Origin of the sequence: Formivibrio citricus, from assembly GCF_900115065.1 — a bacterium.
Classification (GTDB): domain Bacteria; phylum Pseudomonadota; class Gammaproteobacteria; order Burkholderiales; family Chitinibacteraceae; genus Formivibrio; species Formivibrio citricus.
Genome location: NZ_FOVE01000011.1, coordinates 1 through 54,923, shown reverse-complemented (window position 1 = coordinate 54,923; position 54,923 = coordinate 1). Strand labels below are relative to the sequence as shown.

Below are 54,923 nucleotides of genomic sequence, written 5' to 3'. Positions count from 1 at the left end.
ATCCCTATTTCTCGGTGTTTTCGCCCATGCGGGCGAAGCCGAAGACATCCAGCAATTGATCAATGCCAAGCGCTACTCGCAAGCGCTGGCTCGCGCCGACAAGTTTCTCGTCGGCAATCCCAAGGATGCGCAGGTCCGCTTCCTGAAGGGCATCATTCAGGCCGAGACGGGGCAATCCAGCGAGGCGATCAAGACATTCTCCGCCCTGGCTGCCGATTACCCGCAACTCCCCGAGCCGCACAACAACCTGGCAGTGCTTTACGCCCAGCAAAACCAGATCGACAAGGCCCGCCAATCGCTGCAAATGGCCATCCAGACCAACCCCAGCTACGCCATCGCCCACGAAAACCTCGGCGATCTGTATGCCCGCCTTGCCTCCCAGTCCTACGACAAGGCATTGCAACTGGAAAACCACAACCCCAACGTCAAGACCAAGCTCAAGCTGGTGCGTGAACTCTTCAGCAGGGCTCCGATTGCAGTGGCCAAACAAAAAGGCGCCACGCCTCGGGTCACAAATGTTGAGCCGGTGCCCGCCCCAGCAAAACCAGTCACGCCACCGCCTGTAGCCAAACCGGCCCCGCAGCCGCCTGCTGCCAGCGCACAACCGGCCAAGCCCGCCCAAACGGACAATCGCGACGCCGACAAGCAAAAAGTCGTGGCAGCCATCCAGTCCTGGGCCGATGCTTGGGCGCGTCAGAACGTCAACGGCTATCTGGCAGCCTATGATCGTGATTTTCACCCGCCCAAGGGACAGAAATTCAACGCTTGGGCCAAGGAGCGCCGCGAGCGCATTTCTGCTCCCAAGTCGATTGACGTGAAAGTATCGGATTTCAAGGTGGAGTTCTCTTCGGACAACAGCGCCAAGGTTCGCTTCCGTCAGAACTACCGATCCGACCGTCTGAGCAGCAGCACGGGCAAGACCATGATCATGCAAAAAAGCGGCAACCGCTGGTTGATCCGTGAAGAACGTACCGGCGGATGATAATCTTGAAGAAAATACGTCTTTCCTCCCTGATCAAGCACGGCGTTGCCGTGGCACTGCTGCTTGCTCTTGCCCCGGCCGCCCGTCCGATCATCGACAGCGCGGCCCACAATGCGTCGATCAATAAAGCCATCGGCGTAGCCGCCAAGGGAACGCCGGAAGAAATGGTTCTCGCGGCCATAGACGCCATCCGCGAAGGCCGTTACAAGGATGCGGAAGCTACGCTCGACCAGCTTCTGACGGCTGAACCGAATTACCGGCTGGCTCATCTGCTGCGCGCCGACCTCTACGCCATGCGCGCCATGCCGCTCAACTCCATCGGCGGCGGCAGCAAGGGACCGACCGACCGCCTGGAGGATTTGCGGCAGGAAGCGCTGGTACGCATCAAGCGCCGTACATCCCCGCCTCCGGCCAACGCGCTGCCAGCCAATGTGCTGGTATTCTCCAGCAAGCAAAAATATGCTGTCGTGGTCGACACATCGGTCTCCCGCTTGTTCCTGTTCGAAAACCAGGGGGGCACACCGAAACTGGTTCGGGATCACTATGTCACGATCGGCAAGCTGGGCGCACAGAAGGTCCGGGAAGGCGATCAGCGCACACCGCTGGGCGTCTATTTCGTCACCAGCCACATGCCCCGCAGCCAACTGGACAAAACCTATGGTGCACAGGCCGACTTGTATGGCGTAGGCGCTTGGCCAATCTCATACCCGAACGAATGGGACAAACGCGAAGGCCGCACGGGACATGGCATCTGGCTGCACGGCAGCCCAGCGCAAACCTATGCCAGAGCCCCGCAAGCCTCCAACGGCTGCGTGGTGCTAACCAACCCGGAAATGAGTCAGGTTGCAGAACACCTGCAGATTGGCTCAACGCCAGTCGTCATCACCGAAAAACTGGAATGGCTGCCGCAACAGGAATGGCAGCAACGAAAGGAAAAAGCACTCGCCAAGATCGAGTCCTGGCGCAGCGCTTGGGAAAAACTGGATACGACGACCTACCTTGGCCATTATGGCCAGCAATTCCGCAGCGAAGACGGTCAGGATCTGGCTTCTTGGCAGAGCCAGAAGACCAGCGTCAACAGCAGCAAACAGTGGGCCAAGATCCAGCTTGAGGAGTTGAGTATCTTCTCATCTGGCGGAACCGCTCCAATGCTGGTGACTTCGTTCGGCCAGGATTACAAGAGCAACAACCTCAACAACAACATGAAAAAACGTTTGTACTGGAAACAGGAGAACGGTGACTGGCGGATCGTCTGGGAAGGCGCGGCCAACAAGGGCGCATAAGGAAAAGGCCTCGCAGTTTGCGAGGCCTTTTTTCATATCGGGAAGTTTATATCTGCCCGAGGAACCAGTTCACGATATAGAAATGGTCCTCAAACAACTGCTCTTCCATCCGATTGAACTCGAACAGCGGCACCCAGCGCGCCCGATCCGCATCGTCGCTCCCGCGCACCTTGGGCAACCCCTCGCCGGTTGGCGTCAGCTCGATCAGGAAGGCATGGGTGATGGTCCGCCCGCGCATGCTGCGATACGGATGATCGAACACCCGCGACGTGCGGATCGAGCCCGCCAATACGGGCGCAGGCACCTTAAGGCGAGTTTCTTCGCGAAGCTCTCGAATGACTGCATCGCGGATCAGCTCGTCCTGATCGACAAACCCGCCGGGGAGCGCCCACAAGCCTTTGCCTGGCAGATGCTTGCGCCGTACCAGCAGGATGTGCCCCGAGTGAATCACCACCGCATCGGCCGTCACGAACGTCGGCGGATAAGGCGCCCCCTCCCAAGCCCGGCGATAATCGCGCACGAAACGCCATTCCGCCTCCAGCGTGCGCCAGCTTTCGGTTTCGCGGAATGCCTGCAACCAAGCGAAGACCGGGCCGGGCAGGCGGGCTGTGCAGCGCTCGAAACGCACACCGGCATCGTCGAAAATTTCGCCGCGCAATTCGGAGGCACGGAGATTGGGTAATTCGGCCACTTCGATACGCTGCCACTGCGGGAACATGTCCAGGTAGTACGCCTCCTTGCGACAGGTTCCGCCGATGATTCCGACCCGGAACTGCGCCTCGCGACTGCCCAGGCTCGCCGTATCCACCGCGATCACCTTGTCAACGAGGTTCTGGATTTCAGTCACCCATTGCTGGTCGTTGTACATGCGGTCCGAGCACCCTACAACGAACACGCGCTCCTGCCACTCCGCCGGCAAGGCCGCGCGCAGCATGGCTTCGCGCTCGGCCACCGTCCACGGGTTGCGCGGGCTGCGCGCCTGGCGCGCCGAACCGCAGATCACGATCAGCTTGTGCGCCCGCTGCAGCGCCGTTTCGATGACTTTCAGGTGGCCAAGATGAAAGGGCTGGAAGCGGCCGATGAACACCAGATAATCGAGCATATGGCCACCACCTCAGGCGTAATAGCGTCGGGAAAACTCCAGCATGCGCTCAATCGGCAAGCGCGCAGCATCCATCAATGCAGCATCCAGATAGTCGATGCTGATTCCGCCCTCGCCACGCTGCGCCTTGCGCACCGCGTCGATGGTATTCATCTTCATGTAGGGGCACTGGTTGCACTGGCAGCCGGCATAGATCGGCGCCTGCACGATCCGCAAGTCCGGACGGGCGGCGTGCATGTTGTAGAGGATGCCCTCTTCCGTGGCCACGAAAATGGTGGCCTCCGGTTCGCGGTCGTAAGCCTTGATCCAGTTGAGCATCCCGGAGGTGGAACCCACGTAATCGGCATGCAGCAGCACCGGCAACGGGCTTTCCGGGTGCGCGATAAGGTATTTGGCGCCCGGGGTGGCGGCAAACGCTTCGTCGAGCGCAGCCTGGTTGAATTTGTCATGCACCTCACAGACCGCGCTCCACAGCGGCATATCGTAGCCGTACTGGAAGTTGAGATAAGCGCCCATGTTGCGGTCCGGCGAGAAGATTACCTTCTTGCCCTCGGCGTAGAGGTGGGCGATGACATCGTCGACGTTGCGGCTGGTCACGATCCAGTCGGAAAGCGCCTTGTGTTCCGCCGACGAGTTGATGTATGAAACGTGCACATGGTCGGGATACGATTCGCGCCATTTTTTCAGGGCGGCGACATCGGTCTGCGTGACCAGCGAACAGGTCGAATTGGTATCGGGCAGGATGACTTCGGCCTGCGGGTTCAGTATCTTGGCCGTCTCGGCCATGAAGCGCACGCCGGCGAACACGATCACATCGGCCGCGCATTCTTTGGCATACAGGGAAAGTTCGAGACTATCACCCACCTTGTCCGCCATCTGCTGGATCTCGGGCTGGGTATAGTAATGGGCAAGTGTTACGACGCGACGCGACATGGCAATCCTCCATGCAAAGCAAGCCGGTCTTCCCGGCAGGAATATGAACAAGCAATCAAACCCGGCAGATTTCTTCTACGCCTCCAGAATCCCTGAAGGCAAACCTGCCGAATCACAATCGTAGCATACTGCTCCGCACAGATAGAACCCCTTGATTTGGCAGAATTACTCCTCCACCCCATACACAAACACAAAAAATCTTTGCGCAACCGCTTGACACACATGCCGCCCATCTGGATAATTCGGCCTCTCTGATGCAGGACACGAAGCAACAGAACGCGGGAGTAGCTCAGTTGGTAGAGCGCAACCTTGCCAAGGTTGAGGTCGAGAGTTCGAGACTCTTCTCCCGCTCCAAATGATTGACAGACGTGTCCGACAGCAGACTCCATGCGGGAGTAGCTCAGTTGGTAGAGCGCAACCTTGCCAAGGTTGAGGTCGAGAGTTCGAGACTCTTCTCCCGCTCCAAATTCAAAAAAAGGAAAGTTACACACTTTCCTTTTTTTACAAATAGCGTGGCGGGTTAGCAAAGAGGTTATGCAGCGGATTGCAAATCCGTTTAGGGCGGTTCGATTCCGCCACCCGCCTCCAGGAAACAAGCACTTGGCCCGGCCTTTTGGTTGGGCTTTTTGCTTTCTGGCGTTCACGCAACCACCATACAGCCTTTCTTTCCAGATTCCCGCACAGCAGCCATTTGCTCTCCCGCGCCAAACCAACCATCCAGAGCTCCACCACTTCGGCATTGTTTGATTTGCAGAACCAGCAGGTCATCCCATGAGTTTATTATTACCTCTACCCGGGCCCACCCAAAAACTCGCGGGCAACAAAAATGGCTGCCGAAGCAGCCATTTTTAACAGCAAGCAAACCCTGATCAAGCAAAGCGCTTGAATACCAGCGTGCCGTTGGTGCCACCAAAGCCAAACGAATTGGAGATCGCCACATCGATCTTCATTTCGCGCGCAGTATTGGCCACATAGTCGAGATCGCAACCCGCCTCGATATCCTGCTCGAACAGGTTGATCGTCGGCGGGGATACTTGGTTATGCAGAGCCAGAATAGAATAGATAGCCTCGACACCGCCAGCAGCACCAAGCAGGTGACCAGTCATCGACTTGGTCGAGTTCACAACAACCTTCTTGGCATGCTCGCCCAACGCCAGCTTGAGCGCGTTGGTTTCGTTGGCATCGCCCAGCGGGGTAGAAGTACCGTGCGCATTGACGTAATCGATTTGATCAACATTCAAACCCGCATCGCGAAGCGCGTTGGTCACGGCACGAGCAGGGCCTTCCGCATTCGGCGCAGTGATGTGGTAAGCATCGGAACTCATGCCAAAACCCAAGAGCTCGGCATAAATTTTGGCGCCGCGTTTGACGGCGTGCTCGTACTCTTCCAGCACCAATACGCCAGCACCTTCGCCCATGACGAAACCATCACGCCCCTTGTCCCACGGACGCGAAGCCGTTGCCGGGTCATCGTTACGCGTGGAGAGCGCCTTCATGGCAGCAAAGCCACCCACACCCAATCGGGAAATCGCGCCTTCCGCGCCACCAGCCACCATGACATCTGCATCGCCGTACTGGATCATGCGCGCCGCATCGCCGATGCAGTGCGCACCCGTCGTACAGGCAGAGACGATACCGTAGCTCGGCCCCTGATAACCCTTGAGAATGGTCACATGACCGGCGATCAGGTTGATCAGCGAGCCCGGGATGAAGAACGGACCGATCTTGCGAATACCGCCGTTGACAACATCCACACCGGTGTTTTCAATCAACGGCAAACCACCGATACCCGAACCGATATTCACACCGATACGGGTCTTGTCGAGGCCCTGAGCATCATCCAGACCGGAATCGGCGATCGCCTGCAAAGCTGCAGCCACGCCAAAATGAATAAAAAGGTCCATCCGGCGAGCATCCTTGGCCGGAATGTACTGGGTAATATCGAAATCCTTGACCTCACCCGCAATCTGGCAGGCAATATCGCCGGCATCGAAACGGGTGATACGGCCAATGCCGGACTTGCCAGCCAGAAGGTTGGCCCAGGCGGTAGCCACATCGTTCCCCACCGGGGAAATCTGGCCCAAGCCGGTTACGACGACTCTACGTTTGGACACGGTATTCTCCTAAGAGCCTGTTCACAACCCTGTTGAGAGTTTTCTCAGCACGGACCTTGAACAGCCTCCAAAATCGGCGCCACAAGCAAAAAACCCCTGACCGGCGCTTCCTTGAAAGCGTCAGGCAGAGGTCCGAGCATTGCAACGAATTACTTCAGGTGGGCAGAGACGTAGTCAATGGCCTGCTGAACGGTGGTGATCTTTTCGGCTTCTTCGTCCGGGATTTCGCACTCGAATTCTTCTTCGAGAGCCATCACGAGCTCAACGGTGTCGAGGGAGTCGGCGCCAAGATCGTTCACGAAAGAGGATTCGGTCTTGACATCGGTTTCCGGCACGCCAAGTTGTTCGGCAACGATCTTCTTCACGCGCTGTTCGATTTGTTCCATGGATTCTTCCAAGCCTTATGAGAAATCAGAAAAAGTGCGAGCGCATTCTACCAAAAAAAGCGCCACGCAAACCAGAAATTGGCAGACAAGGTATCAAATTATCCTCGATCTGCCAATCTTTGACGATCAGTTCATGAACATTCCGCCGTTGACATGCAGGGTACAGCCCGTAATGTAACCCGCCTTGTCGGATGCGAGAAAGCCCACGGCATCCGCAATATCCTGCGGCAACCCCAAACGACCCAATGCAATGTTTTCCACCAGCTTGGCTTTTTGCTCTTCGGGCAGCCCCTTGGTCATGTCGGTATCGATGAAGCCCGGAGCCACCGCATTCACGGTCACGCCGCGGCTGCCAACCTCCTTGGCCAGGCTCTTGGTAAAACCGAACATGGCGGCCTTGGCTGCGGAATAGTTGGTCTGGCCGGCATTGCCGATTGCCCCCACCACCGAAGTGATGTTGATAATGCGCCCCCAGCGGGACTTCATCATGCCGCGCATCACGGCCTTGGACAGCTTGTAGATCGGGCGCAAATTGGTGGCAAACAGCGCGTCCCATTCCTCGTCCTTCATGCGCATCAACAGATTGTCGCGCGTGATGCCTGCATTGTTCACCAGAATGTCGATGCCGCCGAATTCCTTGGTAATCGTTTCGACGATACCGTCGCACGCGCCCTCTTCAGTAACCTCCAGACGCATACCCCGACCGGCATTGCCGGCCTCTTTCAAATAGGCTGTGATGGCCTCCGCGCCGCTATCGGAAGTGGCCGTTCCGATTACGGTCACACCCATTCCGGCCAACTCAAGAGCGATCGCCTGACCGATCCCGCGCGATGCGCCGGTCACCAGCGCGATTTTACCTTGCAGACTCATATCCTCTCCGTCTTGGAGCGGGTCGGCCGCAGCTCAACCCGCCATACCCGTATTTAAAGCGCAGCCTTCAAGGCATCGAAGGCCACAAGGTCGGTCAGCGCGAAATGCTGCGCATCAGCTGCGATGCGCTTGTTCAAACCAACAAGTACCTTGCCCGGACCGCATTCGGCCATGACCGTCACGCCATCCGCCGCCATCTTCTGCGCGGTTTCCACCCAGCGCACCGGCTGGTAGAGCTGACGCACCAAGGCGTCCTTGATTTGCGCCGGGTCAGTGTAAGCGGCTACGTCAGCATTGTGCAACACCGGGAATTCCGGCACACGAACCGGGACGCCCTCCAAAGCGGAAGCCAGCTTCTCAGCCGCTGGTTTCATCAGGGCACAATGCGACGGCACGGAAACCGGCAGCGGCAGGGCGCGCTTGGCGCCCTTGGCCTTGCACAATTCCATGGCACGCTCGACCGCCGGCTTGCTGCCGGCGATGACGACCTGCCCTTGCGAATTGAAGTTCACAGCCTCGACCACATCGCCTTGCGCAGCTTCGGCGCAGGCGGCCACGATCACGGCATCGTCCAGCCCCAGAATCGCCGCCATCGCGCCCTGCCCTTCCGGCACGGCAGATTGCATGGCCTCGGCGCGCAAGCGTACGAGCTTCACGGCATCAGCAAAGGCAATCGAACCCGCGGCCGCCAGAGCGGTGTATTCGCCAAGCGAATGCCCGGCGGCCACGACCGGAGCCGCGCCCCCCGCTGCACGCCAGGCACGAAAGATGGCCACGCCTGCAGTCAGCATCAGCGGCTGGGTGTTGACCGTCGCATTGATCACCGCAGCATCAGCACCTTCGGCGCACATTGCCCAGAGATCCTGCCCCAGGGCCGCACTGGCTTCTTCAAAAGTCTGGCGCACCGATGCATCATCGGCAAAGCCTTTCATCATGCCCAGCGATTGCGATCCCTGACCGGGAAAAACCAAAGCAAAAGTCATCGTCTTGCTCCTTGCTCAAAAAACGAGGCCGGAACGGCCTCTCGAAAAATCAGTAGCGCAGCAGTGCGCCGCCCCAGGCAAAGCCGCCGCCGATACCCTCCAGCATCACCGATTGGCCGCGCTGGATACGCCCGGAACGCACGCCTTCGTCCAGCGCCAGCGGAATCGATGCCGCCGAGGTATTGCCGTGCTTGTCCAATGTCACGATCACCTTGTCCATCGGCAAATGCAGATGCTTGGCCGTCGACTCGATGATGCGCAGATTGGCCTGATGCGGAACCAGCCAATCGAGGTCGGCCTTTTCCATTCCGGCTGCATTCAGCGTCTCTTCAGCCACGTCGGCCAGCGCACGCACGGCAAACTTGAATACCGCGCTGCCGTCCATGTAAACCCATGGACTACCATCGATGGCACCATTGCGGACCTTGCCCGGAACATTGAGGATATCCTTGTAGCGACCGTCGGCATGCACCCGCGTCGCCAGGATGCCTGGCTCGTCGCTGGCCTTGAGCACCACGGCGCCGGCACCGTCACCGAACAGGATGCAAGTACCGCGATCGGTCCAGTCCAGGATATGCGAAATCACCTCGGCGCCCACCACGACCGCGCACTTGGCGCCCCCGGAACGGATAAACTGGTCAGCAATCGTCAGCCCGTAAATGAACCCGGCACAGACTGCCTGTACGTCAAACGCGGGAAAACCGTGCGCACCCAGCTTTTGCTGGACGATACAGGCCGTAGAAGGAAATATCTGGTCCGGCGTCGTCGTGGCCAGGATCAGGAGGTCGATTTCGTCACGCGAAACACCCGCCGCCTCGATTGCCGCTTCGACGGCCTTCACGGCCAGATCGGAAGTCAGCTCGGTTTCCGCGGCGATGCGTCGCTCACGGATACCGGTCCGCGAGACAATCCACTCGTCGTTGGTCTCGATACGCTGCGCAAGATCGTGATTGGTCAGGGTCTGGGCCGGCAAACACGAGCCTGTGCCGGCGATACGGGAATAGATGGTCACAATTACCTCCCGAAAAGAAAAGAATGCCGCCGGACATCCGGGCCAAGACGCCCGAAAAATGTCCGGAACTCAAATATTTTCAGCAACCGCTGCCGTGCCGCTTTCGAACTCGGCCATCTGGCTTTGTACCCTGGCGGCAATACGCTGAGCCACGCCAGCCTGGGCCTCTTCGGCCGCTTGGCGCAACGCCCAATAAAAGGCCGTTTCATCCGCCCCGCCATGACTCTTGATCACGATGCCGCGCAAGCCCAGCAGCGTGGCGCCATTGAACCGACGCGGATCGGTGCGCTTCTTGAAACGGGACAGTACCGGCAAGGCGAACAGCGCCAAAAGCTTGGTCCACCAACTACGCTTGAACTCCTCACGCAGAAAACCCGCCAGCATTTTCGCCAATCCTTCGGAGGTCTTCAGCGCCACATTGCCGATGAAACCGTCGCACACTACCACATCCACCGTACCCTTGTAGATGTCGTCGCCCTCGACGTTGCCATGGAAATTGATCGGCGCCTTCTTGAGCAGCTCAGCGGATTCCTTGACGGCCTCATTACCCTTGATGTCTTCGGAGCCGATATTCAGGAGACCGACGGTCGGTGCATCAACATGCTTCACCGCAGAAACCAGCGTGGCGCCCATGACGGCGAATTGGACCAGGTGTGCCGGCGTGCAATCGACATTGGCCCCCAGGTCCAGCATGCAGGTCTCGCCACGCAAACTCGGCAACATCTTGGCGATAGCGGGGCGCTCAATACCCGGAATGGTTTTCAGAACGAAGCGCGCGGTCGCCATCAAGGCGCCGGTATTGCCTGCGGAAACGCAGGCGTGCGCCTCGCCGGATTTGACCAGATTGATCGCCACCCGCATCGAAGAATCTTTCTTGTTCTTGAGTGCGGATTGCGGAGATTCGTCCATCAGCACGACTTCGGACGCAGGATGGATGCGCAGGCGCGGACCCACTTCAGCCTTGCAAGCTTTGAGCTCGGCCTCCAGCGCGTCGGGCAAGCCAACCAGCACCACATTTACATCGGCATGATGATCAAGGAAACGCAACACGGCAGGCACGGTCACGTGCGTACCGTGATCGCCACCCATTGCGTCGACAGCAACAGTAATGTCCATACGCCAATCTATTTCACAGTCATGAATAGCGAACGGCGCAAGCAGGGTTTGCCTGCTTGCGCCGTACAACCAACCTTATCGGTCAGCAAGGCATCCAGGAGGAATTACTCGCCCTTGGCCTTGATCACGCGACGGCCGCGGTAGAAGCCGTTCGGGGAAATGTGGTGACGCAGGTGAGCCTCACCGGTGGTCGGCTCGACAGCCAGTGCCGGTGCGGTCAGGAAATCGTGGGCGCGGTGCATGCCACGCTTGGACGGGGATTTTTTGTTCTGTTGAACGGCCATGATCTAACTCCTTGAAAACCAGTTAATTTCAGTTTGAGTCTTCCGCTTTCCTGGTTTTCAATTTTGCCAGGACAGCAAACGGATTCGGTTTAGCTTCGCCCGCGGGTTTGACCGCGTCGCCAGCCGGCTCGCACTTTTCGTGCCGGGGCGCATAGGGCAAAGCCAGCAGCATTTCATCCTCGATGAGCATTTCAACATCGAGCTCCGGTTCAATGACGATACCTTCAAGATCTTCATCCTGCGCTACAGCTTCGTCGAGGAGTTCCTCAGCAGGAAACTGCGTCAGCACTGTATCGGCAGAAATATTGAACGGCATCGGTTTGAGGCAGCGCTGGCAGATCACCCCCACCACCGCGCTTACCGTCAGGTGAAGATAGGGACGTTCCAGCTTGTCCACTCCGCCTGCGAGGTGCCACGTCACATCACCGTCAATCTTCGCCAGCAGATCATGCAAGCGATCCATGTCGGCAATCGCCAGAACACCGGAAAGCTCACCACCCTCGCGGGCAAAATCCGCGCTATGGATAATCGTCATAGCCTGCCAGACCGAACCAGAAACCCGGCATGATATAATTTGCCAACACCCCCTGTCAAAACCTATTTACAAAATACCATGCAAAAACAAGCGCCTTGCCATCTGCTGCTCGCCTCATCCTCGCCCTACCGAAAGGAGTTACTCTCCCGCCTGGGAATCCCCTTCGAAACCGCCAGCCCGGACATCGACGAAACTCCGCTCGACGACGAAACCGCCGCACAGACCAGCCTGCGTCTGGCGCAAGCCAAGGCCAACGCACTGGCAAACCGCTTCCCGCAGCATCTCGTCATCGGCTCGGATCAAGTGGCGCTCCTGGACGGGGTTCAACTGGGCAAGCCCGGCACGCACGAGCGCGCCGTGCAGCAATTGCAGCAGATGCGCGGCCGGACCATCGAATTCCACACCGCGCTCTGCCTGCTGAACGCGGCCACGGATCACGCCCAGACCGTCGTCGACATCACCCGCGTCACGATGCGCGACTACACCGATGCGGAAATCGAGCGCTACCTGAATCTGGAAAAACCCTATGACTGCGCTGGCAGCGCCAAGACCGAAGGCTTGGGGATCACGCTGATCGCCGCCATCGAGAATCGCGACCCGACCGCCATCATCGGCCTGCCGCTGATCGAACTCGTCACCATGCTCAAGAACGAAGGAATCCCCCTGCCATGAGCGCGACCGGAACACTGTACCTGATCCCGACGCCGATGGGCGGAGACCGGCTGGAAAGCATCCTGCCCGCCGACACGCTCGACATCGCCCGCCGCCTGACGCATTTCATCGTCGAGGCACCCAAGACCGCACGCGCTCACCTCAAACAATTCGGCACCCCGCACGAATTGCGTTCGCTATGGATGCAGGAACTCAGCGAACACACGAGGGACAACGAGCTTGCCGCCCTGCTCGCCCCCTTGCTGGAAGGCAACGATGTCGGGCTGATGTCGGAAGCGGGCTGCCCCGGCGTCGCCGATCCGGGCGCGAACCTGGTGCGACTGGCGCATCGCAAGGGCATCCGCGTCACTCCGCTGGTCGGCCCCTCGTCGCTGCTGCTGGCGCTCATGGCGTCCGGTGCCAACGGCCAGCAGTTCCGCTTCAGCGGCTACCTGCCGGCACAGGACGCGCCGCGTATCGAAGCGATCCGCCGGCTGGAAAACGAATCGCGCAAGCACAAGCAGGCCGAACTCTTTATCGAAACGCCCTACCGCAACCTCGCCCTGTTTGCCGCCCTGCTCGCGGCCTGCCATCCGGAAACGCAGCTCACCCTCGCCTGCGACCTGACCCTGCCCGGAGAATTCGTCCGCAGCCAGCGCATCGCGGACTGGAAAAAATCGCCCCCCCCGGAAATCGGCAAACGCCCGACGGTATTCGTGCTGTTTGCGGGTTAGTCGCTTACAATTGGTAAATTGATTTTACTGCGCCTACTTCATGAAAATCGCCATTGCCCAACTCAACCCCGTCGTCGGCGACCTGACCGGCAACCTCGAACTGGTCCTCGCGGCAGCCAATCAGGCCCGCGAAGCCGGCGCAGACATCCTGCTAACACCGGAGCTGGTACTGACCGGCTACCCGCCCGAAGACCTGCTGCTGCGTCCAGTCTTCCTGGCGGAATGCCGCAAGATGATCGGACGCCTGATCGACGAGTTGGACGGCATCACGCTGGTCGTGGGCCATCCGCACGGCAACGGCAGCGAATGCTTCAACGCCGCCACGGTGATCCGCGACGGTCGCGTTCTGGGGCGCTACGAAAAAATGCTGCTACCCAACGATGCGGTGTTCGACGAGGTTCGCTACTTCCAGCCCGGCATTGCGCCGCTGGTCTTCGAACAGGATGGCGTGCAGGTCGGGCTCGCCATCTGCGAGGACGTATGGGACGTGGAACCCGCAGCAGCCGCAGCAGATGAAGGTGCCGAACTGCTGCTGGTGCTCAACGCATCGCCCTATCACAAGGCCAAGCAAAGCTCCCGCCTCGGCATTGCGCAAGCCCGCGTGGAGGAAAACGCGCTTTCGCTGGTCTACTGCAACATGGTCGGCGGACAGGATGAGCTCGTTTTCGACGGCCAATCCTTTGCGCTCGACAAGCACGGGCAACTCGTCGCCCAACTGCCCGCGTTCGAATCGGCGCTCGGCTTCGTCGAATACCGCAATGGCACGCTGCAACCCGGCAACATCACGCCCGATCTCGGCGAGGAAGCGAGCATCTACCAGGCGCTGGTCACCGGTGTGCGCGACTACATCAGCAAGAACCGCTTCCCCGGCGTATTGCTGGGGCTCTCCGGCGGCATCGATTCCGCGCTGACGCTGGCCATCGCCTGCGATGCGCTCGGCGCAGACAAGGTGCATGCTGTGATGATGCCCTCGCGCTACACGGCCGACATTTCCGTAACCGATTCGCGCGCCATGATCGAGCGCCTAGGATGCCAGTATTCGGAGATCGAAATCTGGCCGGTCTACGAAGCCTTCATGAACGGCCTCGCCCCGCATTTTGCCGGTCTGCCGATGGATGCCAGCGAGGAAAACCTGCAAAGCCGCATCCGCGGCACCCTGCTGATGGGGCTGTCCAACAAGAGCGGAAAACTGGTACTGACCACCGGCAACAAATCGGAGATGACCACGGGCTATGCCACGCTCTACGGCGACATGGCCGGCGGCTTCGCCGTGCTCAAGGACGTGGCCAAGACGCTGGTTTACCGCCTTTCGCGCTGGCGCAACACGCAGGGCGAAGTCATCCCGGAACGCATCATCACCCGCCCGCCTTCGGCCGAGTTGCGCCCGGACCAGAAGGATCAGGATTCGCTGCCGCCCTACGAGATCCTCGACGCCATCCTGCAAGCCTATGTGGAAGAAAACCTCAGCCGCGCCGAGATCGTGGATCTGGGGTACGCAGCGGAGGACGTCGACCGCGTGGTGCGCCTGTTGCGCATCAACGAATACAAGCGCCGCCAGGCCCCGGTCGGGCCACGCATCACCCACCGGGCGTTCGGCAAGGATTGGCGCATGCCGATCACCAATCGCTTCACGCTGTAAGAACCTGTTCACGATCTTGCTGCGAAGCCGTGATCGGGGCTCATGCGCTGCTCAAAATCCTCATGTACTCCTTGTACACTCCGGTTTTTGCGCTGCTCTTCACCCCGCTGACAGCCTCTCGCGACAGATCGTGAACAGGTTCTAACGTCGGCGTTACCAAACACAACGGGGCCTCGCGGCCCCGTTTGCATTCCTGCACATCAAAATTCAGCGTCGCGATTCTGCCGCGGCCACCCTCTCCAGTGCCCACCCCAAACCAAGCTCTGCATTGGCCAGCTCCAGCAGCGGCAAGAGATTCGCCATCAGTGCCGGCAAGTGCGGACGCAATTCATCTGCCTTGCCCTGGTGCAGCATTCCCAGCGCCTCGGAAATCAGCGGCACGGCGACGCGCTCCTCCTGGACACTCGGCATCGCCAAGCGCCCCGCCTCTGCCCCCGCACGCAGGCGGTTGAGCGCCGCATCCAGCAAGGCATCCGCGGCCTCGACCTTGTCATGCCAGGAATTGGCCAGCGAAAAACTCGCGGTGATATGCAATTGTTCGTTGCGGAAATTGATGCGGGCGTTGCCCACGGCCTGGCGCAGGCGTTCGGCCAGCACTCGCACGCCGGAGAGGGACGAACCGGGAGATACGACGGCGAACAGCGCACCGTCCAGATGCGCCAGCGTATCCTCGCGCCGCAGCTTGGCCGACAGCAGCTTCGCCAGGAGATTGAGCATCTGCCCGGACAGGCGGTCGCCAAGTTTTTCCTCCAGCGACTGGAAATGATCGACCTCGATCAGCATCAACGTCACTTCGCTGCTGTGCCGCTGGGCATAAGCCAGCGATTGTTCGAGCTGCAGCGTCAACAGATGCGAAGTGCCCGCGCCGGTCACCGCATCGGTCGTCGCCGTCTGGGCTTGGGTAGTACGGCTTTCTTGCAGCTCGCGCCGGGTCGCGGCTAGATCGAGATTGGCCTGGACCCGTGCCTGCATTTCGGCACGATCCGTCGATTTGGTGATGAAATCGTTGGCGCCCGCGTCCACGCAGCGCCGCTTGGTTGCCTCGTCCTCCTCGCCGGAAATGATGATCACCGGCAAGTTGCGGATGCGCGGCTCGCCGCTTTCCCTGACCCGCGCCAGGAGCCCTATACCATCCAGCTCCGGCATGGAAAGATCGGAAATCAGCAGGTTGATGGCTTTATCCGCCAGCAACCGTCGCCATCCCGCCTCGCCATCGGCCTCTTCGACGAGATCGTGCCCCTCCGCCAGATGCTTGCGGATCGTGGCTCGCACGATCCGTGAATCATCGACGACCAGAATCCGTGAACGTTCTGCCGCATTGATATTTTCAGCCATAACCGTGGGAACCAGCGCAGTAAACAGATGCTAGAAAATCTAGCACACACGCCCCCGAACGTCGCCCCTTTGGGCGTCGAATTTTCGATCACGACGGAATTTGGTGTAGGCTACTCGAATATCATCTGCCTCTTTTGCGGCCGGTTGGCCGGCATCTGGACCCCAACAAATGGATAGTTTACGCATCGAACTGGGAATATCGCCGCTCTCCTCACTTGAGGTCGAGCAGGTTCTAACGGCCATGCGCACGGTCTGGCAGCCCCCCTCCTGGATCAAGCGCCAGTCATGCGGCAGCGCCTGGCTACTGATGCTACGACATGAGACTGCCCCCAAGCCGGGGGAGAATCCGAACTGGTTTGCGGAAAAACTGGTGGCCGCCATCTGGCTCGCCATCGGGCGTTATGCGTGCATCACCCTGGATATCGAGACCTCCCAAAAAGACGAACCCTGCCTGCTGATGTTCAGCGAAGAAGATTACCAGCGCATCCTGCGCGATTTCCGGTTCAGCCATTCCAACATTCGTTCCTGAATCGGGCGGGGGCACAAGCAGGGGCACAAAAACACTGGATTCGACCGGATGAGGATGGACGTAAACAGATAACAAAAAACCCGCAAAGCCTTATGCTGTGCGGGTTCTCTGGACTTTCCTGGATACCCTCGGAAGGGTAAATGGTGCCGGCTGCCGGAATCGAACTGGCGACCTACTGATTACAAGTCAGTTGCTCTACCTACTGAGCTAAGCCGGCGAAAGAGGTGCGATTCTAACTTCATCCGCGGACAACTGGCAACAACCAATCCATTTTTAATTCATTCACCCCAGCAGCGCCTTGCGTTCGCGCTCCAACTGGGAAATCAGGCGTTGCAGGCTGGCTTCCTGCGCCCGGGAGAGCCCGAGGAAACGCATGCCCACTGCATACTGGGTTTGTCCTTGCCGATTGACAACGGCACGGCGATTGCGCACTTCCACATTGATCCGCATGACCCCGCCCGGCCCAAAATCGAATTCGACCTGCGAAAACTTGAGGCCAATTTCAATTTTTCCGACTTGCGCCTCCGAAAAACGAACACCGACCCCGCCCAGCGATATGTCAAGCACATCCAGGCGCATCGAATCGCCGTCACCTATCGGCAAGCGGCAGCAATAGGGATTGGAGATAGGCGTGGGCAGCCGGAAGAAATCGCGACGCTGCAACTTGATAAGGTCAGGGGGAAACGGGGCACGGAAAGCCGGTCGCCCCTCAAAATCGACCTGCCTGATCTCCGAGGTCGAAAACTGGATTTTCACTCCATCCGGCGTTGCAACAAATACAGCCTTGTCGGTCTTGGTCAGTGCCGCATTGCTCTGGGCGTGGCCACTCAGGTCAAATACGAACGTGCGCGCCTTGATGTCCACATCCAGAATGCGCGTCAGCAGCATATCGCGGCCGCTGTTGAAATAGATCGAAACGAAATCGTTGCGCTGCGCAAGAGTGCGCAGCACAAATCCCACCTCGGCTGCCGAGGCGAGCCGGAAAGGACCAATGTCTTCCGCTTCAGAAATCGGGCGGACTGCGCCGCTTTCCCCTTCTTGCATAATTCCCTGTGAATTTATGGTTCTCGTTGCCTGCCGCCATTACGGGTAGGCGAGAGCATATCATGTAATGCGCGTTTGACCGGCTTCCGGGATATCCGGATTCAGTTTGGTCCGCAATCATCATTCCTGCAAGCTGCCAGGAGTTGCGACGCACAGGCGGCGGGAAGCCGCCCTTGGTCGGCAGCCGGCTGATGCGCGATTTCTGCCAGCAAGGGGGCAGGCAAATGCTGTTGCAAATAGGCCAGGTTATCCTCGTAACGACTCATGCGAGGATCGATGCGGTTGGCCAGCCAGCCGACAAGATGCAAACCGGATTGTTCGATGGCCTGCGCGGTCAGCATGGCATGGTTGATGCAGCCCAGGCGCATTCCAACCACCAGGATGACTGGAGCACCAAGACGCTGCGCCAGGGTTGCCATGCTTTCAGTGTCGGTTAGCGGCGCAAACCAGCCGCCCGCCCCCTCGACCAGTACGACATCCGCAAGCTTTTCCAGATGCCGGGCGCTCGCCAACAGATGCCCAACATCCACCTTCATGCCCGCCTCGGCTGCAGCCAGGTGCGGCGAGATCGGCGGCTCAAAACGATAGGGGCTGGCCCATTCCAGCGGCGCGTCCACGTTGCCTGCAGCTTTGTGCGCGGCCACATCGGCATTCCACAGAACGCCGTCGCGCCATTCGCACCCCGACGCCACTGGCTTCATGCCCACGGCGCGCAGTCCATTCGCAACAAAGGCGCGCAAGAGCTGCGCTGTGGCCACGGTCTTGCCGGCATCGGTGTCCGTGCCGGTGATAAAAAAAAGTTTGCTCATGAGTTCAACGTCCGTCAGCACAGACGCAATATTTGGTGCAAATCAGAGGTCGCAAGGATAACATGCCAGCCGTTTGGGCCGCGCGCTGTTCGAGCCCGTGTAATTGAAAAGGAATGTTTGCAATGAAACTGACCGACATGATCGGTTTGGGCATCGCCGGGAATTTTGCCGGACATCTGGAACAGGCAGGCGAAGCCAGCGACTTCGTCAACGTCAAGGTCAAGGATCCCGCCGAACCCAAGGCGATCTTTCCGTTTTATGTGCCGAACCGGGAAAACAGCTTCCTGAACGTGTTTCCGATCGCGCATGACCGAATTTGCTATCCGGACAGCGGCGACAACCTGCAGATCGAACCGGAAGTCGCGCTGATCTGCGACATCGTGTACGAAGGCTCCAAGGTGAAGGCGCTGGTACCGCGCGAATTCGCCGCATTCAACGATTGCTCGATCCGCCGTCCGGGAGCGCGCAAGATCAGCGAGAAGAAGAACTGGGGGCCGGCCAGCAAGGGGCTCGCCACTACCCGCCTTGCGCTGACGTCCTTTACCGCCGGTTGCGAGCTCGATCATTACCATATCGCCAGCTTCCTGTTGCGCGACGGGCAATGCCACGCCTACGGCATGGACAGCCCTGCCGTCGAATACAGCTACTTTCACGAGAAACTGCTGAACTGGGTCGTCGACAAGATGAACCATCAGCAGGACGACGGTCCGGCCGAAGACATTCCGGCATTGCTGCAAGCCGCGCGCTATCCGCAACAGGCCATTGTCGGCATCGGCGCCACACGCTACCTGCCTTTCGGCGAACAAACCTTCCTGCAACCGGGCGACGAAAGCATCGTGGCGGTCTATGACTCCCGGCTTTACGCAGCCGACGCCATCCGCGGCATGGCGGAAAGCGGGGAATTCGCAGAACCGGGAATCAGCGTGGTGCGACAGAAAGTCACCGCAAACTGAAGTGTACCTCGCAGCAAAAACAACACCGGCCCTGTGCCGGTGTTGTTTTTTGAGTTTCTGGCAGGGTTACTTCGGTGTACGCGGATGGAAATCGATGACCTGTGCCTTGTCAGTGGCCGCCGGCTCGCCGTGCGGCTTCCAGGCGTGTCCATAGAGCACTTCGTACGAGGACGGCAAGAAGCCATCGGTCCGGAAACGTTCGTAACTGGCTTCCATTGCACGCCAAGCCGCCTTGCCCATCAGCCCGCTGCGACGGCCGTCGCGCAGGCTGTGCGCGCCGATGCCCTTCAGGTCGCGCAATACGTCGCGTACCGTTTCGTAGGTCATGGTCAGCATTTCCATCTCCATCACCGGAGAGGAAAAACCCACGCGTGCGAGGGTATCGCCGACATCGTGCATGTCGGTGAAGCGGTTGACGTGCGCATGCCCGTCGATGCCGGCAAACGCCTGACGCAACTCCTTGAGCGTATCCGGCCCCAGTGTGGAGAACAGGAACAAGCCGCCCGGCTTCAATACGCGCAGACATTCGCTGAATGCCTGGTCCAGTGTATCGCACCACTGCAGGGCGAGGCTTGACCAGACCAGATCCACCGATTCGCTGGCCAGCGGCAAGGCTTCGACATCGCCGCAGACCTGCACCGGAAAACGCTTGCCCTGCAATTCGGCCAGCCAGCGCTTCCAGCCGCCGGGTTGGCGCGCGCGCGTAGCGCGCAACATGCCCGGAGCCAGATCCAGCTCGACGAGCTCCGCTTTGGGAAACCGTTTTTCCAGAAACGGACCGGCATACCCTGTTCCGCATCCAACATCGAGCATGCGTAGCGGTTCGAGCTTCACGATTTCCAGCTTCTCAGCCATGCGCTCGACCACCTCGCGCTGCAGCGCAGCCGACGCATCGTAGGTATCTGCCGCCTGATCGAAGGCAGAACGAACGAGGGACTTGTCGCTCATGCCGCCACCTTGGCTGCGCGCGCACGCAGGAACTGGATGGCGGCCGGCAGGAAGGAAAGCGCCACGATCAGCAGCAAAACCAGCGAGAGGTTTTTCTTGATGAACTCAACGTTGCCGAACTGGTAGCCCAGCGTGACAAGCCCGCCGACCCACAGCAGGGTGCCGAAAACGCTGAATGCCAGAAAACGCAGATAGGGCATTTCGCCCACGCCGGCAACGAAGGGAGCGAAGGTGCGCACGATGGGCACGAAGCGTGCGAGCGTGACTGTCTTGCCGCCATGCCGCTCGTAAAAGGCATGCGTGCGGTCCAGGTAATCGCGCCGGAAAATCTTCGAATGCGGATTGGAAAACAACTTCTCGCCGATGAAGCGACCGACAAAATAGTTGGTCGAATCGCCGAGAATCGCAGCGGCCATCAGCGCTCCGGCCAGGATGTAAGGGTCCATGCCGCCTGTGGCTGCGACCGCACCGGCAACGAACAGCAGCGAATCGCCGGGCAGAAACGGCATCACGACCAAGCCCGTTTCGCAGAAGATCACCGCAAACAGGATCGCGTAAATCCACGGACCGTACAGCGCGACCATCTGGGCGAGGTAAACATCCAGATGCAGGAAAATATCAATCGGATTGAAAGCCATCGGACAAACTCACAAGAAAGCGCCGCCGACCGGGAAGTCGGCGGCGGCAGGAAACGGCACAGCAAAAATCAAACTACCGCCTCTTCCTTGACCACGACCGGCTTGACCATGTTCTCGCGGGTCAGCCCGAACAGCAGCAGCAAGGGGCTGGCCACCAGCACCGAGGAATAGATACCGAACACGATACCGATGGTCAGCGCCATGGCAAAGTAATGCAGGCTCGGGCCGCCGAGGAAGAGCATCGACAGCACCATGAGTTCGGTACAGCCGTGCGTGATGATCGTACGGCTCATGGTCGCAGTAATCGCGTTGTCGATGACTTCCGACACGCTCTTGCCGCGCATTTCCGGCTTGCGGAAGTTTTCGCGGATCCGGTCGAACACCACCACCGACTCGTTCACCGAGTAGCCGAGCACGGCCAGCACCCCGGCGAGCACGGGCAGCGAGAACTCCCACTGGAACAGCGCGAAGAAGCCGAGAATGATCACCACGTCGTGCATGTTGGCGATCACCGCCGAGACGGCGAAGCGCCACTCGAAGCGGATCGCGAGATAGATGATGATGCCCAGACAAACGAACGCCGTCGCCATCAAGCCGTGCGTGACCAGCTCGTCGCCCACGGACGGGCCGATGAACTCGACCTTGCGCACTTCGACTTTGGCATCGTCCTTCTTCAGCTCGGCCAGCACTTCGTTGGAAAGCTGGGCCGAGGTTTTGTCCTTGATGTTGGGCAGGCGGATCATCACGTCGCGCGTCGTGCCCATCGCCTGGACCTGCGATTCGCCATATTTCAGCGCATCGACGCGATCCCGCACCTTGCCCAGATCCGCCGGCTGCTCGTAGCGCATTTCCAGCACCGTACCGCCGGTGAATTCGACGCCGAAATTGAGTCCCTTGATGACAAGGAACGCCACGGCCAGGATAAAGGTAACCAGCGAAATCGCCGTCGTGAGCTTGCCATAGCTCATGAACGGGACATCGCGTTTCACATGGAAAAACTCGATCATTTTTTATTCTCCGCAGGTCAGACCGCGATGCTGGTCAGGCGACGGCGATAGCCGTAAATCAGGTTCACCACGCCGCGCGAAACAAACACGGCACTGAACATCGAGGTGAGAATGCCCATGCAGTGCACCCAGGCAAAGCCGCGCACGGCGCCGGTGCCGAATGCCAGCAGGGCAATACCCGCGATCAGGCTGGTCACGTTCGAATCGAGAATCGTGGCCCAGGCATGTTCGTAACCCGCGCTGATCGCAGCCTGCGGGCTCATGCCGCTACGCAGCTCCTCGCGTATGCGCTCGTTGATCAGCACGTTCGAGTCGATCGCCATGCCCAGTGTCAGCGCAATGGCGGCGATGCCCGGCAAGGTCAGCGTCACCTGCAGCAGCGACAGGCCCGCCAGCAGGAACAGCAGGTTGGTCGCCAGACCGACGGCGGATACCACACCGAACATGCGGTAGTACACCACCATGAACGCCGCGATCGCCAGGAAGCCGTACAGCGTGGAACGCAGGCCCTTGTCGATATTGTCCGCGCCCATGCTCGGGCCGATGGTACGTTCTTCTACGATCGTCATCGGCGCGGCCAGCGCACCGGCACTGATCAGCAACACGACGTCGTTGGCTTCCTGCTGGCTCATCGAGCCTGTAATCTGGAACTGGTTACCCAGTTCGCTGCGAATCACCGGTGCGGTAATCACCTCGCCCTTGCCGCGCTCGACCAGCACCATCGCCAGGCGCTTGCCGATGTTCTCGCGCGAGATCTGGCGCATGATCGACTCGCCCGCGGCATCGAGACGCAGATCGACGGCCGGCTGGTTGTTCTGGTCGAAGCCGGTCGCGGCCTTGTTGATGTTGTCGCCGGTCAGCTCGACATCCTTTTTCAGCAGGATGGCACGGCCGCCCTTGGCATCGCGCTCGTAAAGCAGGACGGTATCCGGCGGAACGGCGCCGGCCAGCGCCTGCTCCAGCTTGCCGGCATCTTCGTCGACCAGCCGCACTTCCAGGCTCGCGGTCCGGCCCAGGATATCCTTGGCCTTGGCGGTGTCCTGCACGCCCGGCAGTTCCACCACGATGCGGCCTTCGCCCTGCTGCTGGATCACCGGCTCGGCCACGCCCAGCGCGTTCACCCGGTTATGCAGGGTCACGAGGTTCTGCTTCACCGCATCGGACTTGAGTTGGCTCAATGCTTCGGTGCTGTAGGACACCACGATCTTGAAGCTGCCTTCCTTCATTTCGGTCACGGTCAGGTTCGGCAGTACACGACGGACCGCCTTGGCTGCGGCTTCCACCGTTGCCGCGTCGCGCAACTGGACTTCCACCTGCTCACGGTCGCGCGAAATGCGGCCGTAGCGGATTTTCTTCTCGCGCAATTCGCGGCGCACTTCGCCGGCGGTCTTTTCCAGCGCCTTGTCCACGGCCGCTTTCATGTCGACTTCCAGCAGGAAGTGCACGCCGCCGCGCAAGTCGAGCCCCAGCATCATCGGCTTGCCGCCGATTTTCGTCAGCCAGGACGGGGTGCGCGGCAGCAGGTTCAGTGCCACGGAGTAGTCTTCGCCCAGCTTGGTCTGGATCTCGTCCTTGGCCTTGATCTGTTCTTCGGCGTTGCGCAAGCGCAGCTTGATCGAACTGCCGTCAAACTGCACGCCTTCCGGCGTAATGCCGGCAGCCTTGACGATGGCTTCGGTACGCGCCTTGAGCGCATCATCAACCTTGACCGTGGCGCGGGCGCTCGAAACCTGCACCGCCTCGCTTTCCCCGTACAGATTGGGGAGCGTATAGAGCAATGCCACGACCAGGGCCACGGACATCAACAGATATTTCCAGAGCGGATAGCGATTCATGATGAATCCTGATTCGTAATGACGTTCCGGCGAAGACGCACGCGCCTTCGCCGGTTTGGGTTTGTTTCAGATCCGGGCGAGCAGTTCAATCTGCGCGCCAAAATCTATAAGGATTTATTTGAGGACTTTCTTGAGCGTACCGTCTTCCACCTTGCCGGTAACCACGGAGCGCTGGGCAACGATCTCGACACCGCTGGCGATTTCCAGAACGAAGTAATCGCCTTCGACCTTGGCTACGCGAGCAAGAATGCCGCTGCTCATCATGACTTCATCGCCCTTCTTCAGCGATGCCACCAACTCCTGGAGCGCCTTGGCCCGCTTTTGCTGCGGACGGATCACCAGGAACCAGAAGACAACCAGCATCAGGATAAGCGGGACAAACTGCATAATGTTCTCGGTTCCGGACATGAGAGGATTCCTTTTTCGGGAGACGACCAAAAGATAAAGCGGCCCATTTTAGCCGCAGCTACCGGCAAAATCCACAAACTTTCCTGAACTGGATAATTCGCGGATTCCTGCCGGATCGATCAATCCACGCCGCGAGCCCGCTCCTGCGCAAAACGGGTCGTAAACGCGGCAAAACCATCCGCCTCGATCGCTGCGCGAATGTCGCGCATCAATTCCTGGTAATAGTGCAAGTTATGGATGGTGTTGAGTTGCGAGCCGAGAATCTCGCCGGCGCGGAACAGGTGGTGCAGGTAAGCACGGCTGAAATGGCGGCAGGTGTAGCAACCGCACCCTTCGTCCAGCGGACGCGCGTCGTTGCGGTATTTCGCATTCTTGATGCGAACATCGCCCCAGCGTGTGAACAGCATGCCGTTGCGCGCGTTGCGCGTCGGCATCACGCAATCGAACATGTCCACGCCCTGCCCCACAGCGAATACCAGATCTTCCGGCGTGCCCACGCCCATCAGGTAACGCGGGGAATGCGTCGGTAATTTCGGCGCGGTATGCGCGAGGATACGCGCGAAGTCTTCCTTCGGTTCGCCGACCGACAATCCGCCGATCGCATAACCGTGGAAACCGATGTCCTTCAGCCCCGCGAGCGATTCGTCGCGCAGGTCTTCATGCATGCCGCCCTGCACGATGCCGAACAGCGCATTGTGGTTCTGCAGACGGTCGAATTCGTTGCGCGAGCGCTTGGCCCAGCGCAGGCTCAGGCGCATCGATTCACCTGCCTGCCGGCGGTCGGCCGGGTACGGCGTGCATTCGTCGAAGATCATCACGATGTCGGAATTGAGCACGGACTGGATGCGCATCGACTCTTCCGGGGTCAGGAACAGCTTGTCACCGTTGATCGGGCTCTGGAACTTCACGCCTTCTTCGGTGATCTTGCGCAGCTCGCCCAGACTGAAAACCTGGAAACCGCCGGAATCGGTAAGGATCGGCTTGTCCCAGCCCATGAAGCCGTGCAGCCCGCCGAAGGTCTCGATCACTTCCAGACCGGGACGCAGCCAGAGGTGGAAGGTGTTGCCGAGCACGATCTGCGCGCCGATGTCGTTGAGGTCGCGCGGGGTCATGGCCTTGACCGTGCCGTAGGTGCCGACCGGCATGAACACGGGGGTTTCGACCACGCCGTGGTTGAGTTGCAACGAGCCGCGCCGAGCCGCGCCGCTCACCGCCTTGAGTTCGAATTTCATGAGTTTTCCTTTCGCCTTCCGGAAGCACAGTCCGGCGCAGGGCGCATCATCCCAGATTGTTCGTTAGGACGCGAGATGATGGCGAGTTGGATTGCGAGGCAATTTGGTCACTTGCGAGGAATTCATGGTCATTCCATGGACGACGAACAAGGGAACAAGATGACCGCAAGCGCTCGCGCAGGCCCAAAGGACCGCCTGATGAGCAATCCGGGATCACGCAGTGATCATGACGATGCCGCAACTTTTGCGGTGCATTGTCACTTCTTGGTTTTGGGCTTGATGTTTTCCAGCTCGCGCAAGCGCGCCTCGATCGAAGACAGCAGATAGAAATCGTTGCCCGGCTGCTTGAGCGCGATCTGCAATTGCTCGATGGCCAGTCCGTATTCGTACAGACGGGCATAGTATTCACCCTGCGCCTTGTGCGATTCCATCATTCGCCCCTGCTGGGCGTACGCTTTGGCAGCTCGCTGATAGAACCAGGGGTCGCCAGCATAGAGCGACTGATAATCGACGATCAGCGCATGCGCCTTGTCGTACTTGCCTGCTGCAGTCTGCGCATCGATCAGGCCATAGGCCAGCGCGCGGCTCGACGGAAAATTCTCAACGCCCTTGCCGAACACGGCCAGCGCCTCGTCGTTGCGCCCCTGCGCCAGACGGATGCTGCCTGCCAGGTACTCCAGCGCCGGATGGCCTTTCCTGCCATACACGGTCTTGGCCCGCTGCAACGCCTGCCAGGCGCCTTCGTAATCGCGCGCCAGATACAGCGCATGCGCCAGACCGTAGCGATGCGCGGCCTCATTGGCATAGCGCTTCTCGGCGAGATGCTTTCGGTAGAACTCCACGGCGTCAGCCGGCTTCATCTGCAGGCCGCGCGCCTTTTCCCGCACGAACAGGAAATCGGCCGAATCCGGCGTCTGCCGGTAAGGCAGACCCGTGAGCCGGCCTTGCGCATCGGCGATACGCTTGGTGGTGACCGGGTGGGTACGCAGGAACTCGGGGGCATTCGATTCTTCGAGCCGGTTGTGTCGATGCAGGCGCTCGAAGAAGGTCGGCATCGCGCCCGGATCGAAACCGCCACGGATCAGTGTCTGCATGCCGATGCGGTCAGCTTCCTGTTCGAAGGCATAGGTAAAGTCGAGCTGGCGCTGGACGCTGAACCCCGCGCCGGCGGTCACCGCCGTTGCAGCCGCATCGACCCGCCCCGCGTGCGCGGCGAGAATCGCCACGCCGAGAGACGCGAGCGAAACCAGCGGATTGACGCTCGTGGCATCAATCATGCGCGCCAGATGATGTTGCGATACGTGGGCAATTTCGTGCGCCAACACACTGGCAAGCTCCGACTCATGGCGCGCCATCACAATCAACCCGGTATGTACGCCGACATACCCACCGGGAATGGCAAACGCATTGACGCTACCGTCGAGAATCGGAAAGAAGGTGAAACGTACATCGCTCACGCCTCCCGCATCGACCAGGCGCGCGCCCAGACGGGAAAGGTAGGCGACGACTTCCGGATCTTCGGCCAGCTCGCCGCTGCGGCGGATCTCGCGCATCGCGCTCTCGCCGATCTCGCGCTCCTGTGCCGGGGTCAGCCCTTGCTGCGAAACGTCACCCATGCTGGGCAGGTCAGCCCAAGCCGTCTGGGCCACCAAAATAAGGGACAACAAGGCGGATAAAGGTTTGCGCACGTTCATTTCTCCTGCGATCAACCTATTGCTTTTTCAGTCAGATAAACAACAGCGCCATAGCGCGCGGCCTTGCCCAGCGTGATCCAGAACGCAACCGGCAGCCACGGCCAGCGCAGCCATCCGGCGACACCGCACAGTGCATCGCCGAACAGCGGGAACCAGCTCAGGACCAGACTGGCCGGCCCGAAACGCTCGGCCCATTGCACGGCGCGGCTCTTGGGTGGCTCGGGCAGACGGCGCCCCAGCCAGACCGTCGTCAGCCCGCCCAGCACGTTGCCGATGGTCGCCACGATAAGGGCGCTCCAGACCAAATGCGGCTGAAAATGCAGCAAGGCCACCAGCGCGGCTTCCGAATTGCCGGGCAGGATGGTGGCGGAAACGAATGCCGCGCCGAACACGCCGGCCAGCCAGCCGAATGCTTCCATCGTTCAGAAACGGAACGCTTCGCCGGCCTGCGCGCTGATCGCTGCCGCCAGATCGGCAAAGAATTCGCCCGTGCCGCGTGTATCGCGCCACGCGCCGTCCATCAGCCGGTAGTGAAACCCGCCGGATTTGGCCGCGATCCACAGCTCCTGGTTGAACGCATGGCGGTTGACGATGATCTGGCTGCCGTCCGCCAACTCGATTTCCAGCACGTTGCCCATGCGCATGGGTTCGGCATCCAGCCCGCTGTCGTCCAGCGCGGATTCGATGCGGTCGAATACGGCATCGGTGAGGTTGAGGAATTCGGATTCGGTCATGGACGGAAAACTTCGGTGTAGAATCGGGCATCCATTTTGCCACCGAATCATCGTCATGCGCATTCTGCTCGTCGCCTCCCTGTTCGCCGGACTCTTCCTCGGTGCCTGCGGCTACAAGGGGCCGCTCTACCTACCCAAGGCGTCCGCGCCGGCGTCGGCACCGATTTCCAAGCCAGCATCGTCCGTCCGGTAATAACCACCAGGCCCCCGCCGCAAGGCGGTAGCCAATCGCCCAACCGGAGTCGATCATGTTGCTTTGGCGTACCTGGCTTGCCCTGTTTTGCTCCCTGCTGCTGACAACCTCCTTTTCTGCGGCAGAAACCACACCAGCCGAAACCCAAACCGGCCTGCTCTGGAAAATCGAGCGCCCCGGCCTTGTACCTTCCTGGCTGTTCGGCACCATCCACCTCTCCGATCCGGAAGTTGCCCGTTTGCCGCAAGAGGCCAGCCAGGCACTGGCCGACGCCCAAACGGTCATCACCGAGATCAAGCTGGACGACGGCAGCGAAATGCTCGCCGTCGTCAAGGAAATGCAGGCACCCAACAAGCCGCTCCCGACACTGCTGGGCGAACGCGATTTCGCGCGACTGGCTGCCGCACTGGCCAGACATGGCTACCCGGAACCGTTCGTAGCCGGGCTGCAGCCCTGGGCCGCCTGGATGCTCCTCGCCCTGCCCGCCCCTCAGGAGAATGCCGTCCTGCCTCTGGACATGCAGATTGCCAGTCTGGCCAAACAGAAAAAACTGGCCAACCGCGGGCTGGAAACCGCCGAGGAACAACTGGCGCTGTTCAAGCATATCGACCCGAATCAACTGCAGCGCCTGATCCGCTTCCAGCTCGACCATCCGCAGGAAGAATCCAGGCTGTTCGGCGAGTTGATCGCCGCCTACCGGCGTGGCGACCTGTCGGCCCTGCTGGCGCTGAGTCTGTCCACCGACGATTCCGTACCGGAAGAAGACCGTGCATGGGCCAGGAGCTGGATGCGGGAAATGAACGAAGTACGCAACCAGCGCATGGCCCAGCGCCTGCAACCGATACTGGCCAACGGCGGCGCCTTCGTTGCCGTCGGCGCCCTGCACCTGCCCGGGCCGGAAGGGTTGATTGCGCTCCTGCGGACACAAGGCTACCGCATCACGCCAACGCACCGCCCTGCAACGACGACCCCTCTTCCGCAGAAGGAGCCCTCCCATGCATTACCTCACGCTGCCGGGAACTGATCTCAGCGTCTCCCGTCTCTGCCTTGGCACCATGACTTTCGGCGAGCAGAACAGCGAAGCAGAAGGTCACGCCCAGCTCGACCGCGCCATGGCCGCCGGCATCAACTTCATCGACACCGCCGAGATGTATCCGGTCCCGGCCAAAGCGCAAACGCAAGGCGCCACGGAACGCATCGTCGGCACCTGGCTGAAAAAACAGCCGCGCGACAAGGTCATCGTCGCCACCAAGGTCGCCGGCCCCAACCGTGGCCTGGAATGGATGCGCGGCGGGCCGCAACTGACCCGCGCCCAGATCGTCGAAGCCTGCAATGCATCGCTCGAACGTCTGCAGACCGATTATCTCGACCTGTACCAGATCCACTGGCCGGCCCGTTCGGTGCCGATGTTCGGCGAGACCTACTACGACCCGAGCAGGGAAAAGCCGGATACGCCAACGCTCGAAGAGCAGCTTGCAGCACTGGGCGAGCTCGTCGCCGCCGGCAAGGTGCGCTACGTGGGCGTTTCCAACGAAACGCCGTGGGGCGTAAGCGAATGCGCGCGACTGGCGCGCGAATCGGGATTACCGCGCATCGCCACGATCCAGAACGTATTCAACCTGATCAACCGCACCTTCGAAGCCGGACTGGTGGAAACCTGCCACCGCGAACAGGTCAGCCTGCTGGCCTACAGCCCGCTCGCCTTCGGCCTGCTGTCCGGGAAATACGTTGGCCACGAGCAGGCGCCGGGCCGCATGTCGCAGTTCCCGCAATTCGGCATCCGCTACCGCAAGCCGGAAGTGAACGGCGCGGTTGCCGCCTATGCCGAACTCGCACGCGCACACGGGCTGACGCCGGCGCAACTCGCGCTCGCCTGGGCAACCCGGCGCTGGTACGTGGCCAGCACCATCATCGGCGCGACCAGCATGGCACAACTCGAAGAAAATCTGTCCTGCCAAGAAGTGACGCTCACTCCGGACCTGGAAGCCGCCGTCGAGGCGATCCACCGCAAAAGCCCGAGCCCGGCAATGTAGAAAAAACGGCGCAAGAACTGCGCCGTTTTCTTTTCCGTGGTGTTTCAACGCCCTAGCATTGAAAGCCTAGTGGTCTGCCCCGTAAATGGCGGAACATAATGAAAGCGCCGGATTTGTACGGCTGGGTAGGCGCGAACCGCAGCGATAGCCAGCTATCGCGAGGATGAGCAACAACGCCAGACGGACAAAGACAAGTTTTCATGTTTCGTTATTTACGGGGCAGACCACTAGCCTCGTATTTCCTGATGATCGCCCGATATTCGGGAGTGCGCTTGAAGCGCTCCAGGGCTTCTTGCAGCCGCTGGGCATCGGCTTCCGGGGTTTGGCGGGAAGTCACGAACCAGAGCGGAAGATCGGCAATCGTCGTGCGCTGAAGCTCGCCGATATGCGGCAGGAACTCGTCCTTGTATCGGCCATTCAGCATCGCCTTGATGGCCGGGTCGGCCTCCATGCGCTGGGTCAGCAATACGTCGACCCGCCCCGAAAGCAGTTTCATGAAGTTCCGGTCGGTATCGGGTGCCGAATCCAGCGCAGCGCCGGAATTCTTGAGAAAAGATTCCGAAGCGCTGCCGAGCTTGACTGCCACCCGCGCCTTCCTGGCCCCGATCTCCCCATAGCTCGAATAAACGTGGCGACCTTTCAGGGTATAGGCGTACACCTTGTCGGTGTAGATCATGGACAACCACCGCCATTGTCCTTCCCGTTCCGGGGTTCGCGCCAACAGGACCAGAATGGCCCCCGGTGCGTCCTTTGCCTCTATTTGCGCCCGCGCCCACGGCACGGGCGGTGCAACCTTCACCGGCAAACCGGCGCGCCTGAAAGCCCCGGCCGCGATCTCCATCATCAATCCGGTCGATTCTTCCAGCGTCGGTCCGATCCTGACCATGTATTCGCCGATCGGCGAGGCATGGACCGTGAATTCAACCGCCTGCACCCTTGCAGTCAGCGCCAGCAAGACGGACAGGAGGAAAAGATGGTTTTTTTTCGACATGATTCCGTTCGGAGTCCGGGATGGAAGCTGTTGCACGGAGTATGACAGGGCTTTGGTACGAAACAAATACAAAAACGGCGCCTCGATGTGCGCCGTTTTTGTTGAGAGAAACACGGGTTATTGTTGCTTGTTTTCCCCGAGCAACGATTCGATCTGCTCACCAGGAATCGCGCCCGGCACCAGGCGTCCGCTGGAGAACACCAGCCCCGGCGTACCGTTGATGCCGAGCTTTTCACCGAGCTGGATATTCTTTTCCACCGGGTTTTCGCAATCGCCCTTGCCTTCCGGCAGCTTGCCGTTCAACGCCCAGTTGGTCCAGGCTGCAGCGCGGTCCGGCGCGCACCAGATCAGGCGCGACTTGCGCGCGGCATCCGGGTGCAACTGCGCCAGCGGCATCAGGAAGGTATAAATGGTGACATTCTTCAGATCCTTGAGCCCTTCCTGCTCCAGCTTCTTGCAGAACGGACAATCCGGATCGGAAAACACCGCCAATTGGCGGCTACCGTCGCCGCGCACGACCTTCACGGCCTGCTCCAGCGGCAGCTTGGAGAAATCGACCTTGCGCAGCTCAGCCATGCGCTCTTCCGTCACGCTCTTGCGCTTGGCCACATCCACCATGTCGCCGAAGATCAGAAACTCGGCCTTGGCATCGGTATAGACGATCATGTTGCCGGCCAGCACCACCTCGAAGACACCCTTCATCGGCGAGGCATTCACCGCAGTGATTTCCTTGCCCTGCAACTGCTTGGCCAGCGTGGCCTTGACGGCTTCCATCTGCTGCTTGGGGCTTTCGGCCGAAGCGGAGCAGGCAGTCAGCCCGATCAGGCCGGCGGCGACCAAACTGCGGCTCAGTTGTTTGAGATTCATGTTTTTTCCTTGTCAGTAGTTCTCAGCCTGGCGAATGAGTTGCCGTTTCAGCCATTCCGACTGGTTGGCCGTCCCCAGACCGAAATTCCGCGCGGCCTTGAGGAACGGATTCTTGTTATTGAACAATTGCTGCAGCCCGTGACACAAGCCCTGCATCAGATACACCGGTTCGCGCCGCGCCCGCTCGTAACGCCGCAACACGCTCAAATCACCGCAGCGGCACACTTCTTCGGCAAGCAGTATGCCAGCAAGTTCCGCGGCATCGCCAAATCCAAGGTTGACGCCCTGACCGGCGAGCGGATGCACGGTATGAGCGGCATCGCCGACCAGCGCCACGCGCGGTGTAACGATGTGCGGGACATGATTGAGACGCAAGGGAAATGCCGCTGGCGGGGTGATCGTTTGCAAGCGGCCTAGTTTGCCGCCGCCCGCTTCCGCCACCCGCGCTGCGAGTAGCTCGCCATCCAGCGCCAGCAGTTCGTCTTTCAGGCTTTCCGGGCACGACCAGACCATCGAGATACGGTCGCCCGGCAACGGCAGCCAGGCCAGCACGCCATCCTCGCGGAACCACTGGAATGCGCAGCCGCGATGAGCGCGCTCGACGGCGAAATTCGCCACGACGCCGAACTGCCGGTAGTCATGGGTCTGCGGCTCGATGCCCAGTTGGCGGCGCACCCACGATTGCGCGCCATCAGCACCGATCACGAGCCGCGCCGACAAGCTGCGGCCATCGGTCAGCTCAAGGCGGGCGACATCGGGCTCGACCGTCAACTGCACGGCCTGCACGGCGGTGAGCAGCGAGACATTGGCTGCGCCTTCCAGTCCCTGCCACAGCGCCCGTTGCAGCTCGCGGCTTTCCAGGATCGTGGCAAGTTGCGGCAACCCGGCTTCCAGCGCCTCGAAGCGCAGCGCTGCGCCTTCGTCGCAGAAAATCTGCATGGCCTGCACGGCCAGCAACCGCTGACGATCCATGCCCTGCCAGGCTCCGATGTCTTCCAGCCAGCGCCGGCTGGCGCCGTTGATCGCATAGATGCGCGAATCCCAGCTTTCCGGCGCAAAGGTCTGCTCCAGTGGACTGCCTTCGAGCAGCAGCACCGAGTACGGCGAATCTTTCAGCGCCAGCGCCAACGCGGCGCCGACGAGGCCACCGCCCACGATCAGGATATCGGTGTCGAATTCACTCATCCAAAATCACTCACCACAGAGACACTGAGGCACAGAGAGCGAGTAGGTCGGAAAAGCGAAGCGCCTTCCGACGTTTGTATTTCATGCGTCGGATGGCGCCTGGGGCTTATCCGGCCTACGCCGACTGAGATTGCCAAGCTTATTGGAAACGATGTGGGAGCGGATGCAATCCGCGAACATGACACTTCAAACTGCCACCTTATCGCGGATTGCATCCGCTCCCACAGTATCGATTACGCGCCCAGCGCAGCAAAAACCTGGTCGCGGATGGCGTCGACTTCGCCCACGCCGTTGATCTTCACGTATTTCGGCGCCTTGGCATCGCCGCCAGCGGCCAGCTTGCCATAGTAGCCGACCAGCACTTCGGTCTGCTCGTGGTACACATCCAGACGCTTCTTCACGGTATCTTCGGCATCGTCGGCACGCTGGATCAGCTCCTCGCCGGTTTCGTCATCCTTGCCCTCAACCTTCGGCGGGTTGAACTTGACATGGTAGGTACGGCCCGAAGCCACGTGCACGCGGCGGCCGGCCATCCGTTCGATGATCGCAGCATCCGGCACGTCGATTTCCACGACATAGTCGATGTCCACGCCGGCATCTTTCATCGCCTCAGCCTGCGGAATCGTGCGCGGGAAGCCGTCGAACAGGAAACCCTTGACGCAATCGGGCTGGGCGATGCGCTCCTTGACCAGGCCGATGATGATGTCGTCGCGCACCAGGCCGCCCGCATCCATGATCGCCTTGGCTTCGAGACCCAGCGGTGTACCTGCTTTCACCGCGGCACGCAGCATGTCGCCGGTGGAAATCTGCGGAATGCCGAACTTGTCCTTGATGAAGTTGGCCTGGGTGCCCTTGCCTGCGCCGGGGGCGCCAAGAAGAATCAAACGCATGGTTTTTCCTTGTCGTAAAAAGTCAAAAAAACTGTTTAAACCCAATCCCTCACCACAGAGACACAGAGGAGGGGAGAAAAACAAAAAAGGGCTCGAACCTTCTGTCTTCGCACTTCTTCGTGACCTTGGTGCGCTTCGAGGTCAATGTTTTGTTCTATTTGAATGCCAACCGGACCCGCTCCAGGTCTTCCGGGGTATCGACCCCCGCCGCCGGGGCATGATCGGTCACGAAAACACCGATGCCGTGCCCGTGCCAGAGCACGCGCAACTGTTCCAGCGCTTCGATGCCCTCGATCGGCGAAGCTTCCAGATTGCGATAGGCGCGCAGGAAGCCGGCGCGGTAAGCGTAGATGCCGACATGGCGCAGCGCGCCGAGATCGGCTGGCAGCGCAGTCTTGTCGGCAGCAAAGGTATCGCGCGCCCAGGGAATCGGCGCACGGCTGAAATACAGCGCCCGACCGGCCTTGTCGAGCACGACCTTGACCACGTTCGGGTTGAAGAAATCGCTTGCGGATTCGATGGGGTGCGCCGCAGTAGCCATCGGCAGAGCAGAATCGGCCGCCAGTCGCGCCGCCACGGCATCGATCAGGCGCGGATCGATCAGGGGTTCGTCGCCCTGCACGTTCACCACGATGGTGTCGTCGGTCAGGCCAAGCAGGTCGGCGGCCTCGGCAAGGCGCTCCGTACCGGAGGCATGATCGAGCCGGGTCATGACCGCCTCGAAACCGTGCGCTTGCACTGCGGCCAGGATGCGCGCATCGTCCGCAGCGACCACAACGCGGCTCGCCCCGGAAAGCGCGGCGCGTTCGGCCACGCGCACGACCATCGGCTTGCCGTGGATGTCGGCGAGCGGTTTGTCGGGCAGGCGCGTGGACTTCATCCGCGCCGGGATCAGCGCGACAAAGCTCATGAACGGACTTCCTCGTCCGCGGCCAGTTCGCGCGCTTCGCCTTCCAGCATGACCGGAATGCCATCCTTGATCGGATAGGCCAGACGGTCCCCCTTGCAGATCAGTTCCTGACGGGTCTTATCGAAGACCAGCGGCCCTTTGCAGACCGGGCAGACCAGAATTTCAAGCAGCTTTGCATCCATGACGTATTCTCTCTTCCAGCCAGCCGGCCAGATCGGGTTCCAGCCGGGCACGCACCGGCAAAACCCGGATTTTATCACCGAGCGCGCCCAAGCCGGGCAGCGCCGCGAGTTTTACCGCATCCTTTTCCGTGACCAGAATCAGATCGGCATCGGGCAGATCTCCCGCCGCAAAGGCGTGGTGATCCGGGAAAGGGTGCTCGCTGAAGTTCAACCCCAGTTCGCGCAGCGTGGCAAAGAAGCGCGCTGGATTGCCGATTCCACACACCGCTGCCAGTGTTTTTCCGGACAGCTCCGCTTGTTCGCAGACTTGCCGGTCGGCAAGCCGGTAGAACCGGCCGGCTTCGAGTTTCATGCGAAAGGCCCGCTCATGCCGCAGCATATCGCCGTCGCCGTTGACCACGACGGCATCGGCCGAATCCAGCCGCGAAACCGGTTCGCGCAACGGCCCGGCCGGCAACGGCAGACGGTTGCCGAAGCCCCGCGCGCCATCGACCACGCACAGCTCGATATCCCGCGCCAGACGGTAATGCTGCAGACCATCGTCGCAGAGAATCACGTCGGTATCCGGGAGCGCCATCAGCAGCGCCTGTCCCGCCGCGAAACGGTCCGGGCAGACGAAGACCGGAACGCCGGATGCGCGCGCCAACAGCAGCGGCTCGTCGCCGCACAGCGCCGGATCGGTCTGCGCATCCACAGCCAGAGGCGTCACGCTCTTGCCGCCATAGCCGCGCGAAACGATGCCCGGATGCCAGCCACGTGCCGCCAGTTGCTGCGCCAGATGCAGCGTCAGCGGCGTCTTGCCCGCGCCACCGGCAGTCAGGTTACCGACGACCACGACGGGCACCGGCAGGTGCTGCACCTTGAGCACGCCGCAGCGATACAGCCCCCGGCGCAACATCGCGATCAGCGCAAAGAGCCCCGCCAGCGGCAGGAGCAGCAGCGCCGGCAAGGAGAGCGGCCGATACCAGGTACGTTCAATCCATCGCATGCGAAACAAAAACGGGGCTTGCGCCCCGTCCCTTGATATTTCTGTATGTCACTTGCCCGCGCTCGTCTGCGTGGCAAAGGTCAGCTTGCCGAACCCCGCCGCGCGCGCCGCCTCCATCACGTTCACCACGCTCTGGTGGCTGGCCTGCGCATCGGCATTGATCACCACCATGGGATCGGGATTGCTGCCCGCAGCACGGCGCAGCACCAGCGCGAATTCCTCGGGCCCGGCAAAAGAGACCGGGGTATCGTTCACGGCATACTGGCCGTTTGCCGACACGGCCACCTGGATGTTCTGCTTCTGCTCAACGCTCTTTTCTGCCTCCGCCTTGGGCAGATTGATCTTGAGCTCGGCAAAACGCGAGTAGGTCGTGGAGGCCATCAGGAAGATCAGCACCACGAGCAGCACGTCGATCAGCGGTACGAAGTTGATTTCCGGCTCTTCGCGCATGCGGCCTTTGCGAAATTTCATCTGCTAAGCCCGCCTCAGTTGTTGCGTTCGCCGTGGACCACTTCCACGAGCTTGACGGCCTGCTGTTCCATTTCAACGATGTAGCCATCCACCAGCGAGCGGAAGAAGCGATAGAACATCAGAGCCGGAACGGCGACCATGATGCCGAACGCGGTATTGTAGAGCGCCACCGAAATGCCGTGCGCCAGTGCAGCCGGATTGGTGCCGCTCGCCGGCGTTTGCGCGCCGAAGATTTCGATCATGCCGATCACGGTACCGAACAAGCCAAGGAGCGGAGTGACCGCAGCCAGCGTGCCGAGCATGGAGAGATAGCGCTCCAGATCGTGCGCCACCGCGCTGCCGACCTCTTCGATCGACTCCTTCATGATCTCGCGCGAGCTTTTCACGTTCTTCAGGCCGGCGGCAAGCACCCGTCCCAGCGGGGATGAAGCCGACAACTGCGAGAGTTTTTCCGCCGACACGCCATTGGCGCGGTAATCCTGCACCACCCTGGCCAGCAGCCCGGCCGGCAGCACCTGCGACTTGCGCAATGTCAGGGAGCGTTCGATGATGATGGTCAACGCAGCGACCGAAGAAAAAATGATGAACCAGATCGGCCAGCCTGCAGCCTGGATAATGGCGAACATGTCAAACTCGTTGGGGCTGTTGCAAAACAGGCGTAACTTTAGCCCGATTACCCGATTCGGGGAAGGGGGACGGCGGCAACCCCGCATCGGCAAAGGTTTTTTTCAGGTTGCCCACATTTCCTGTGGATAATTTTGTGGAATACCTCTTGAAACAGGGCGCAAACCCGCATCCAGGCTGCGCCCGCAACAGATTGCCGCTTTTTTACACTCCAAATCAAAACACATAAAAATCAACAAGTTAACGGCAAAAATTCAACTACACTCTGGCCAAACTGCCATAATCCATACGCCACAAGGGTTTTGTGGATTAATCGACCCGAAAAAGACTGAAACATGTACTTGTCAAGCCCCTCAGGCATCATTTCCGTCACCGAACTCAACCGACAGGCGCGCCAGTTGCTGGAAGGTGCATTCCCCGTGCTGTGGGTGGCAGGTGAAATCTCCGGCTTCAAACGCTACGATTCCGGCCACTGCTATTTCACGCTGAAAGATGCCGGTGCGCAGGTGCGCTGCGTGATGTTCCGCAACCGTGCCGCACTGCTTGATTTCGCCCCGCGCGAAGGCACGCGCGTCGAAGCACGCGCCGTGGTGTCGCTCTACGAAGCCCGCGGCGATTTCCAGCTCACCATCGAAGCCTTGCGCCCCGCCGGGCTCGGCGCCCTGTTCGAGGCTTTTGAAAGACTGAAGCGCAAGCTGGAAACGGAAGGCTTGTTCAGCCCCGCCAGAAAGCGCCCCCTGCCCACCTTCCCGCGCGCCATCGGCATCGTCACCTCGCCCGCCGCTGCGGCTTTGCGCGACGTGCTGACCACCTTGCGGCGGCGCATGCCGGGGCAGCCCGTCATCCTCTACCCGACCGCCGTGCAGGGCGCAGACGCCGCGCAACAGATCGCCCAAGCCATCCGCACCGCGGGCGAGCGTGGCGAAGTCGATACGCTGATCGTCTGCCGTGGCGGCGGCAGCATCGAAGACCTGTGGTCGTTCAACGAGGAAATCGTCGCGCGCGCGATTGCCGCCAGCCCGATTCCGGTCGTCAGCGGCATCGGCCATGAAACCGATTTCACCATCGCGGATTTCGTGGCGGACCTGCGTGCGCCCACGCCGACTGCCGCAGCCGAACTCGCCACGCCGGACCGCAATGCGTTACTGGCGCGGCTGGAACATCTGCGCCACCGTTTGGACAACACCATGACGCGGCAACTGCAACGGCACATGCAACGGCTCGACCTTGCCGCTCGCCGCCTGCAGCACCCTGGCGAACGGCTGGCACGCCAGCGCGAGCGCCTCGTACTCCTCACGCAACGCCTGCACGCCGCACCGCGCCGCCAACTGGAAACCCGCCGCTTGAAACTGGATCAGGTCGCTCTGCGCCTGACGCAACGCCGCCCCGACACCACCCCGCTTTTTGCCCGGCAGGATGCATGGCGAATCCGTCTTGCCGGCGCCCTGCCGCGACAACTGGAAAACCAGCGTCACCGCCTCACCACGCTCGCCGCCCGCCTGCATGCCCACGACCCGCAATCCCCGCTGCAACGCGGCTACGCCTTGGTCACTCACGCCGACGGCACTTTGCTGCACAGCGCCTCCGATGCGCACTGCGGGGAAGAAATCACGGTGCACTTCGCTGGGGACTCCTTGAAAGCCAGGGTGCTTGCCCCTCGCTGATCCTTCAACGACTTGGAGATTGCCCCCTCCCGGACTCCGGGTCTCTGTGGTGATTGCCATTCCGCCTGTAAAATCGCATTTTTGAATTTGGCAGACACCCGATGAAAGCACTGGTCGCCGTCAAGCGCGTGCCGGATGGCAACGTCCCGTTACGCTTCAAACAGGATGGCTCCGGCATCGATCCGGCCGGCATGCCGATGCGCATCAACCCGTTCGACGAATCCGCGCTTGAAGCCGCCGTCCGGCTCAAGGAATCCGGCCATCTGACCGAGATTATTGCGGTGTCGATCGGTCCGGATACGTGCAATGAAACGCTGCGCCATGCGCTGGCTCTGGGAGCAGACCGCGCCATTCGCATCGAATCCGAGCAGGTACTCGAACCGCTGGCCGTCGCCAAACTGCTGCAGGCGCTGGCTGAGCGCGAACACCCCGATCTGGTCCTGCTCGGCAAGCAATCCAGCGATACGGACCAAGCCCAGACCGGGCCGATGCTCGCCGCGCTGCTCGGCTGGCCGCAAGGCGCGTTCGCTTCAGCGCTGGCTTTTGAAGACCAGAAACTTGTCGTGACGCGCGAAATCGAAGGCGGACAGGAAGCACTGGCTCTCGCGCTGCCTGCCGTCGTCACCGCCGATCTGCGGCTCGCTAATCCGCGCTACCTGAAATTGCCGCAACTTCTGCAAGCCAAGAAGAAACCGGTCGAGGCGCTGACCTGCGTCGACCTGGGGCTAGAACATTTCGCCTCCCGCCAGGAGTTGCTGCAAGTCAGCGCCCCTCCGCCGCGCCAGCCGGCCCGCAAGGTTTCCGATGCCACCGAGCTATTGACGTGCTTGCGAGAAGAAGGGCTGTTGAACGACACGCCCAAGACCGAGTTGAAACTGGAGACAACCACCGCCCAAGGCCGTGCATTGGTTCTGGCCGAACATGAAGGGGGCCGGCTGCATCCCTCCGTTCGCCATGCCGTCGGCGCGGCACGCTGTCTCGCCAACGAAGTTGTTCTTCTCGTGGTTGGCGAAGCCGTTCTTGCAATAGAGGCCGCTACGCTGGCCGGTGTCAGCCGTGTTCTGCACGTCGATGTCGCGCATTTTGCTCAAACGTTAGCCGAGGATCATGCCCCCTTGCTGGCACAAGCGGCGCGCGATTTGCAAGTCGATACCGTTCTCGCCGCAGCGACTCCGTTCGGCAAGGCGCTCCTGCCCCGCGCCGCCGCCCTGCTTGATAGCGCCATGCTGTCCGATGTCGTGCAAATTCTCGCGCCCGACCGCTTCGTACGCCCGATCCATGCCGGCGAAGCGCTGGCCACGATCCGCGATACGCAGCCGCTCAGGATCATGAGCGTACGCCCGGCCGCGTTTGCACCAGTCGCCGATCAAGCCGCGGTCTCCATCGAGTCGCTGGCGACACCGGCCCCAGCCGGGAAGGCATGCTGGCTCAGTACCAGCCAGCCGGAGCGCAACCGCCCCGCGCTTGCCGATGCGCGCATCGTCATCGCAGGAGGACGGGGGCTCGGTTCTGCAGCGCAATTTCGTGCCCTGATCGAACCGCTCGCCGACCGCCTGAACGCCGCCATCGGAGCCACCCGCGCCGCGGTCGACGCCGGGTTCATCGGCAACGATCACCAGATCGGCCAGACCGGCGCCATCGTCGCCCCGGAGTTCTATTTCGCCATCGGGCTCTCCGGCGCGGCGCAGCACCTCGCCGGCATGCGCGACAGCCGCGTGATCGTAGCCATCAACAGCGACCCGGCGGCGCCGATCTGCCGGCATGCGGATTACGTTCTGGAGGGAGATTTGCAGCGCATCCTGCCGGAGTTGCTGGCTTTGCTGGAGAAGTAATTCGCGGGTCCATTCCAGTAGGCGAGCGAGCCAAAACAGGTGGCAGGAGGTCGAAGCGCAGGAACCGGAATGGTCATGCGAGACCATGAGGATTCCGGGCGCCGCCCGACTGCCAGATGCGAAGACGTAGCCGTCTACCCGCGCGGATGATGCTCGGCGTGCAGCGACTTCAGTCGCGCTGCAGCCACCTGGGTATAGATTTGCGTCGTGGTGATGTCGGCATGCCCGAGCAGCATCTGCACCACGCGCAGGTCCGCGCCGTGATTCAAGAGATGCGTGGCAAACGAATGGCGCAGTGCGTGCGGGGTCAACTGGTGGGCTGCAATGCCCGCGGCTGCGGCATATTGCTTGATAATGAACCAGAAGCCCTGCCGGGTCAGCACTTCGCCGCGCTGGTTCACGAAGGCCTGGGGCAACTGCCGCCCCGCTATCAGCAGCGGGCGCGATTCCTTCAGATAGCGCGCCAGCCAGTCGGCGGCCGTTTCACCCATCGGCACCAGCCGCTGTTTGCCGCCCTTGCCCGCCAAGACCTGCACGAATTTTTCCCGCAGATGGATTTGTCCGAGCGACAGGCTCACCAACTCCGAAACGCGCAGACCGGTGGCATACATCAATTCCAGCATGGCGCGATCGCGCAAGCCGGCTGGCGTTTTCGCATCAGGCGCACCAAGCAGGGCTTCGATGCGCGTCTCGGCAATCGCCTTGGGCAAGGGGCGAATACGTTGCGGGGAGTGCAGATCAAGCGTGGGATCAACCTGCAGGCGACCATTGTGCAGCCAGTGGCGATAGAACTTGCGCAGGCTCGCCATGCGCCGTGCCAGCGTCGCCGCCTTGGCTCGCCCCGCCTCGAAAGCCAGATAGGCCTGCACGCACTCGCGGTCGGCCTGCATCACCCCCCGCGCGCGCTCGGACTGCAACCAGCCAGCCCAGATCGCCAGATCGCGCCGGTAACCAGCCATGGTATTGGCCGACAGCCCTTCACCCAACCAGGCCGCATCGAGAAACTCGTCGATCAGCGCCCGCTCGGTCTCAGGAACAGGGTATTCAGCAGCTGCGCTCATGGTCCAGTAGCCAGCGCTTGATCGGCAACCAGTCCTGCCCGCCGCGCTTGGCATTGAATCCACCCAAGCCTTGCGCCGCTACCACTCGGTGACAGGGGATCACCAGCGGCAGCGGATTGGCGCCACACGCTCCGCCCACCGGGCGCGGGGCGGAATCCAAGGCATTGGCGATTTCGGTATAGGTCTTCACCTCGCCGCACGGAATCGCCGCAATCTGCAGCCAGACCTTGCGCCGGAACTCGGTGCCTTCCAGCCGGTACGGCAGCGAAAACTCGAAAGCCGGATCGGCAAACCAGGCCGCAAGCTGGCGCCCGGTTTCCTGCAGCAGCGCACTCTGCGGCGCCCGCGCCACGGCCTGCGGACCAAGGAACTCGATCCGGGTCAGAACCCCGGCTGTTTCCTGCAGCCCCAGAAAGCCCACTGGCGAAGCAATGACTGCATCAAAGTTTTCGGTCATGGCGCACACCTCCCTGCCAACATTGTGCCATGTACGGACGTAAAAAAACGCAGCCCGGAAGAGCTGCGTTTTCGAAGGACCGGTCTGTAGCTTACGCTGCGGTCTGAGCCTTGCGTGCCGGCAGCTTTTCCTTGATACGTGCGGACTTGCCGGAACGTTCGCGGAGGTAGTACAGCTTGGCACGACGCACGTCACCGCGACGCTTCACTTCGATGGAAGCGACCAGCGGGGAGTAGCTCTGGAAGGTACGCTCAACGCCGGTGCCGGCGGAGATCTTGCGCACGATGAAGGAGCTGTTCAGGCCAGCGTTACGCTTGGCGATCACGACACCCTCATAGGCCTGCAGACGCTCGCGGTTGCCTTCCTTGACCTTCACTTGCACGACGACGGTGTCGCCGGGTGCGAATTCGGGGATGGTCTTGCCGAGGCGGGCGATTTCTTCCTGCTCGAGTTGTTGAATCAGGTTCATTGTTGTTGCTCCAACTGTGAAGCTTGTTCCTTCTGGGCATCCGCGGATGCCTTTTCTGCCTGGTATTCGGCCAGAAGACGAGCTTCCTCTTTTGATAGCCGGCGCTCTTTCAGGAGATCCGGGCGACGCAACCAGGTGCGTCCCAGCGATTCCTTCAGGCGCCAGCGCCTGATCAGTGCATGATTGCCGGACATCAACACATCCGGCACTTTCATGCCCTGATATTCTTCTGGACGGGTGTAATGCGGGCAATCCAGCAGCCCGTCCACAAACGAATCTTCTTCTGCGCTCGCCGCGTGGTTCAACGCGCCGGGCAATTGCCGCACGATGGCGTCAATCAACACCATGGCGGGCAATTCTCCGCCGGATAGCACATAATCGCCGATCGAAATTTCCTCGTCGACCTGGCGTTGCAACACACGTTCGTCCACGCCTTCGTAGCGCCCGCACAGCAACACCAGCCCGGGCTTGGCCACCAGCTCCATGACCTTGTCATGCGTCAGCGGCTTGCCTTGCGGCGAGAGGTAGACCGTATGCGGTTCAGCTCCAGCTGCGCGTTGCCGTGCCTTACCGGCAGCAACTGCGGCCTCCAGCGGCTCCGGGATCATGACCATGCCGGGGCCGCCGCCAAACGGACGATCATCGACCCGACGGTAGTTGTCCGTCGCGTAATCGCGTGGATTCCAGGACTGCAGATCGAACAAGCCCAGTTCCGCAGCCCGCCGCGTTACGCCATGCTGTGTGACCGCTCCGAACATTTCCGGAAACAGCGTCACCACATCGACAAACAGCGTCATTTAGTAATCCAGTCCCCAGTCGACCGTGATCAGCTTTGCATCACGATCCACTTTAAGGACGATGGCTGCGACAAACGGCAGCAGCCGCTCGGTCTCGCCATCCTTGATCACCAGCACGTCGTTGGCACCGGTGGCAAACAGACGCTCGACCACGCCGAGACGCTCTTCCTGCGTGTTACGGACTTCCAGGCCGATCAGGTCGACCCAGTAGTATTCGTCGTCGTCCGGCTCGGGCATTTCGCTGCGCGGGATGGCGATTTCGCATCCCTTGAGCGCGAAAGCCTGATCGCGGTCGTTGACGTTTTCGAGCTGAGCGGCGAGCTTCTTGGTATGCACTCCACCCTCGATCAGGGTGTAGGGCTTCCAGTTGCCGTCGCGCCCCAGCCACCAAGTCCGGTAATCGAACAGGCTGTCGGCATATTCAGTATCCGCCACCACGTTGATCCAGCCGCGAATACCGAAAGGCCCGCTGACATAACCCATGACCGTCAAATCCTCGGGGACTGACGTCATCATGGAAGCCGGCGAGCCTTTTCCTGCTTTAACCACGGCCAAATCAGGCAGCCTTGTAGCCCTTGAGCAGGCGAGCCACGGAGTCGGACGGCTGGGCGCCAACGCTGATCCAGTGGGTCACACGATCCATCGCGAAGCGAACGCCTTCCTGGCCTTCGGCAGCCTGCGGGTTGTAGAAACCCACGCGCTCGATGAAGCGACCGTCGCGACGGTTGCGGGAGTCGGTCACCACGACATTGTAGAACGGACGGTCCTTGGCACCGCCGCGAGCAAGACGAATCACAACCATTTTTTTACCCTAGCCCTTGTATGGGAAAGTGAAAACGAAATCGGAAAAGCCGGAGATTGTACGCCGCAATCAGCACACAGCGCAAGAATCTCATGCAGCTCAATGAATTACATACCGGGGAGCATGCCTTTCATGCCCTGCATGGCCCGCATCATCTTGCCCATGCCGCCCTTGCTGAACATCTTCATCATTTTCTGCATGTCCTCGAACTGCTTGAGCAGACGATTGACTTCCTGCACTTGCACGCCCGCCCCGAGCGCAATCCGGCGCTTGCGCGAAGCCTTGATCAGATCGGGATTCTTGCGCTCGGCCGGAGTCATCGAATTGATGATACCTTCCAACCGGGACACACTCTTGTCGCTGACTTGCGGATTGCCCGCAGCCATCTGCGACAACTGTCCGGGCAGTTTGTCCATCAGCGCATTAACCCCACCCATCTTCTTCATCTGCTGGATTTGCGACTTGAAGTCTTCGAGGTCGAAGCCCTTGCCGGACTTGACCTTCTTCATCATCTTCAGCGCTTCTTCCTGATCGACGGTCTTCTGCACATCCTCGATCAGCGACAGTACGTCGCCCATGCCCAGCACGCGGGACGCCATGCGATCCGGATAGAACGGCTCCAGCCCGGAGAGCTTTTCGCCCACACCGATGAACTTGATCGGCTTGCCGGTCACGTGCCGCACCGAGAGCGCCGCACCGCCACGCGAATCGCCGTCGAGCTTGGTCAGGATCACGCCGGTCAGCGGCAGCGCTTCGTTGAAAGCCTGCGCGGTATTGACCGCATCCTGCCCCTGCATGGCGTCGACGACGAACAGGGTTTCGACCGGCTTGACCGAGGCGTGCAACGCCTTGATTTCGGCCATCATGGCCTCGTCGATCGCCAGACGGCCGGCCGTATCGACGATCAGCACATCGTGAAAATGGCGCTTGGCATGATCGAGCGCGGCCAGAGCAATCGCCTCGGGCTTTTGCCCCACCTCGGACGGGAACCATTCCACTTCCAGTTGCGCCGCCAGGGTTTTCAACTGCTCGATGGCCGCCGGACGATACACGTCGGTGGAAACCAGTAGAACCTTTTTCTTCTGCGACTCCTTCAACAGTTTCGCAAGCTTGCCGGAGGTCGTGGTCTTGCCCGCGCCCTGCAAACCGGCCATCAGCACCACCGCCGGCGGCACCGCAGCCAGATTGAGCGCATCGTTCTGCGCCCCCATCAGCTTGGTCAACTCTTCATAAACCACGCCAATCGCGGCCTGCCCCGGCGAAAGACTGCCGATCACTTCATGGCCGAGCGCGCGCACCTTGACATCGTTGATGAACTGCTTGACCACCGGCAAGGCAACATCGGCCTCCAGCAAGGCCATGCGCACCTCGCGCAAGGCATCCTGAATATTGGATTCAGTCAGACGCGCCTGGCCACGCAGGGTTTTGACGACACCGGAAAGACGGCTGGAAAGATTGTCGAGCATGATTCCCTCTCTTATGCAGGCGCAGAACAACCTGCATCAATATGACGCTTTTTGAATCGAGTGATTCTACCCGAAGTCAGGCTCCGCAGAAGACTCCCATCCACTGACATCGCACAGCACGACGTTTGACAGCCACCGGCCACCATCCGATCATTCGCCTGTCGACACCTCCTACCCACAAACCGTGGAAGATACGCCGCTCGCCATCCTTTTCATCGCCCTGGTGTCCTGCCTCATCGCTTCGGGCTTCTTTTCGATGGCGGAAACGGCCATGATGGCAATCAACCGCTACCGCTTGGCCGGACGCGCGCAATCCGGCTACGGCCCGGCGCTACGGACCCAGCAGCTGCTACGGCAAACCGACAAGCTGCTGGGCGTCATCCTGCTCGGCAACAACTTCATCAATTCCGTCTCGGCATCGCTCGCCACCGTCATCAGTTTCAAGTTGGCCGGACAAAACGAAGTGGCTCTGGCCATCGCCACTTCGCTCGTCACTTTTGCCATCCTGATTTTCAGCGAGGCCACCCCCAAGAACATCGCGGCGCGCCATGCCGAGCCCGTGGCCTATGCCGCAAGCTACCCACTCGCCTTCCTGCTGAAACTGCTTTATCCCGTGGTCTGGTTTGTAAACCTGTTCGTGACCGGGCTGTTGCACCTGCTGCAGCTGCACAACGGAAACGACAAAGATCATGCCCTGTCACCGGAGGAGTTGCGACTGCTGGTACTGGAGTCGGGGCACTACATGGAAAAAAAGCATCATTCCATCCTTCTGAACCTGTTCGAGCTATCCAGCATCACGGTCAACGACGTCATGACCCCGCGCCACATGATTGAATCGATCGATCTTAATGCGTCCTCCGAAGCCCTGCGCGAAGCGCTTTTTACCTGCCACCACACCCGCCTGCCGGTTCACTGCGGAGACCCCGACAACATCATCGGCATCCTGCATGCGCGCAAGATCCTGTCCATGCGCGAAGAGGGCTTCAGCGCAGACGACCTGCGCGAAATCATGCGCCCGGCCTATTTCGTCCCCTCCGGAACCCCGCTGTTCACCCAACTGCAGAATTTTCAGGAAAATCGCCGACGGCTTGGCCTGATCGTCGACGAGTACGGCGAACTCCTGGGGCTCATCACCCTGGAAGACATTCTTGAGCAGATCATCGGCGAATTCACGACCTCCGCGCCGACTACCAGCGCGCGAGCAGAGATTCAGGCCGACGGCAGCTTCTTGCTCGACGGAGCCTCGCCCCTGCGGGAAGTCAACCGGAAATTCGGCACGCACTTCCCCCTCGACGGCCCCAAAACGCTCAACGGGCTGGCGCTTGAACACCTCGAAGAAATTCCGGATGCGGAAACCTGCCTGGTCATCGCCGACCAGCGCCTCGAAATCGTGCAAACCCAGGGGCGCAGCATCAGGGTCCTCCGGCTGATTCCCCCTCCGGAAAGTTGATACATCTGCTAGACTTGACAGGGGTTTCATGCCCCTTTCGGCCAATATGTGCCTTTCCAGAACACTGACAGAAGAATCGAGAAAGAACGACAACGATGGCAGCTCCCAACCTTTCCGGTCTCGCCCGCCTGCTGGTGCAGCACGGGCGCTTGCTTGAAGCCGATGCCGAGGCTCTGCAGGAAGCTGCCACGAGTTCGAAAATACCGTTCATTGAGCAACTCGTACGCAGCAAGAAAATGACTGCCCGCAGCATCGCCGAGTTCAGCTCGCAGGCATTTGGCTATCCGATGCTCGACCTCGACCAGATTGACCCCGGCTACGTTCCTCAAGGCGCGCTCGACAACAAGGTCATCCTGTCGCAACGCATCGTACCGCTGTTCAAGCGCGGCACCGCCAAGATTTTTATCGGCATTTCCGACATCACCAACATCCAGGCCATAGAAGAAGTCCGCTTCCAAACCGGCCTGCAGGTTGAACCCATCGTCGTCGAAGACCCGAAACTCGCCGCGATGATCGAGAAGATCGTAGAGGCATCCGGTGCCAACATCAAGAACATGGTCATGGATGTGGCGGACCTGGAAATCACCGGCGGCGAAGAAGAATCGCAACAGGACAGCGGGGTCAACACCGACGTTGACGACGCGCCCGTCGTCAAGTACATCCAGAAAATCCTGTTGGACGCGATCAACTGCGGCGCATCCGACATCCATTTCGAGCCGTACGAAAAGTTCTATCGCATCCGCTACCGCCAGGATGGCATGCTGCGTGAAATCGCCCAGCCACCGCTGGCATTCAAGGAAAAAATCGCCTCGCGCATCAAGGTCATCTCCAAGCTCGACATCTCGGAGAAACGCGTTCCACAGGACGGACGCATGAAGTTGGTACTATCCAAATCCCGCGCCATCGACTTTCGCGTTTCCACCCTGCCGACCCTGCACGGCGAAAAAATCTGTATGCGTATCCTGGACCCCACATCGGCCACGCTGGGCATCGATGCACTGGGCTACGATCCGGATCAGAAAGAGCTGCTGCTCGACGCCGTGCGCCGCCCCTACGGCATGGTACTGGTCACCGGCCCGACAGGCTCGGGCAAGACCGTTTCGCTTTACACCTGCCTCAACATCCTGAACAGCCCGGACATCAACATTTCCACGGCAGAAGACCCGGCGGAAATTAACTTGGCCGGTATCAACCAGGTCAACGTGAACGAAAAAGCAGGGCTGACTTTTGCTGCCGCGCTCAAGGCCTTTCTACGCCAGGATCCGGACGTCATCATGGTCGGCGAAATCCGGGACTACGAAACCGCAGATATTTCCATCAAGGCAGCCCAGACCGGCCACATGGTTTTTTCGACACTGCATACCAACGACGCGCCCACCACGCTGACCCGGATGCTCAACATGGGCGTCGCACCATTCAACATCGCCTCGTCAGTCATCCTGATCACCGCCCAACGCCTTGGGCGGCGGCTGTGCCCGAACTGCAAGGCTCCTATCGACATTCCCGAAGAAGCCTTGCTTGATGCCGGACTGACAGAGGCCGATCTCGACGGCAGCTGGACCGCTTACCGCGCCGTAGGCTGCGATGTCTGCAAGGGAACCGGCCACAAAGGCCGCGTCGGCATTTATCAGGTGATGCCTATCAGCGATGAAATCAACCGCATCATCATGCGCAACGGCAACGCCATCGACATCGCCGACCAGGCGAAACGGGAAGGCGTGCGCGACCTGCGCCAGTCAGCCCTGATCAAATTCAAGCAAGGCCTGATTTCCCTTGAGGAAGTCATGGCCATCACCAACGAATAAACTGCAAGCCGGAGGTTCCCATGGCCATCCAGACCAAAGCGCCCGCCACTCTCAAAGTCAAGGAATACACCTTCCGCTGGGAAGGCAAGGACAAGGCGGGCAAGGTCATCAAGGGAGAAATGCGCGCCGGTGGCGAAGCGGTGGTAAAAAACACGCTACGGCGTCAAGGCATCAACGCCACCCTCGTCAAGAAACAACGCACCAGCTCTGGACGAAGAATCAAAGATGAAGACATTGCCATGTTCACCCGGCAACTGGCGACCATGATGAAGTCCGGCGTACCGTTGCTCACGACGTTCGATATCGTCGCCAAGGGGCACAGCAACCCCTCGGTCACGCGGCTGCTCATGGAAATCAAGAACGACATTGAGACCGGTTCATCACTCACCCAGGCATTTCGCAAACACCCGGCCTATTTCGACGCGTTGTACTGCAATCTGGTCCAGGCCGGTGAACAGGCGGGTATTCTCGATACCCTGCTGGCCCGACTCGCCACCTACAAGGAAAAAATCCTCAGCGTCAAAAAGAAGATCAAGTCGGCCATGTTCTACCCGACTGCCGTCATTATCGCGGCCTTTGTCATCACCGCGGTCATCATGATTTTTGTCATCCCGGCCTTCAAGGATCTTTTCTCGAGTTTCGGTGCCAGCCTGCCCGCACCGACGCTCTTTGTCATGGCGCTGTCCGATTATTTCGTCAGATACTGGTGGTTGATATTCGGCAGTATCTTCGGCGGATTCTATTTTTTCATGAAAGCCTGGCGGCGCTCCGAGGCGATCCAAATCTTCATGGACCGACTGATTCTCAAACTCCCGGTCTTTGGCGAAATCGTTCGCAAAGCCACACTGGCCCGCTGGGCCCGCACCCTTTCCACCATGTTCGCCGCCGGCGTACCGCTGGTCGAGTCGCTGGATTCAGTTGGCGGGGCTTCCGGCAACCACCTCTACAAGGTCGCTACCAAACGCATCCAGTCCGAAGTCGCGACCGGCATCAGCCTGACCATCGCCATGCAGAATGCCGACGTATTTCCCAACCTGATGCTACAAATGACCGCGATCGGCGAAGAATCCGGTTCGCTGGATTCGATGCTGAGCAAGGTTGCCGATTACTATGAAGAGGAAGTCGACAATGCAGTGGAAGCGCTTTCCAGCTTGATGGAGCCGATCATCATGGTGGTTCTTGGCGTCCTGATCGGCGGCTTGGTCGTCGCCATGTACCTCCCCATCTTCAAAATGGGCCAGGCGGTGGGTGGCTGATGGATATCATTCTTCACGATCCGGTATTGCGCTTGGCCGCGCTCTCGGTTCTGGGTCTGCTCATTGGCAGCTTTCTGAACGTCGTCATTCACCGCGTCCCGGTCATGATGGAAAACAGTTTCCGGCACGAATGCAGTTGCCTAGACCTGCCGGCCGACAGCGAATATCCGCCCCCGCCAAGATACAATCTGGTCTCTCCGCGCTCGGCATGCCCCCATTGCGGACACGCCATCAGTGCTCTGGAAAACATTCCCGTCTTCAGCTGGCTGTTTCTGGGGGGTAAATGCCGCCAATGCAAGGCACCAATCAGCATTCGCTATCCACTCGTCGAACTGTTGACTGCCATCGTTTCCGGATGGATTGCATGGCGCTATGGCGCCTCCTGGCAAATGGCCGGCGCCTTGCTGTTTGCCTGGTTTCTCATCGCCTTGATCTTCATTGACGCGGACACCAGTCTGCTGCCAGACAGCCTGACCCTGCCCCTCGTGTGGCTGGGACTGCTTTTCAACCTCGGAGGCACCTTCGTTTCGCTCAACGAAGCCGTCATCGGAGCCATGGCCGGTTACCTTTCGCTCTGGTGCGTATTCTGGCTTTTCAAGCTGCTGACCGGAAAAGAAGGTATGGGTTACGGTGACTTCAAGCTCTTGGCTGCTCTTGGCGCCTGGCTGGGATGGAAAATGCTGCCCGCGATCATCCTGCTGTCTTCAATTACCGGAGCCGTACTCGGCATCGTCATGATCTTGCTAGCACGGCACGGTTTCGGCAAACCCATGCCGTTCGGCCCGTATCTCGGCATCGCGGGCTTCATTGCCATGCACTGGGGAGCGCCCTTGCTGGGCTGGTATGGTTTCTAGCCGTCTGGTTGTCGGACTGACGGGGGGAATCGGCTGCGGCAAGAGCGTCGTGGCCGAAGAGCTTGCTCGGCTTGGAGCACAAGTCATCGATACCGATCAGATCAGCCACGCCTTGTCCCGCCCCCCGTCCCCGGCACTGCAACGCATCGTTGACAGATTCGGTCCCGCTTTCATTGCCGCAGACGGCAGCATGGATCGCGACCGGATGCGAGCACACGTTTTTTCCGACGCGACGGCCAGAAAAGCCCTGGAAGACATTTTCCACCCGCTGATCCGGCTGGAAATCGTGCATCAGCTTGCAGAGCAAATCCGGGGCACGCCATATAGCGTCCTGGTTGTTCCCTTGCTTTTCGAGGCCCCAACCTTCCTCGAATTAACCAAGCAGGTCCTCGTCGTCGACTGCGCCCCTGAACGACAAATTGAACGGGTCAAACAACGCAGCAGATTGAGCCAGACCCAAATTGCTTCCATCATGGCAGCACAAATTTCGCGGGAAGAGCGCCTGAAACGCGCCGATGCCGTGATTGAAAACAACGGCACTTTGCTTGAATTGCACGAACAGGTCTGCAAATTTCATCTCCGCTGCCTGCAACTTGCAAAAGGATTGCAATAATGGGTTTTCAAACCTGTTGTCATGCTGCAGAATTGCGTATCTTTGTCCGGTGGTGATGCCGTGACCCATTACGAATTCCCGACCAACGAGCGCATTCGCACCCTGCTGCGACTGGAAGACATTTACGACCGCACGGCGTTCTACGTCGCGCGCGAGCACGCGCTCGATCATCACACCGCGCTCTTGGGAATTTTCGAGATCATGGAAGTAGCCAGCAGGGCCGACCTGAAGTCGGACCTTCTGCAGGAATTGGAACGGCAGCGCCAATCGTTGTCCGCGTTGCGCAACAACCCCCACATTTCCGAAGAAGCACTGGACAAGGTGCTCTCCGAAATAGAAACCACACACAGCCGCCTTTTGGACATGACCGGAAAATTCGGTCAGCACTTGAGGGAAAATGAATGGCTGATGGCCATCAAACAGCGAACCAGCATCCCGGGTGGCGTCTGCGAGTTCGACTTGCCTTCCTACTATTACTGGCGCCAACAGCCGGCAGACCACCGCAGAGTCGATCTGCAACGCTGGTTTGAACCGCTCCTGCCCATCAAGCATGCCTTGGATATCGTACTGCGGCTTCTGCGCGATTCCTGCAAAACCAGCCAGTATGTTGCCAAGAACGGCGCTTTCCAGCAGATGTCCGGCGGTAAAACCGTGCAGATGCTGCGAATAACCCTTCCCTCCGATCTGCCTGCGGTTCCGGAGCTGTCAGCCAATCGCTATGCGATCAACATCCGCTTCATCGTCCCCGCCACGTCCGGCGAACGCGCCAAGGTGGTCGAATCGGACATCCATTTTTCGCTCGGTTACTGCAATCTGTGAACACGTCCTATCGCGAAGTATCGTGCCCACAATGCGGCGCACCTGCCCTCTTCCATCCCGACAATACCTATCGCCCGTTTTGTTCTGCGCGCTGCCGCCTGATTGACTTGGGGTTGTGGGCCGACGAGCAATACCGCATCCCCGCCGATCTCCAGCCTTCCGACCCCGAGGATAATCAGTAGCAGTCCACGGACTGATACTGGCGCAAGGCAGGGACCTGGAACCGCGCCCCGTCCTCCAGACGAACGCCGGTCAGCATTCCTCCCCAGACACACCCCGTATCCAGCGCCCACAAGTCATCGCGCAACACCAGCCCCAGCGCAGACCAGTGCCCGCAGATGATCCGCCGACCGACAATAGCCCTTCGCGGGAACTCGAACCACGCCCTGCGGCCGGGTGGAGCCTGATCCAGCTCCCCTTTGAACTTGAGGTCGAGAGCGCCCGCATCGTCAACAAGACGCATGCGGGTAAAGGCATTGACCGCCAAACGCATCCGTTCCATCGGGCCCAAACCGGGCGTCCAGGCATTGGGCTTATTGCCATACATGTGCATCAGGAAATGTGCGTACGTGGAGCCGGCCAGCGTTGCAGAAACCTCCTGCGCCAACCCTTGGGCGGTTTCTTCATCCCAAGCTGGCAGAATGCCCGCATGCACAATGAGCCCCTCCGGCTCGCTTAACAACAAAGGTTGACGGCGCAACCAATCCAGCAGCGCACCCGCATCAGGCGCCGCCAGCACCTTGTCTAGCGTGTCTTCCTTCTTGCAGCGCGCCGCACCAACACTGCAAGCAAGAAGATGCAAATCGTGATTTCCAAGCACCACCGAAACATGATCGCACTCACTCATTGCCCAGCGCAGCACTTCGAGCGAAGAGGGGCCGCGGTTGACCAGATCGCCAACGATGAACAGCCGGTCTTTTGTCGGTACATAATCCATGCGCTCAAGCAACAACATCAATTCATCGAAGCAACCCTGGACATCGCCGACAACATAACGTGCCATAATGAATAAAAATCCTTGTCTCTTCAGGAGTCACGATGCTCAACGCACCGCTACCTGACTTGAAAAGCTGGACACACCATTTTTCCCAGCAAGAAATTCCGGTTTTGTCCTCTACGCTCGCCCGGATGCACGATTTGCACGGACGCATCGATGATATCGGCATCCGCGACGTCGCACATCTGGTACGGCATGATCCGCTATTGTCATTGCGGTTGATCCGGCATCTCGAATCCCATCGCCACGCGTCCCAAGTCACCGACGTTACCACGCTAGACCGCATTCTATTGATGATAGGCTTGGGCGGTTTTTTCCGCACCTTTGGCCACGCGCTGACACTGGAAAGTAAATTGGCAACCCAACCCCAAGCCCTGGAAGGCTGCCGACGCGTATGCAGCCGGGCTCACCTTGCAGCCAAATTTGCAGAAATGATCGGAAGCCGTCGTCACGATCTGGATCCGGAGGAAGTCGCCACGGCAGCATTGCTGCACAACACCGCAGAAATCCTGCTCTGGACCGAAGCGCCGTCGCTGTCCACCGAAATTTCCAGTCTGCTCATGAACAATCCGGGCATGCGTAGCCGCGATGCCCAGATACAGGTTCTCGGCATCACGCTGCACGACCTGCACATGGAGCTGCTCAACACCTGGCACTTGCCCAAGCTGATGCAGCACCTTCAGGACGAGCGCTACGCCAATGAGCCCCGAGTGCGCACCGTTTCGGTCTCAACCGCCCTGGCGCGCCACCTCAACAACGACTGGCAAGACCCTGCCCTGCCGGACGACTACCAGATCGTTGCCGACCTCATCGGAGTCGACCCCGAAACAGCATACAAACTAGTCCAGCGCCAAGCCCTGAATGTCGCCCGCGAATGGGAGTGGTTCGGCGTACCGCCGGCGGCAGCCAAACTCGTCCAATGTTCATGATGGCAAAACGTCTTTCGACAAACAAAGCCCCCGGATTTTCCGGGGGCTTTGTTTCATGCCAGCATCGGTATCAGAGCGAAACCGTCGCCGCCACCTCGCTGAACTCCGCAATCCGGTCGAAGTTCATGTAGCGGTACACCTCGGCGGCCTTCTCGTTCACGGCGCTGACCCGCTCCATGTACTCGGCCGGGGTCGGGATTTTGCCCAGCAGCGCACACACCGCCGACAGTTCGGCCGAGCCCAGGAACACTTGTGTTTCCAGCCCCAGGCGGTTCGGGAAGTTGCGTGTCGAGGTGGAGATCGCGGTGCTCCCCTTCCTGATCTGCGCCTGGTTGCCCATGCACAGCGAGCAACCCGGCGGTTCCATGCGCGCGCCGCTGCTGCCGAGTACGGCGTAGTAGCCTTCTTCGGCGAGAATCATGGCGTCCATCTTGGTCGGCGGGGCGATCCACAGCCGAGTCGGGATGTCGGTCTTGCCGGCGAGGACCTTTCCAGCAGCGCGGAAGTGGCCGATGTTGGTCATGCAGC

60 protein-coding genes, 4 tRNA genes and 1 pseudogene (1 of these 65 running past the window's edge) are annotated in these 54,923 nt (G+C 60.2%); 24 read left to right on the top strand and 41 right to left on the bottom strand.

Features of this window, described 5'->3' with window-relative positions; translation table 11 throughout:
* Together BMZ36_RS08560 and BMZ36_RS08555 are read left to right on the top strand one after the other, a co-directional pair.
* Positions 1–982, top strand: partial view of a nuclear transport factor 2 family protein gene (locus BMZ36_RS08560; protein ID WP_091194530.1) — the 3' portion only. The gene continues 29 nt to the left of window position 1, outside the view; only the last 982 of its 1,011 coding nucleotides appear in the window; the start codon falls outside the window, past its left edge; it ends in the stop codon at positions 980–982.
* A gap of 5 nt (positions 983–987) precedes the next feature.
* Positions 988–2,265: a L,D-transpeptidase Cds6 family protein gene (locus tag BMZ36_RS08555; RefSeq protein WP_177187832.1), complete on the top strand. Its 1,278-nt coding sequence runs from the start codon at positions 988–990 to the stop codon at positions 2,263–2,265.
* Positions 2,266–2,311: 46 nt separating this feature from the next.
* Here BMZ36_RS08555 and BMZ36_RS08550 read toward each other — a convergent pair whose 3' ends face one another.
* Both BMZ36_RS08550 and nadA read right to left on the bottom strand, forming a co-directional pair.
* A complete protein-coding gene (locus tag BMZ36_RS08550; protein WP_091194522.1) occupies positions 2,312–3,367 on the bottom strand; it encodes a bifunctional nicotinamide-nucleotide adenylyltransferase/Nudix hydroxylase in 1,056 nt (351 codons plus the stop codon).
* Positions 3,368–3,379: 12 nt separating this feature from the next.
* Positions 3,380–4,300 carry a quinolinate synthase NadA gene (gene nadA, locus BMZ36_RS08545; RefSeq protein WP_091194519.1) on the bottom strand — a complete coding sequence of 307 codons (921 nt, stop codon included), beginning with the start codon at positions 4,298–4,300 and terminating at the stop codon, positions 3,380–3,382.
* 278 nt (positions 4,301–4,578) lie between these two features.
* Here nadA and BMZ36_RS08540 point away from each other — a divergent pair.
* The 3 genes from BMZ36_RS08540 (at position 4,579) to BMZ36_RS08530 (ending at position 4,888) form a co-directional block, all read left to right on the top strand.
* Positions 4,579–4,654, top strand: a tRNA-Gly gene (locus tag BMZ36_RS08540).
* A 35-nt stretch (positions 4,655–4,689) separates the two neighbouring features.
* Positions 4,690–4,765: transfer RNA gene (locus tag BMZ36_RS08535), tRNA-Gly, on the top strand.
* A gap of 49 nt (positions 4,766–4,814) precedes the next feature.
* Positions 4,815–4,888 (top strand) — tRNA-Cys (locus tag BMZ36_RS08530).
* A 281-nt stretch (positions 4,889–5,169) separates the two neighbouring features.
* On the opposite strand, the gene fabF is transcribed toward BMZ36_RS08530, so the two are convergent.
* The 8 genes from fabF to BMZ36_RS08490 all read right to left on the bottom strand — a co-directional run bounded on the left by fabF (position 5,170) and on the right by BMZ36_RS08490 (position 11,600).
* Positions 5,170–6,414 carry a beta-ketoacyl-ACP synthase II gene (gene fabF, locus BMZ36_RS08525; protein ID WP_091194514.1) on the bottom strand — a complete coding sequence of 415 codons (1,245 nt, stop codon included), beginning with the start codon at positions 6,412–6,414 and terminating at the stop codon, positions 5,170–5,172.
* 149 nt (positions 6,415–6,563) lie between these two features.
* On the bottom strand, positions 6,564–6,800 hold the full coding sequence (acpP, locus tag BMZ36_RS08520) for an acyl carrier protein (RefSeq protein WP_091194687.1): 237 nt from the start codon (positions 6,798–6,800) through the stop codon (positions 6,564–6,566).
* 126 nt (positions 6,801–6,926) lie between these two features.
* Entirely contained in the window at positions 6,927–7,670 is a 744-nt protein-coding gene (gene fabG / locus BMZ36_RS08515; protein WP_091194511.1) for a 3-oxoacyl-ACP reductase FabG, read from the bottom strand.
* 53 nt (positions 7,671–7,723) lie between these two features.
* A complete protein-coding gene (fabD, locus tag BMZ36_RS08510; RefSeq protein WP_091194508.1) occupies positions 7,724–8,653 on the bottom strand; it encodes an ACP S-malonyltransferase in 930 nt (309 codons plus the stop codon).
* 49 nt (positions 8,654–8,702) lie between these two features.
* Complete coding sequence (locus BMZ36_RS08505) at positions 8,703–9,659, bottom strand: beta-ketoacyl-ACP synthase III (RefSeq protein WP_091194684.1); 957 nt, start codon at positions 9,657–9,659, stop codon at positions 8,703–8,705.
* Positions 9,660–9,734: 75 nt separating this feature from the next.
* Positions 9,735–10,781, bottom strand: a complete 1,047-nt coding sequence (gene plsX / locus BMZ36_RS08500; RefSeq protein WP_091194505.1) for a phosphate acyltransferase PlsX — start codon at positions 10,779–10,781, stop codon at positions 9,735–9,737.
* A 104-nt stretch (positions 10,782–10,885) separates the two neighbouring features.
* A complete protein-coding gene (gene rpmF / locus BMZ36_RS08495) occupies positions 10,886–11,065 on the bottom strand; it encodes a 50S ribosomal protein L32 (protein WP_091194502.1) in 180 nt (59 codons plus the stop codon).
* A gap of 28 nt (positions 11,066–11,093) precedes the next feature.
* Positions 11,094–11,600 (bottom strand): YceD family protein, encoded by a 507-nt coding sequence (locus tag BMZ36_RS08490; protein ID WP_091194498.1) that lies wholly within the window; start codon positions 11,598–11,600, stop codon positions 11,094–11,096.
* Between the two features lie 78 nt (positions 11,601–11,678).
* On the opposite strand from BMZ36_RS08490, the gene BMZ36_RS08485 reads away from it, so the two are divergent.
* From BMZ36_RS08485 to BMZ36_RS08475, 3 genes are read left to right on the top strand one after another with little or no spacing between them, the layout of a single operon-like run.
* A complete protein-coding gene (locus tag BMZ36_RS08485; protein WP_091194493.1) occupies positions 11,679–12,272 on the top strand; it encodes a Maf family nucleotide pyrophosphatase in 594 nt (197 codons plus the stop codon).
* The gene (locus BMZ36_RS08480) at positions 12,269–12,985 is read left to right on the top strand and encodes an SAM-dependent methyltransferase (protein ID WP_091194490.1); all 717 of its coding nucleotides are present in this window, start codon (positions 12,269–12,271) and stop codon (positions 12,983–12,985) included. The genes BMZ36_RS08485 and BMZ36_RS08480 overlap by 4 nt, the downstream gene beginning before the upstream one ends.
* A gap of 40 nt (positions 12,986–13,025) precedes the next feature.
* Positions 13,026–14,624, top strand: a complete 1,599-nt coding sequence (locus BMZ36_RS08475; protein WP_091194485.1) for an NAD+ synthase — start codon at positions 13,026–13,028, stop codon at positions 14,622–14,624.
* A gap of 207 nt (positions 14,625–14,831) precedes the next feature.
* Here the strand turns inward: BMZ36_RS08475 and BMZ36_RS08470 are convergent, their stop codons facing one another.
* Entirely contained in the window at positions 14,832–15,959 is a 1,128-nt protein-coding gene (locus BMZ36_RS08470) for a response regulator (RefSeq protein WP_091194481.1), read from the bottom strand.
* A 169-nt stretch (positions 15,960–16,128) separates the two neighbouring features.
* On the opposite strand from BMZ36_RS08470, the gene BMZ36_RS08465 reads away from it, so the two are divergent.
* Positions 16,129–16,488, top strand: coding sequence for a hypothetical protein (locus BMZ36_RS08465; protein ID WP_091194477.1), 360 nt, complete (start codon positions 16,129–16,131; stop codon positions 16,486–16,488).
* A gap of 141 nt (positions 16,489–16,629) precedes the next feature.
* Here the strand turns inward: BMZ36_RS08465 and BMZ36_RS08460 are convergent.
* The 3 genes from BMZ36_RS08460 to bioD all read right to left on the bottom strand — a co-directional run bounded on the left by BMZ36_RS08460 (position 16,630) and on the right by bioD (position 18,341).
* Positions 16,630–16,705, bottom strand: a tRNA-Thr gene (locus BMZ36_RS08460).
* Positions 16,706–16,770: 65 nt separating this feature from the next.
* Positions 16,771–17,532, bottom strand: a complete 762-nt coding sequence (locus BMZ36_RS08455) for a flagellar brake protein (RefSeq protein WP_091194474.1) — start codon at positions 17,530–17,532, stop codon at positions 16,771–16,773.
* 101 nt (positions 17,533–17,633) lie between these two features.
* Positions 17,634–18,341 (bottom strand): dethiobiotin synthase, encoded by a 708-nt coding sequence (bioD, locus tag BMZ36_RS08450; protein WP_091194470.1) that lies wholly within the window; start codon positions 18,339–18,341, stop codon positions 17,634–17,636.
* 122 nt (positions 18,342–18,463) lie between these two features.
* On the opposite strand from bioD, the gene BMZ36_RS08445 reads away from it, so the two are divergent.
* Positions 18,464–19,294, top strand: coding sequence for a DUF5718 family protein (locus BMZ36_RS08445; protein ID WP_091194468.1), 831 nt, complete (start codon positions 18,464–18,466; stop codon positions 19,292–19,294).
* A gap of 66 nt (positions 19,295–19,360) precedes the next feature.
* Here BMZ36_RS08445 and bioC read toward each other — a convergent pair whose 3' ends face one another.
* The 9 genes from bioC to cyaY all read right to left on the bottom strand — a co-directional run bounded on the left by bioC (position 19,361) and on the right by cyaY (position 27,790).
* Positions 19,361–20,242 (bottom strand): malonyl-ACP O-methyltransferase BioC, encoded by an 882-nt coding sequence (gene bioC / locus BMZ36_RS08440; RefSeq protein WP_091194466.1) that lies wholly within the window; start codon positions 20,240–20,242, stop codon positions 19,361–19,363.
* The gene (locus BMZ36_RS08435; RefSeq protein WP_091194464.1) at positions 20,239–20,880 is read right to left on the bottom strand and encodes a DedA family protein; all 642 of its coding nucleotides are present in this window, start codon (positions 20,878–20,880) and stop codon (positions 20,239–20,241) included. Before BMZ36_RS08435 ends, bioC begins: the two co-directional genes overlap by 4 nt.
* 68 nt (positions 20,881–20,948) lie before the next feature.
* Positions 20,949–21,884, bottom strand: a complete 936-nt coding sequence (secF, locus tag BMZ36_RS08430) for a protein translocase subunit SecF (protein WP_091194680.1) — start codon at positions 21,882–21,884, stop codon at positions 20,949–20,951.
* Between the two features lie 20 nt (positions 21,885–21,904).
* On the bottom strand, positions 21,905–23,722 hold the full coding sequence (gene secD / locus BMZ36_RS08425) for a protein translocase subunit SecD (RefSeq protein WP_091194461.1): 1,818 nt from the start codon (positions 23,720–23,722) through the stop codon (positions 21,905–21,907).
* Positions 23,723–23,836: 114 nt separating this feature from the next.
* Positions 23,837–24,130: a preprotein translocase subunit YajC gene (gene yajC, locus BMZ36_RS08420; RefSeq protein WP_091194458.1), complete on the bottom strand. Its 294-nt coding sequence runs from the start codon at positions 24,128–24,130 to the stop codon at positions 23,837–23,839.
* Positions 24,131–24,249: 119 nt separating this feature from the next.
* Positions 24,250–25,362, bottom strand: coding sequence for a tRNA guanosine(34) transglycosylase Tgt (tgt, locus tag BMZ36_RS08415; protein ID WP_091194456.1), 1,113 nt, complete (start codon positions 25,360–25,362; stop codon positions 24,250–24,252).
* Positions 25,363–25,619: 257 nt separating this feature from the next.
* Positions 25,620–27,050: a beta-barrel assembly-enhancing protease gene (locus BMZ36_RS08410; RefSeq protein WP_177187830.1), complete on the bottom strand. Its 1,431-nt coding sequence runs from the start codon at positions 27,048–27,050 to the stop codon at positions 25,620–25,622.
* Positions 27,051–27,067: 17 nt separating this feature from the next.
* Entirely contained in the window at positions 27,068–27,475 is a 408-nt protein-coding gene (locus BMZ36_RS08405) for a YqaA family protein (RefSeq protein ID WP_091194451.1), read from the bottom strand.
* Positions 27,476–27,478: 3 nt separating this feature from the next.
* A complete protein-coding gene (gene cyaY, locus BMZ36_RS08400; protein WP_091194448.1) occupies positions 27,479–27,790 on the bottom strand; it encodes an iron donor protein CyaY in 312 nt (103 codons plus the stop codon).
* On the opposite strand from cyaY, the gene lptM reads away from it, so the two are divergent.
* Genes lptM through BMZ36_RS08390 form a run of 3 tightly spaced genes read left to right on the top strand, consistent with a single transcriptional unit; the run spans position 27,789 to position 30,016 of the window.
* Positions 27,789–27,983 carry an LPS translocon maturation chaperone LptM gene (gene lptM, locus BMZ36_RS14335; protein WP_245747849.1) on the top strand — a complete coding sequence of 65 codons (195 nt, stop codon included), beginning with the start codon at positions 27,789–27,791 and terminating at the stop codon, positions 27,981–27,983. The two genes, cyaY and lptM, sit on opposite strands and share 2 nt — an antisense overlap.
* 55 nt (positions 27,984–28,038) lie before the next feature.
* A complete protein-coding gene (locus BMZ36_RS08395) occupies positions 28,039–29,007 on the top strand; it encodes a TraB/GumN family protein (RefSeq protein ID WP_091194445.1) in 969 nt (322 codons plus the stop codon).
* Positions 28,979–30,016, top strand: a complete 1,038-nt coding sequence (locus tag BMZ36_RS08390) for an aldo/keto reductase (protein WP_091194442.1) — start codon at positions 28,979–28,981, stop codon at positions 30,014–30,016. Before BMZ36_RS08395 ends, BMZ36_RS08390 begins: the two co-directional genes overlap by 29 nt.
* 208 nt (positions 30,017–30,224) lie before the next feature.
* Here the strand turns inward: BMZ36_RS08390 and BMZ36_RS08385 are convergent, their stop codons facing one another.
* The 9 genes from BMZ36_RS08385 to BMZ36_RS08345 form a co-directional block, all read right to left on the bottom strand.
* On the bottom strand, positions 30,225–31,007 hold the full coding sequence (locus BMZ36_RS08385) for a substrate-binding periplasmic protein (protein ID WP_091194440.1): 783 nt from the start codon (positions 31,005–31,007) through the stop codon (positions 30,225–30,227).
* Positions 31,008–31,124: 117 nt separating this feature from the next.
* A complete protein-coding gene (locus BMZ36_RS08380; protein WP_091194438.1) occupies positions 31,125–31,874 on the bottom strand; it encodes a DsbC family protein in 750 nt (249 codons plus the stop codon).
* Between the two features lie 12 nt (positions 31,875–31,886).
* On the bottom strand, positions 31,887–33,059 hold the full coding sequence (locus BMZ36_RS08375) for a UbiH/UbiF family hydroxylase (protein WP_091194435.1): 1,173 nt from the start codon (positions 33,057–33,059) through the stop codon (positions 31,887–31,889).
* 233 nt (positions 33,060–33,292) lie between these two features.
* Positions 33,293–33,949, bottom strand: a complete 657-nt coding sequence (gene adk, locus BMZ36_RS08370) for an adenylate kinase (RefSeq protein ID WP_091194432.1) — start codon at positions 33,947–33,949, stop codon at positions 33,293–33,295.
* A 154-nt stretch (positions 33,950–34,103) separates the two neighbouring features.
* Positions 34,104–34,859, bottom strand: a complete 756-nt coding sequence (gene kdsB / locus BMZ36_RS08365) for a 3-deoxy-manno-octulosonate cytidylyltransferase (protein ID WP_091194429.1) — start codon at positions 34,857–34,859, stop codon at positions 34,104–34,106.
* The gene (locus BMZ36_RS08360; protein ID WP_091194427.1) at positions 34,856–35,041 is read right to left on the bottom strand and encodes a Trm112 family protein; all 186 of its coding nucleotides are present in this window, start codon (positions 35,039–35,041) and stop codon (positions 34,856–34,858) included. The genes kdsB and BMZ36_RS08360 overlap by 4 nt, the downstream gene beginning before the upstream one ends.
* Positions 35,022–36,029, bottom strand: a complete 1,008-nt coding sequence (gene lpxK, locus BMZ36_RS08355) for a tetraacyldisaccharide 4'-kinase (RefSeq protein ID WP_091194424.1) — start codon at positions 36,027–36,029, stop codon at positions 35,022–35,024. The genes BMZ36_RS08360 and lpxK overlap by 20 nt, the downstream gene beginning before the upstream one ends.
* A 48-nt stretch (positions 36,030–36,077) precedes the next feature.
* Positions 36,078–36,500, bottom strand: a complete 423-nt coding sequence (locus tag BMZ36_RS08350; protein WP_091194421.1) for an ExbD/TolR family protein — start codon at positions 36,498–36,500, stop codon at positions 36,078–36,080.
* A 14-nt stretch (positions 36,501–36,514) separates the two neighbouring features.
* A complete protein-coding gene (locus BMZ36_RS08345; RefSeq protein ID WP_091194419.1) occupies positions 36,515–37,126 on the bottom strand; it encodes a MotA/TolQ/ExbB proton channel family protein in 612 nt (203 codons plus the stop codon).
* A gap of 333 nt (positions 37,127–37,459) precedes the next feature.
* On the opposite strand from BMZ36_RS08345, the gene xseA reads away from it, so the two are divergent.
* The 3 genes and pseudogenes from xseA to BMZ36_RS14650 all read left to right on the top strand — a co-directional run bounded on the left by xseA (position 37,460) and on the right by BMZ36_RS14650 (position 40,620).
* A complete protein-coding gene (xseA, locus tag BMZ36_RS08340) occupies positions 37,460–38,788 on the top strand; it encodes an exodeoxyribonuclease VII large subunit (RefSeq protein ID WP_091194416.1) in 1,329 nt (442 codons plus the stop codon).
* A gap of 101 nt (positions 38,789–38,889) precedes the next feature.
* Positions 38,890–39,627 (top strand): annotated as a pseudogene (locus BMZ36_RS14655) (electron transfer flavoprotein subunit beta/FixA family protein); the annotation flags it as partial.
* The gene (locus BMZ36_RS14650) at positions 39,607–40,620 is read left to right on the top strand and encodes an electron transfer flavoprotein subunit alpha/FixB family protein (protein ID WP_245747852.1); all 1,014 of its coding nucleotides are present in this window, start codon (positions 39,607–39,609) and stop codon (positions 40,618–40,620) included. The pseudogene BMZ36_RS14655 and the gene BMZ36_RS14650, both read left to right, overlap by 21 nt.
* Before the next feature lie 134 nt (positions 40,621–40,754).
* On the opposite strand, the gene xerD is transcribed toward BMZ36_RS14650, so the two are convergent.
* The 7 genes from xerD to ffh form a co-directional block, all read right to left on the bottom strand.
* Positions 40,755–41,681: a site-specific tyrosine recombinase XerD gene (gene xerD / locus BMZ36_RS08330; protein WP_091194410.1), complete on the bottom strand. Its 927-nt coding sequence runs from the start codon at positions 41,679–41,681 to the stop codon at positions 40,755–40,757.
* Positions 41,665–42,138, bottom strand: a complete 474-nt coding sequence (locus tag BMZ36_RS08325) for a methylated-DNA--[protein]-cysteine S-methyltransferase (RefSeq protein WP_091194407.1) — start codon at positions 42,136–42,138, stop codon at positions 41,665–41,667. The genes xerD and BMZ36_RS08325 overlap by 17 nt, the downstream gene beginning before the upstream one ends.
* A 91-nt stretch (positions 42,139–42,229) precedes the next feature.
* Complete coding sequence (rplS, locus tag BMZ36_RS08320; protein WP_091194404.1) at positions 42,230–42,607, bottom strand: 50S ribosomal protein L19; 378 nt, start codon at positions 42,605–42,607, stop codon at positions 42,230–42,232.
* Entirely contained in the window at positions 42,604–43,404 is an 801-nt protein-coding gene (trmD, locus tag BMZ36_RS08315) for a tRNA (guanosine(37)-N1)-methyltransferase TrmD (protein WP_373277408.1), read from the bottom strand. The genes rplS and trmD overlap by 4 nt, the downstream gene beginning before the upstream one ends.
* Entirely contained in the window at positions 43,405–43,920 is a 516-nt protein-coding gene (gene rimM, locus BMZ36_RS08310; protein ID WP_245747848.1) for a ribosome maturation factor RimM, read from the bottom strand.
* Between the two features lie 40 nt (positions 43,921–43,960).
* A complete protein-coding gene (rpsP, locus tag BMZ36_RS08305; protein ID WP_091194401.1) occupies positions 43,961–44,206 on the bottom strand; it encodes a 30S ribosomal protein S16 in 246 nt (81 codons plus the stop codon).
* Between the two features lie 107 nt (positions 44,207–44,313).
* Positions 44,314–45,672, bottom strand: a complete 1,359-nt coding sequence (ffh, locus tag BMZ36_RS08300; RefSeq protein WP_091194399.1) for a signal recognition particle protein — start codon at positions 45,670–45,672, stop codon at positions 44,314–44,316.
* Between the two features lie 184 nt (positions 45,673–45,856).
* On the opposite strand from ffh, the gene BMZ36_RS08295 reads away from it, so the two are divergent.
* The 7 genes from BMZ36_RS08295 to BMZ36_RS08265 all read left to right on the top strand — a co-directional run bounded on the left by BMZ36_RS08295 (position 45,857) and on the right by BMZ36_RS08265 (position 52,651).
* Entirely contained in the window at positions 45,857–47,122 is a 1,266-nt protein-coding gene (locus tag BMZ36_RS08295) for an HlyC/CorC family transporter (protein WP_091194396.1), read from the top strand.
* A gap of 95 nt (positions 47,123–47,217) precedes the next feature.
* The gene (pilB, locus tag BMZ36_RS08290) at positions 47,218–48,927 is read left to right on the top strand and encodes a type IV-A pilus assembly ATPase PilB (protein ID WP_091194394.1); all 1,710 of its coding nucleotides are present in this window, start codon (positions 47,218–47,220) and stop codon (positions 48,925–48,927) included.
* Between the two features lie 20 nt (positions 48,928–48,947).
* Positions 48,948–50,183, top strand: coding sequence for a type II secretion system F family protein (locus BMZ36_RS08285; protein WP_091194391.1), 1,236 nt, complete (start codon positions 48,948–48,950; stop codon positions 50,181–50,183).
* Entirely contained in the window at positions 50,183–51,037 is an 855-nt protein-coding gene (locus BMZ36_RS08280) for a prepilin peptidase (protein WP_091194389.1), read from the top strand. Before BMZ36_RS08285 ends, BMZ36_RS08280 begins: the two co-directional genes overlap by 1 nt.
* The gene (gene coaE / locus BMZ36_RS08275) at positions 51,027–51,650 is read left to right on the top strand and encodes a dephospho-CoA kinase (protein WP_091194386.1); all 624 of its coding nucleotides are present in this window, start codon (positions 51,027–51,029) and stop codon (positions 51,648–51,650) included. The genes BMZ36_RS08280 and coaE overlap by 11 nt, the downstream gene beginning before the upstream one ends.
* Positions 51,651–51,710: 60 nt before the next feature.
* Positions 51,711–52,469 carry a cell division protein ZapD gene (gene zapD, locus BMZ36_RS08270; protein WP_091194669.1) on the top strand — a complete coding sequence of 253 codons (759 nt, stop codon included), beginning with the start codon at positions 51,711–51,713 and terminating at the stop codon, positions 52,467–52,469.
* Positions 52,466–52,651: a DNA gyrase inhibitor YacG gene (locus BMZ36_RS08265; protein WP_218142674.1), complete on the top strand. Its 186-nt coding sequence runs from the start codon at positions 52,466–52,468 to the stop codon at positions 52,649–52,651. Before zapD ends, BMZ36_RS08265 begins: the two co-directional genes overlap by 4 nt.
* On the opposite strand, the gene BMZ36_RS08260 is transcribed toward BMZ36_RS08265, so the two are convergent.
* The gene (locus tag BMZ36_RS08260) at positions 52,645–53,472 is read right to left on the bottom strand and encodes a symmetrical bis(5'-nucleosyl)-tetraphosphatase (RefSeq protein ID WP_091194381.1); all 828 of its coding nucleotides are present in this window, start codon (positions 53,470–53,472) and stop codon (positions 52,645–52,647) included. The two genes, BMZ36_RS08265 and BMZ36_RS08260, sit on opposite strands and share 7 nt — an antisense overlap.
* 35 nt (positions 53,473–53,507) lie before the next feature.
* On the opposite strand from BMZ36_RS08260, the gene BMZ36_RS08255 reads away from it, so the two are divergent.
* Positions 53,508–54,395 carry an HDOD domain-containing protein gene (locus BMZ36_RS08255; RefSeq protein ID WP_091194378.1) on the top strand — a complete coding sequence of 296 codons (888 nt, stop codon included), beginning with the start codon at positions 53,508–53,510 and terminating at the stop codon, positions 54,393–54,395.
* A 70-nt stretch (positions 54,396–54,465) separates the two neighbouring features.
* Here the strand turns inward: BMZ36_RS08255 and BMZ36_RS08250 are convergent.
* The coding region (locus BMZ36_RS08250) for an aconitase family protein (RefSeq protein WP_245747845.1) at positions 54,466–54,923 on the bottom strand (458 nt) is incomplete at its 5' end.

Coding starts and splice junctions, on each gene's coding strand:
- bioC (WP_091194466.1), bottom strand. CDS start 20,242: ATGAGCGACAAGTCCCTCGTTCGTTCTGCCTTCGATCAGGCGGCAGAT.
- adk (WP_091194432.1), bottom strand. CDS start 33,949: ATGCGTTTGATTCTTCTTGGCGCCCCCGGCGCAGGCAAGGGCACCCAG.
- BMZ36_RS08475 (WP_091194485.1), top strand. CDS start 13,026: ATGAAAATCGCCATTGCCCAACTCAACCCCGTCGTCGGCGACCTGACC.
- BMZ36_RS08260 (WP_091194381.1), bottom strand. CDS start 53,472: ATGGCACGTTATGTTGTCGGCGATGTCCAGGGTTGCTTCGATGAATTG.
- BMZ36_RS08455 (WP_091194474.1), bottom strand. CDS start 17,532: ATGCAAGAAGGGGAAAGCGGCGCAGTCCGCCCGATTTCTGAAGCGGAA.
- BMZ36_RS08445 (WP_091194468.1), top strand. CDS start 18,464: ATGAAACTGACCGACATGATCGGTTTGGGCATCGCCGGGAATTTTGCC.
- acpP (WP_091194687.1), bottom strand. CDS start 6,800: ATGGAACAAATCGAACAGCGCGTGAAGAAGATCGTTGCCGAACAACTT.
- fabD (WP_091194508.1), bottom strand. CDS start 8,653: ATGACTTTTGCTTTGGTTTTTCCCGGTCAGGGATCGCAATCGCTGGGC.
- BMZ36_RS08285 (WP_091194391.1), top strand. CDS start 48,948: ATGGCCATCCAGACCAAAGCGCCCGCCACTCTCAAAGTCAAGGAATAC.
- BMZ36_RS08350 (WP_091194421.1), bottom strand. CDS start 36,500: ATGAAATTTCGCAAAGGCCGCATGCGCGAAGAGCCGGAAATCAACTTC.
- xseA (WP_091194416.1), top strand. CDS start 37,460: ATGTACTTGTCAAGCCCCTCAGGCATCATTTCCGTCACCGAACTCAAC.
- BMZ36_RS08485 (WP_091194493.1), top strand. CDS start 11,679: ATGCAAAAACAAGCGCCTTGCCATCTGCTGCTCGCCTCATCCTCGCCC.
- BMZ36_RS08480 (WP_091194490.1), top strand. CDS start 12,269: ATGAGCGCGACCGGAACACTGTACCTGATCCCGACGCCGATGGGCGGA.
- BMZ36_RS08345 (WP_091194419.1), bottom strand. CDS start 37,126: ATGTTCGCCATTATCCAGGCTGCAGGCTGGCCGATCTGGTTCATCATT.
- BMZ36_RS08470 (WP_091194481.1), bottom strand. CDS start 15,959: ATGGCTGAAAATATCAATGCGGCAGAACGTTCACGGATTCTGGTCGTC.
- coaE (WP_091194386.1), top strand. CDS start 51,027: ATGGTTTCTAGCCGTCTGGTTGTCGGACTGACGGGGGGAATCGGCTGC.
- BMZ36_RS08435 (WP_091194464.1), bottom strand. CDS start 20,880: ATGGCTTTCAATCCGATTGATATTTTCCTGCATCTGGATGTTTACCTC.
- nadA (WP_091194519.1), bottom strand. CDS start 4,300: ATGTCGCGTCGCGTCGTAACACTTGCCCATTACTATACCCAGCCCGAG.
- fabG (WP_091194511.1), bottom strand. CDS start 7,670: ATGAGTCTGCAAGGTAAAATCGCGCTGGTGACCGGCGCATCGCGCGGG.
- secD (WP_091194461.1), bottom strand. CDS start 23,722: ATGAATCGCTATCCGCTCTGGAAATATCTGTTGATGTCCGTGGCCCTG.
- BMZ36_RS08375 (WP_091194435.1), bottom strand. CDS start 33,059: ATGAGTGAATTCGACACCGATATCCTGATCGTGGGCGGTGGCCTCGTC.
- lpxK (WP_091194424.1), bottom strand. CDS start 36,029: ATGCGATGGATTGAACGTACCTGGTATCGGCCGCTCTCCTTGCCGGCG.
- plsX (WP_091194505.1), bottom strand. CDS start 10,781: ATGGACATTACTGTTGCTGTCGACGCAATGGGTGGCGATCACGGTACG.
- BMZ36_RS08360 (WP_091194427.1), bottom strand. CDS start 35,041: ATGGATGCAAAGCTGCTTGAAATTCTGGTCTGCCCGGTCTGCAAAGGG.
- ffh (WP_091194399.1), bottom strand. CDS start 45,672: ATGCTCGACAATCTTTCCAGCCGTCTTTCCGGTGTCGTCAAAACCCTG.
- BMZ36_RS08395 (WP_091194445.1), top strand. CDS start 28,039: ATGTTGCTTTGGCGTACCTGGCTTGCCCTGTTTTGCTCCCTGCTGCTG.
- BMZ36_RS08465 (WP_091194477.1), top strand. CDS start 16,129: ATGGATAGTTTACGCATCGAACTGGGAATATCGCCGCTCTCCTCACTT.
- BMZ36_RS08550 (WP_091194522.1), bottom strand. CDS start 3,367: ATGCTCGATTATCTGGTGTTCATCGGCCGCTTCCAGCCCTTTCATCTT.
- trmD (WP_373277408.1), bottom strand. CDS start 43,404: ATGACGCTGTTTGTCGATGTGGTGACGCTGTTTCCGGAAATGTTCGGA.
- BMZ36_RS08380 (WP_091194438.1), bottom strand. CDS start 31,874: ATGAATCTCAAACAACTGAGCCGCAGTTTGGTCGCCGCCGGCCTGATC.
- pilB (WP_091194394.1), top strand. CDS start 47,218: ATGGCAGCTCCCAACCTTTCCGGTCTCGCCCGCCTGCTGGTGCAGCAC.
- BMZ36_RS08490 (WP_091194498.1), bottom strand. CDS start 11,600: ATGACGATTATCCATAGCGCGGATTTTGCCCGCGAGGGTGGTGAGCTT.
- BMZ36_RS08280 (WP_091194389.1), top strand. CDS start 50,183: ATGGATATCATTCTTCACGATCCGGTATTGCGCTTGGCCGCGCTCTCG.
- bioD (WP_091194470.1), bottom strand. CDS start 18,341: ATGAGCAAACTTTTTTTTATCACCGGCACGGACACCGATGCCGGCAAG.
- lptM (WP_245747849.1), top strand. CDS start 27,789: ATGGACGGAAAACTTCGGTGTAGAATCGGGCATCCATTTTGCCACCGA.
- BMZ36_RS08255 (WP_091194378.1), top strand. CDS start 53,508: ATGCTCAACGCACCGCTACCTGACTTGAAAAGCTGGACACACCATTTT.
- BMZ36_RS08325 (WP_091194407.1), bottom strand. CDS start 42,138: ATGACCGAAAACTTTGATGCAGTCATTGCTTCGCCAGTGGGCTTTCTG.
- kdsB (WP_091194429.1), bottom strand. CDS start 34,859: ATGAGCTTTGTCGCGCTGATCCCGGCGCGGATGAAGTCCACGCGCCTG.
- rpmF (WP_091194502.1), bottom strand. CDS start 11,065: ATGGCCGTTCAACAGAACAAAAAATCCCCGTCCAAGCGTGGCATGCAC.
- BMZ36_RS08390 (WP_091194442.1), top strand. CDS start 28,979: ATGCATTACCTCACGCTGCCGGGAACTGATCTCAGCGTCTCCCGTCTC.
- BMZ36_RS08405 (WP_091194451.1), bottom strand. CDS start 27,475: ATGGAAGCATTCGGCTGGCTGGCCGGCGTGTTCGGCGCGGCATTCGTT.
- xerD (WP_091194410.1), bottom strand. CDS start 41,681: ATGAGCGCAGCTGCTGAATACCCTGTTCCTGAGACCGAGCGGGCGCTG.
- tgt (WP_091194456.1), bottom strand. CDS start 25,362: ATGAAATTCGAACTCAAGGCGGTGAGCGGCGCGGCTCGGCGCGGCTCG.
- rimM (WP_245747848.1), bottom strand. CDS start 43,920: ATGATGACGTCAGTCCCCGAGGATTTGACGGTCATGGGTTATGTCAGC.
- cyaY (WP_091194448.1), bottom strand. CDS start 27,790: ATGACCGAATCCGAATTCCTCAACCTCACCGATGCCGTATTCGACCGC.
- rpsP (WP_091194401.1), bottom strand. CDS start 44,206: ATGGTTGTGATTCGTCTTGCTCGCGGCGGTGCCAAGGACCGTCCGTTC.
- rplS (WP_091194404.1), bottom strand. CDS start 42,607: ATGAACCTGATTCAACAACTCGAGCAGGAAGAAATCGCCCGCCTCGGC.
- yajC (WP_091194458.1), bottom strand. CDS start 24,130: ATGTCCGGAACCGAGAACATTATGCAGTTTGTCCCGCTTATCCTGATG.
- BMZ36_RS08385 (WP_091194440.1), bottom strand. CDS start 31,007: ATGTCGAAAAAAAACCATCTTTTCCTCCTGTCCGTCTTGCTGGCGCTG.